General features: G+C 72.7%; 54 protein-coding genes and 2 pseudogenes (2 of these 56 running past the window's edge). 30 read left to right on the plus strand and 26 right to left on the minus strand.

The annotated features are described in order from the left end of the window. The 4 genes from ACN265_RS25545 to ACN265_RS25560 all read left to right on the plus strand — a co-directional run. Positions 1-1,926, plus strand: partial view of a LuxR C-terminal-related transcriptional regulator gene (locus ACN265_RS25545; RefSeq protein ID WP_421410062.1) — the 3' portion only. It extends 753 nt beyond the left edge of the window; 1,926 of the gene's 2,679 nt are visible here — the last part of the coding sequence; its start codon lies off the left edge, out of view; its stop codon occupies positions 1,924-1,926. 16 nt (positions 1,927-1,942) lie between these two features. Then, positions 1,943-3,229, plus strand: coding sequence for a nicotinate phosphoribosyltransferase (locus tag ACN265_RS25550; RefSeq protein ID WP_420119085.1), 1,287 nt, complete (start codon positions 1,943-1,945; stop codon positions 3,227-3,229). Positions 3,230-3,296: 67 nt separating this feature from the next. Then, positions 3,297-3,878: an isochorismatase family protein gene (locus tag ACN265_RS25555; RefSeq protein ID WP_421410064.1), complete on the plus strand. Its 582-nt coding sequence runs from the start codon at positions 3,297-3,299 to the stop codon at positions 3,876-3,878. Between the two features lie 64 nt (positions 3,879-3,942). Beyond that, on the plus strand, positions 3,943-5,169 hold the full coding sequence (locus ACN265_RS25560; protein WP_420119087.1) for an MFS transporter: 1,227 nt from the start codon (positions 3,943-3,945) through the stop codon (positions 5,167-5,169). Positions 5,170-5,565: 396 nt separating this feature from the next. Here ACN265_RS25560 and ctaD read toward each other — a convergent pair whose 3' ends face one another. Together ctaD and ACN265_RS25570 are read right to left on the minus strand one after the other, a co-directional pair. Continuing rightward, positions 5,566-7,323 carry a cytochrome c oxidase subunit I gene (gene ctaD, locus ACN265_RS25565; RefSeq protein ID WP_204927220.1) on the minus strand — a complete coding sequence of 586 codons (1,758 nt, stop codon included), beginning with the start codon at positions 7,321-7,323 and terminating at the stop codon, positions 5,566-5,568. A gap of 137 nt (positions 7,324-7,460) precedes the next feature. Beyond that, positions 7,461-8,567: an FAD-dependent monooxygenase gene (locus ACN265_RS25570; RefSeq protein ID WP_204927221.1), complete on the minus strand. Its 1,107-nt coding sequence runs from the start codon at positions 8,565-8,567 to the stop codon at positions 7,461-7,463. Positions 8,568-8,764: 197 nt separating this feature from the next. Here ACN265_RS25570 and ACN265_RS25575 point away from each other — a divergent pair, with 197 nt between their 5' ends. Beyond that, complete coding sequence (locus ACN265_RS25575) at positions 8,765-9,544, plus strand: IclR family transcriptional regulator (protein WP_421410068.1); 780 nt, start codon at positions 8,765-8,767, stop codon at positions 9,542-9,544. Positions 9,545-9,699: 155 nt separating this feature from the next. Continuing rightward, entirely contained in the window at positions 9,700-10,827 is a 1,128-nt protein-coding gene (locus ACN265_RS25580; protein ID WP_421410070.1) for a GH12 family glycosyl hydrolase domain-containing protein, read from the plus strand. Positions 10,828-10,897: 70 nt separating this feature from the next. Here ACN265_RS25580 and ACN265_RS25585 read toward each other — a convergent pair whose 3' ends face one another. Further along, positions 10,898-11,680 (minus strand): aldo/keto reductase, encoded by a 783-nt coding sequence (locus tag ACN265_RS25585; RefSeq protein WP_204927224.1) that lies wholly within the window; start codon positions 11,678-11,680, stop codon positions 10,898-10,900. A 115-nt stretch (positions 11,681-11,795) separates the two neighbouring features. On the opposite strand from ACN265_RS25585, the gene ACN265_RS25590 reads away from it, so the two are divergent. After that, on the plus strand, positions 11,796-12,983 hold the full coding sequence (locus ACN265_RS25590; protein ID WP_363652856.1) for a threonine synthase: 1,188 nt from the start codon (positions 11,796-11,798) through the stop codon (positions 12,981-12,983). 69 nt (positions 12,984-13,052) lie between these two features. On the opposite strand, the gene ACN265_RS25595 is transcribed toward ACN265_RS25590, so the two are convergent. After that, positions 13,053-13,445 carry a cupin domain-containing protein gene (locus ACN265_RS25595; RefSeq protein ID WP_204927226.1) on the minus strand — a complete coding sequence of 131 codons (393 nt, stop codon included), beginning with the start codon at positions 13,443-13,445 and terminating at the stop codon, positions 13,053-13,055. A gap of 250 nt (positions 13,446-13,695) precedes the next feature. After that, positions 13,696-14,103 (minus strand): hypothetical protein, encoded by a 408-nt coding sequence (locus tag ACN265_RS25600; RefSeq protein WP_420117749.1) that lies wholly within the window; start codon positions 14,101-14,103, stop codon positions 13,696-13,698. A gap of 293 nt (positions 14,104-14,396) precedes the next feature. Here ACN265_RS25600 and ACN265_RS25605 point away from each other — a divergent pair, with 293 nt between their 5' ends. Beyond that, entirely contained in the window at positions 14,397-15,086 is a 690-nt protein-coding gene (locus ACN265_RS25605; RefSeq protein WP_204927228.1) for a response regulator transcription factor, read from the plus strand. A gap of 97 nt (positions 15,087-15,183) precedes the next feature. Here ACN265_RS25605 and ACN265_RS25610 read toward each other — a convergent pair whose 3' ends face one another. Next, a complete protein-coding gene (locus tag ACN265_RS25610; protein WP_421410074.1) occupies positions 15,184-16,527 on the minus strand; it encodes a cellulose binding domain-containing protein in 1,344 nt (447 codons plus the stop codon). A gap of 219 nt (positions 16,528-16,746) precedes the next feature. Here ACN265_RS25610 and ACN265_RS25615 point away from each other — a divergent pair, with 219 nt between their 5' ends. Continuing rightward, entirely contained in the window at positions 16,747-17,853 is a 1,107-nt protein-coding gene (locus ACN265_RS25615; protein ID WP_421410077.1) for a beta family protein, read from the plus strand. A 5-nt stretch (positions 17,854-17,858) separates the two neighbouring features. Here the strand turns inward: ACN265_RS25615 and ACN265_RS25620 are convergent, their stop codons facing one another. Next, on the minus strand, positions 17,859-18,140 hold the full coding sequence (locus ACN265_RS25620) for an adhesin (RefSeq protein ID WP_204927231.1): 282 nt from the start codon (positions 18,138-18,140) through the stop codon (positions 17,859-17,861). A gap of 217 nt (positions 18,141-18,357) precedes the next feature. Between ACN265_RS25620 and ACN265_RS25625 the strand changes: the two genes are divergently transcribed. Both ACN265_RS25625 and dacB read left to right on the plus strand, forming a co-directional pair. Further along, positions 18,358-19,083, plus strand: a complete 726-nt coding sequence (locus ACN265_RS25625) for an MIP/aquaporin family protein (RefSeq protein ID WP_204927232.1) — start codon at positions 18,358-18,360, stop codon at positions 19,081-19,083. A 97-nt stretch (positions 19,084-19,180) separates the two neighbouring features. After that, positions 19,181-20,764 carry a D-alanyl-D-alanine carboxypeptidase/D-alanyl-D-alanine endopeptidase gene (gene dacB, locus ACN265_RS25630; protein WP_421410079.1) on the plus strand — a complete coding sequence of 528 codons (1,584 nt, stop codon included), beginning with the start codon at positions 19,181-19,183 and terminating at the stop codon, positions 20,762-20,764. Between the two features lie 16 nt (positions 20,765-20,780). Here the strand turns inward: dacB and ACN265_RS25635 are convergent, their stop codons facing one another. The 3 genes from ACN265_RS25635 to ACN265_RS25645 form a co-directional block, all read right to left on the minus strand. Further along, positions 20,781-21,218: a nitroreductase family deazaflavin-dependent oxidoreductase gene (locus ACN265_RS25635; RefSeq protein ID WP_420117753.1), complete on the minus strand. Its 438-nt coding sequence runs from the start codon at positions 21,216-21,218 to the stop codon at positions 20,781-20,783. Between the two features lie 76 nt (positions 21,219-21,294). Further along, positions 21,295-22,194, minus strand: a complete 900-nt coding sequence (locus ACN265_RS25640) for a hypothetical protein (protein ID WP_307826330.1) — start codon at positions 22,192-22,194, stop codon at positions 21,295-21,297. 223 nt (positions 22,195-22,417) lie between these two features. Continuing rightward, positions 22,418-23,011, minus strand: a complete 594-nt coding sequence (locus ACN265_RS25645) for a pentapeptide repeat-containing protein (protein WP_357931600.1) — start codon at positions 23,009-23,011, stop codon at positions 22,418-22,420. Between the two features lie 77 nt (positions 23,012-23,088). On the opposite strand from ACN265_RS25645, the gene ACN265_RS25650 reads away from it, so the two are divergent. Continuing rightward, the gene (locus ACN265_RS25650) at positions 23,089-24,321 is read left to right on the plus strand and encodes a serine hydrolase domain-containing protein (RefSeq protein ID WP_420117754.1); all 1,233 of its coding nucleotides are present in this window, start codon (positions 23,089-23,091) and stop codon (positions 24,319-24,321) included. Between the two features lie 42 nt (positions 24,322-24,363). Here ACN265_RS25650 and ACN265_RS25655 read toward each other — a convergent pair whose 3' ends face one another. After that, positions 24,364-25,422, minus strand: a complete 1,059-nt coding sequence (locus ACN265_RS25655) for a hypothetical protein (RefSeq protein WP_421410082.1) — start codon at positions 25,420-25,422, stop codon at positions 24,364-24,366. Positions 25,423-25,550: 128 nt separating this feature from the next. On the opposite strand from ACN265_RS25655, the gene ACN265_RS25660 reads away from it, so the two are divergent. Then, entirely contained in the window at positions 25,551-26,192 is a 642-nt protein-coding gene (locus ACN265_RS25660; protein WP_421410084.1) for an NAD(P)-dependent oxidoreductase, read from the plus strand. A 38-nt stretch (positions 26,193-26,230) separates the two neighbouring features. On the opposite strand, the gene ACN265_RS25665 is transcribed toward ACN265_RS25660, so the two are convergent. After that, entirely contained in the window at positions 26,231-26,695 is a 465-nt protein-coding gene (locus tag ACN265_RS25665; RefSeq protein ID WP_377681928.1) for a PPOX class F420-dependent oxidoreductase, read from the minus strand. Positions 26,696-26,723: 28 nt separating this feature from the next. Beyond that, positions 26,724-27,359, minus strand: coding sequence for a DUF6642 family protein (locus tag ACN265_RS25670; protein ID WP_421410087.1), 636 nt, complete (start codon positions 27,357-27,359; stop codon positions 26,724-26,726). Positions 27,360-27,678: 319 nt separating this feature from the next. On the opposite strand from ACN265_RS25670, the gene ACN265_RS25675 reads away from it, so the two are divergent. Then, the gene (locus ACN265_RS25675; RefSeq protein WP_421410090.1) at positions 27,679-28,458 is read left to right on the plus strand and encodes a D-Ala-D-Ala carboxypeptidase family metallohydrolase; all 780 of its coding nucleotides are present in this window, start codon (positions 27,679-27,681) and stop codon (positions 28,456-28,458) included. 79 nt (positions 28,459-28,537) lie between these two features. Here the strand turns inward: ACN265_RS25675 and ACN265_RS25680 are convergent, their stop codons facing one another. The 4 genes from ACN265_RS25680 to ACN265_RS25695 all read right to left on the minus strand — a co-directional run bounded on the left by ACN265_RS25680 (position 28,538) and on the right by ACN265_RS25695 (position 32,599). Continuing rightward, positions 28,538-29,029, minus strand: a complete 492-nt coding sequence (locus ACN265_RS25680) for a hypothetical protein (RefSeq protein WP_421410091.1) — start codon at positions 29,027-29,029, stop codon at positions 28,538-28,540. Between the two features lie 88 nt (positions 29,030-29,117). Beyond that, on the minus strand, positions 29,118-30,542 hold the full coding sequence (locus ACN265_RS25685) for an ATP-binding protein (RefSeq protein ID WP_420116956.1): 1,425 nt from the start codon (positions 30,540-30,542) through the stop codon (positions 29,118-29,120). Positions 30,543-30,612: 70 nt separating this feature from the next. Next, on the minus strand, positions 30,613-31,296 hold the full coding sequence (locus tag ACN265_RS25690) for a response regulator (protein WP_421410093.1): 684 nt from the start codon (positions 31,294-31,296) through the stop codon (positions 30,613-30,615). A gap of 61 nt (positions 31,297-31,357) precedes the next feature. Then, positions 31,358-32,599 (minus strand): sensor histidine kinase, encoded by a 1,242-nt coding sequence (locus ACN265_RS25695; protein ID WP_420116954.1) that lies wholly within the window; start codon positions 32,597-32,599, stop codon positions 31,358-31,360. Positions 32,600-32,732: 133 nt separating this feature from the next. On the opposite strand from ACN265_RS25695, the gene ACN265_RS25700 reads away from it, so the two are divergent. The 4 genes from ACN265_RS25700 to ACN265_RS25715 all read left to right on the plus strand — a co-directional run bounded on the left by ACN265_RS25700 (position 32,733) and on the right by ACN265_RS25715 (position 36,693). Continuing rightward, complete coding sequence (locus ACN265_RS25700) at positions 32,733-33,632, plus strand: ABC transporter ATP-binding protein (RefSeq protein ID WP_421410095.1); 900 nt, start codon at positions 32,733-32,735, stop codon at positions 33,630-33,632. Between the two features lie 5 nt (positions 33,633-33,637). Next, a complete protein-coding gene (locus ACN265_RS25705) occupies positions 33,638-34,411 on the plus strand; it encodes an ABC transporter permease (RefSeq protein ID WP_420116958.1) in 774 nt (257 codons plus the stop codon). A 2-nt stretch (positions 34,412-34,413) separates the two neighbouring features. Further along, positions 34,414-35,133 carry a YqeB family protein gene (locus tag ACN265_RS25710; RefSeq protein WP_421410097.1) on the plus strand — a complete coding sequence of 240 codons (720 nt, stop codon included), beginning with the start codon at positions 34,414-34,416 and terminating at the stop codon, positions 35,131-35,133. A gap of 126 nt (positions 35,134-35,259) precedes the next feature. Then, positions 35,260-36,693: an amino acid permease gene (locus ACN265_RS25715; protein ID WP_421410099.1), complete on the plus strand. Its 1,434-nt coding sequence runs from the start codon at positions 35,260-35,262 to the stop codon at positions 36,691-36,693. Here ACN265_RS25715 and ACN265_RS25720 read toward each other — a convergent pair. Continuing rightward, positions 36,627-37,784 (minus strand): hypothetical protein, encoded by a 1,158-nt coding sequence (locus ACN265_RS25720; RefSeq protein ID WP_421410101.1) that lies wholly within the window; start codon positions 37,782-37,784, stop codon positions 36,627-36,629. The genes ACN265_RS25715 and ACN265_RS25720 overlap by 67 nt on opposite strands. Positions 37,785-37,843: 59 nt before the next feature. Between ACN265_RS25720 and ACN265_RS25725 the strand changes: the two genes are divergently transcribed. The 5 genes from ACN265_RS25725 to ACN265_RS25745 all read left to right on the plus strand — a co-directional run bounded on the left by ACN265_RS25725 (position 37,844) and on the right by ACN265_RS25745 (position 41,869). Further along, the gene (locus ACN265_RS25725; RefSeq protein ID WP_357931567.1) at positions 37,844-38,776 is read left to right on the plus strand and encodes a ParA family protein; all 933 of its coding nucleotides are present in this window, start codon (positions 37,844-37,846) and stop codon (positions 38,774-38,776) included. Further along, entirely contained in the window at positions 38,773-39,186 is a 414-nt protein-coding gene (locus tag ACN265_RS25730) for a hypothetical protein (RefSeq protein WP_421410102.1), read from the plus strand. The genes ACN265_RS25725 and ACN265_RS25730 overlap by 4 nt, the downstream gene beginning before the upstream one ends. A gap of 198 nt (positions 39,187-39,384) precedes the next feature. Continuing rightward, positions 39,385-39,606 carry a TM2 domain-containing protein gene (locus ACN265_RS25735; RefSeq protein ID WP_357931561.1) on the plus strand — a complete coding sequence of 74 codons (222 nt, stop codon included), beginning with the start codon at positions 39,385-39,387 and terminating at the stop codon, positions 39,604-39,606. A gap of 148 nt (positions 39,607-39,754) precedes the next feature. Beyond that, positions 39,755-40,948, plus strand: a complete 1,194-nt coding sequence (locus tag ACN265_RS25740; protein ID WP_420116947.1) for an endonuclease — start codon at positions 39,755-39,757, stop codon at positions 40,946-40,948. A gap of 69 nt (positions 40,949-41,017) precedes the next feature. Continuing rightward, positions 41,018-41,869, plus strand: coding sequence for an aldo/keto reductase (locus ACN265_RS25745; RefSeq protein ID WP_421410105.1), 852 nt, complete (start codon positions 41,018-41,020; stop codon positions 41,867-41,869). Positions 41,870-41,880: 11 nt separating this feature from the next. Here the strand turns inward: ACN265_RS25745 and ACN265_RS25750 are convergent, their stop codons facing one another. Further along, complete coding sequence (locus tag ACN265_RS25750) at positions 41,881-42,702, minus strand: helix-turn-helix domain-containing protein (RefSeq protein WP_421410107.1); 822 nt, start codon at positions 42,700-42,702, stop codon at positions 41,881-41,883. Between the two features lie 102 nt (positions 42,703-42,804). Between ACN265_RS25750 and ACN265_RS25755 the strand changes: the two genes are divergently transcribed. Both ACN265_RS25755 and ACN265_RS25760 read left to right on the plus strand, forming a co-directional pair. Then, on the plus strand, positions 42,805-43,554 hold the full coding sequence (locus tag ACN265_RS25755; RefSeq protein ID WP_421410108.1) for an SDR family oxidoreductase: 750 nt from the start codon (positions 42,805-42,807) through the stop codon (positions 43,552-43,554). A gap of 145 nt (positions 43,555-43,699) precedes the next feature. Next, on the plus strand, positions 43,700-44,584 hold the full coding sequence (locus ACN265_RS25760; protein ID WP_421410110.1) for a cellulose binding domain-containing protein: 885 nt from the start codon (positions 43,700-43,702) through the stop codon (positions 44,582-44,584). Positions 44,585-44,590: 6 nt separating this feature from the next. Here ACN265_RS25760 and ACN265_RS25765 read toward each other — a convergent pair whose 3' ends face one another. Both ACN265_RS25765 and ACN265_RS25770 read right to left on the minus strand, forming a co-directional pair. Further along, the gene (locus ACN265_RS25765; RefSeq protein ID WP_204927255.1) at positions 44,591-44,953 is read right to left on the minus strand and encodes a globin; all 363 of its coding nucleotides are present in this window, start codon (positions 44,951-44,953) and stop codon (positions 44,591-44,593) included. A gap of 45 nt (positions 44,954-44,998) precedes the next feature. Continuing rightward, positions 44,999-46,315: an AAA family ATPase gene (locus ACN265_RS25770; RefSeq protein ID WP_421410112.1), complete on the minus strand. Its 1,317-nt coding sequence runs from the start codon at positions 46,313-46,315 to the stop codon at positions 44,999-45,001. A gap of 102 nt (positions 46,316-46,417) precedes the next feature. Between ACN265_RS25770 and ACN265_RS25775 the strand changes: the two are divergent. Then, positions 46,418-46,576: pseudogene (locus ACN265_RS25775) on the plus strand (macro domain-containing protein); the annotation flags it as partial. 28 nt (positions 46,577-46,604) lie between these two features. Beyond that, positions 46,605-46,889: pseudogene (locus ACN265_RS25780) on the plus strand (macro domain-containing protein); the annotation flags it as partial. A gap of 43 nt (positions 46,890-46,932) precedes the next feature. Here the strand turns inward: ACN265_RS25780 and ACN265_RS25785 are convergent. Together ACN265_RS25785 and ACN265_RS25790 are read right to left on the minus strand one after the other, a co-directional pair. After that, entirely contained in the window at positions 46,933-47,880 is a 948-nt protein-coding gene (locus tag ACN265_RS25785; protein ID WP_421410115.1) for an FAD-binding oxidoreductase, read from the minus strand. Then, positions 47,877-48,251: a hypothetical protein gene (locus ACN265_RS25790; protein WP_421410117.1), complete on the minus strand. Its 375-nt coding sequence runs from the start codon at positions 48,249-48,251 to the stop codon at positions 47,877-47,879. Before ACN265_RS25790 ends, ACN265_RS25785 begins: the two co-directional genes overlap by 4 nt. Before the next feature lie 242 nt (positions 48,252-48,493). Here ACN265_RS25790 and ACN265_RS25795 point away from each other — a divergent pair, with 242 nt between their 5' ends. Together ACN265_RS25795 and ACN265_RS25800 are read left to right on the plus strand one after the other, a co-directional pair. Further along, the gene (locus tag ACN265_RS25795; RefSeq protein ID WP_421410118.1) at positions 48,494-49,315 is read left to right on the plus strand and encodes a DUF5919 domain-containing protein; all 822 of its coding nucleotides are present in this window, start codon (positions 48,494-48,496) and stop codon (positions 49,313-49,315) included. After that, entirely contained in the window at positions 49,312-50,106 is a 795-nt protein-coding gene (locus ACN265_RS25800) for an inositol monophosphatase family protein (protein WP_421410120.1), read from the plus strand. The genes ACN265_RS25795 and ACN265_RS25800 overlap by 4 nt, the downstream gene beginning before the upstream one ends. A gap of 129 nt (positions 50,107-50,235) precedes the next feature. Here the strand turns inward: ACN265_RS25800 and ACN265_RS25805 are convergent, their stop codons facing one another. Next, positions 50,236-50,769, minus strand: a complete 534-nt coding sequence (locus ACN265_RS25805) for a hypothetical protein (RefSeq protein ID WP_421410123.1) — start codon at positions 50,767-50,769, stop codon at positions 50,236-50,238. Between the two features lie 246 nt (positions 50,770-51,015). On the opposite strand from ACN265_RS25805, the gene ACN265_RS25810 reads away from it, so the two are divergent. After that, positions 51,016-54,078, plus strand: coding sequence for a DUF3427 domain-containing protein (locus ACN265_RS25810; protein ID WP_421410125.1), 3,063 nt, complete (start codon positions 51,016-51,018; stop codon positions 54,076-54,078). A 128-nt stretch (positions 54,079-54,206) separates the two neighbouring features. On the opposite strand, the gene ACN265_RS25815 is transcribed toward ACN265_RS25810, so the two are convergent. Both ACN265_RS25815 and ACN265_RS25820 read right to left on the minus strand, forming a co-directional pair. After that, a complete protein-coding gene (locus ACN265_RS25815) occupies positions 54,207-55,211 on the minus strand; it encodes a trypsin-like serine peptidase (RefSeq protein WP_421410126.1) in 1,005 nt (334 codons plus the stop codon). Between the two features lie 97 nt (positions 55,212-55,308). Then, positions 55,309-55,533, minus strand: the 3' portion of a protein-coding gene (locus ACN265_RS25820; RefSeq protein ID WP_091251473.1) for a helix-turn-helix domain-containing protein. It continues 75 nt past the right edge of the window; only the last 225 of its 300 coding nucleotides appear in the window; its start codon lies beyond the right edge, outside the window; its stop codon occupies positions 55,309-55,311.

The following is a 55,533-nucleotide window of genomic DNA, read 5'->3' on the forward strand; positions in this document are numbered from 1 at the left end:
GCGGTGGTGGAGCTGGTCGCCTTCGGCGAGCCGCTCGGCCTGCGCCTGCTCGACCGGGCCGCCGACCCGGCCGCCGTGGAGGTCGCCGAGGAACGCGGGCTGATCACCGTCGTACCCGACGACCGGCGGATCGACGTCCGGCTCGCCCACCCGCTGTACGGCGAGGTGATCCGCCGTCGCTGCCCGGTCAGCCGGACCCGCCGCCTGAAGGCCCAGCTCGCCGAGCGGGTGGAGTCGGCCGGTGCCCGCCGCCGCAGCGACCTGCTCCGGGTGGCGGTGTGGCGGCTCGACTCCGGCACCGCCCAGGACCCGGCCCTGCTGCTGCACGCGGCCGTGCAGGCGTTCACCCGGTACGACGTGCCGTTGGCCACCCGGCTGGCCCGGGGCGCGCTCGTCGCCGACGGCGGCTACGACGCCGCCGAACTGCTCGCCACCATCCTGATGTTCGGCGACCGGCCGGCCGAGGCGATCGGGGTGCTCGACGCGGTGGCCGACGACATCGTCTGCGAACACCGACGCAGTCGCTGGCTCACCGTACGGGGGATGGTCAGCTACTGGGGGCTCAGCGACCGGTCCACCGTGGACACCCTCGCGGCGGCCGGGCACGCCCTGACCGACCCCGGGCACCAGGCCCGGGTGCGCGCCTTCGAGGCGATCATGCGGCTGCACGGCCTGGAGGTCGACACCGCCCTGCGGCTCGGCCGGTCGGTGCTGGACCGGCCGGCGGCCAGCGTCGCCGCCCGCGAGCTGGCCCGGTGCACCATCGCCCACGCCGACGCGGTGCGCGGCCGGTTCCGGGCCAGCGCCGCGGCGATCGACCGGGTGCAGGCGGAGGCGGCGAACTGGCGCGCCGACATGCCGTACCTGCAACTGGCCATGGAACTGGCCCGGGGCACCCGGCTGGCGCTCTCCGGGGACCTGGCCGGCATCGACGCCATCGTGGCCGACGAGTTCGCCGACCAGGCCGGTGCCGGGGACTTCCGGCTCGGCACCGGCTACCTGTCCATCCTCCAGGCGTACGCGGCGCGGCTGCGCGGTCGTGGCGACGACGCGCTCAAGGCCAGCCTCGGCGCGTGCGCGGTGCTCGCCACCAGCCGGGTCTTCGCGGGGCTGGCGCACGCCGAACGGGCGCAGGCGGCGGTGCTGCGCGGCGACCCGGCCACCGCCGTGGAGGCGATGGCGGAGGCCGACCGGACCCAGGCCCCCGGCATGGCGGTGCTCCAACCGTGGCTGGAGCAGGCGCGGGCCGCGGTGCTGGCCGCCGGGGGTGACCTGGCCGGGGCGGTGCGGCACCTCGGCACGCTGGTCGACCGGTTGCGCGCCGACGGGTTCGCCGGCCACGAGGTGCTGGTGCTGCACGACCTGGTACGGCTCGGCCGGGCCACCGCCCCGGTCGGGCCGACCTGCACCGACGGCAGCCGGCGTACGGTGGCGCAGCGGTTGACCGAACTCTCCGAGACCGTCGACGGGGCGCTGACCCCGTTGCTCGCCCGGTACGCGCGGGCCGCCGCCGCCCGGGACGGGGAGGCCCTGCTGGAGGTGGCGGACGGCCTCACGAAGCTGGACCTGACGGTCTGGGCGGTCGACGCCACGGCGACGGCGCTGCACGGATGGCGGCGGGACCGCTCGACGTCGGCCGCCGCCGCACACGAACGGCTCGCCGCCCTGCTCACCCGCTGCGACCAGATCCGTACCCCGGCGCTTACCGCGTTGCGGCCCACGCTCAGCGACCGGGAGCTGGAGGTCGCCGCGCTCGCCGCCGCCGGGGTGACCAGCCGGGCCATCGCGGGCCGGCTGTTCCTGTCGCCCCGGACGGTGGAGAACCATCTCCAGCGGGTCTACAGCAAGCTCGGCATCACCGGCCGGGCCGAGTTGGGGGCGGCACTGCGGGCGATCCCGGGCCACGGCGACGCTCCGACCGGCTGAACTCTAGGCTGGGCCGGTGAGCCACCTTCGCCCCGCGCTGCTGACCGACCACTACGAGCTGACCATGGTCAGTGCCGCCCTGCGCGACGGCACCGCCGACCGCCGGTGCACCTTCGAGGTGTTCAGCCGACGCCTGCCCACCGGACGCCGGTACGGGGTGGTCGCGGGGACCGGCCGCCTGATCGACATGGTCAGGGAGTTCCGGTTCGCCCCGGAGGAGGTCGAGTTCCTGCTCCGCACCGGGGTGGTCGACGAGCCGGCCGCCCGCTGGCTGGCCGACTACCGGTTCACCGGCGACATCGACGGGTACGCCGAGGGCGAGCTGTTCTTCCCCGGCTCCCCGATCCTCACCGTCTCCGGCGGCTTCGCCGAGTGCGTGGTGCTGGAGACGCTGGTGCTGTCGGTGCTCAACCACGACTGCGCGGTGGCCGCGGCGGCGGCCCGGATGGTGACCGCGGCCCGGGGCCGGGCCCTGATCGAGATGGGTTCCCGGCGGGCCCACGAGGAGGCGGCGGTGGCCGCCGCGCGGGCGGCGTACCTGGCCGGGTTCCGGTTCACCTCCAACCTCGCCGCCGGCCAGCGCTACGGCATCCCCACCGCCGGGACCGCCGCGCACGCGTTCACCCTGCTGCACGACGACGAGCGGACGGCGTTCGCCTCGCAGGTCGCCACGCTGGGCCGGGACACCACGCTGCTCGTCGACACGTACGACATCAGCCAGGGCATCCGGACCGCCATCGAGGTGGCCGGGCCACAGCTACGGGCCGTCCGGATCGACTCCGGTGACCTCGCGGTCATCGCCCAGCAGTCCCGGGAGCTGCTCGACTCACTCGGCGCCACCGAGACGAAGATCATCGTCTCGGGGGATCTCGACGAGTACGCCATCGCCGCGCTCGCCGCCGAACCCGTCGACATGTACGGCGCGGGCACCGCCGTGGTCACCGGCTCCGGCGCCCCCACCGCCAGCCTGGTCTACAAGCTGGTCGAGGTGGACGGGCGGCCGGTGGTCAAGCGTTCCGAGAACAAGGGCACCATCGGGGGCCGGAAGGTCGCGGTACGCCGGCACAAGCCCACCGGCACCGCCACCGAGGAGGTCGTCGTCTCGCAGGGGGTACCGGACCGGCAGGCCAACGACCGGCTGCTGCAGCACTCGTACGTGGTCGACGGCGAACCGGTCGACCTGCCGGGCATCGAGCAGTCCCGCGAGCACCTGCGCCAGTGCCTGATCTCGATCCCGTGGGAGGGGTTGAAGCTCTCCGCCGGTGATCCGGCGATCCCGGTCACGGTCGTACCGGCCGGTTGAGCCGCCGGGGCAGACTGGGTCGTGCCGCAGGTGGATCACCGGTGGCGAGCGGAGAGGAAGGGCACCGATGGCCAACGCGCTGATCATCGTGGACGTGCAGAACGACTTCTGTGAGGGCGGTTCCCTGGCCGTCACCGGGGGCGCGGGCGTCGCCGCCGGCATCTCGGGCCTGCTGGCCGGGGAACCGCGGCGGTGGGACCACGTGGTCGCCACCAAGGACTACCACATCGACCCGGGGGCGCACTTCGGCGACCCGCCGGACTACGTCGAGTCGTGGCCCCGGCACTGCGTGGTCGGCACCCCGGGCAGCGAGTTCCACCCCGACCTGGTGACCGACCGGGTCGAGGCGATCTTCCACAAGGGCGAGCACGCCGCCGCGTACTCCGGGTTCGAGGGGCACGCCGACGACGGCGAGTGCCTGGCCGACTGGCTGCGTCGGCACGACGTGGACCGGGTCGACGTGGTCGGCATCGCCACCGACCACTGCGTGCGGGCCACCGCCCTGGACGCCGCCCGGGAGGGCTTCGCCACCACCGTGCTGCTCGACCTGACGGCGGCGGTCGCGCCGGCGACGCTGGACGTGGCGCTGCGGGCGATGGACGGCGCCGGGGTGACCCTGCGCGGGGAGCCGGTGATCAGCGCCGCATGAGCCGGTAATCGCTTGCCGATGTCGTACCCCCGGTCCAGGATGACCGCCGGAGGTACGGAGCATCATGACGTTGACGCCTTACCGGCAGGCCCTGGCCCAGCCCGGCCTGCGGGCCCTGCTGCTGGTGGCGGTGCTGGCCCGCATCCCGCTCACCGCGACGGGGGTGACGCTCACCTTCTACGTGGTGCTGGAGCTGGGCCGGGGTTACGGTGCCGCCGGCCTGGTCGGTGCCGCGTCGGTCGCCGGCACCGCCATCGGTTCGCCCCTGCTGGGCCGGTTGGTCGACAGGCGTGGTCTGCGTCCGGTGGTCGCGGTGACCACCGTGGTCGAGGCGGCCTTCTGGGCGAGCGCCCCGACGTTGAGCCTGCCGCTGCTGCTGCCCGCCGCGTTCGTGGCCGGGCTGTTCGCGCTGCCGGTCTTCTCGGTGGTCCGGCAGTCGATCGCCGCGCTGGTGCCGGTCCAGCGCCGCCGCCCCGCGTACGCGCTGGACTCGATGTCGATGGAGCTGTCCTTCATGATCGGGCCGGCGCTGGCCGTGGCGCTGGCCACCGCCGTCTCGCCCCGGGTCACGCTCTGGGCGGTGGGCGCGGGCATCGTCGGCGCGGGCATCGTGCTCTGGCTGCTCGATCCGCCCATCCGTAGCGTGGACGAGCCGGTCGGTCCGCAGCCCCGGGTGCCCCGGCGGCAGTGGCTGACCAGCCGCCTGCTCGCGGTGTTCGCGGTGAGCACCGCCGCGACCCTGGTGCTCGGCGGCACCGACGTGGCGGTGGTGGCGGTGCTGCGGGCCGGCGGCGAGGTCGGCTGGACGGGCGCGGTGCTCACCGCCTGGGCGATCGCCTCGCTGGTCGGCGGCTTCGCGTACGGGGCCGTCCGCCGCTCCTTCTCCCCGCTGGCCCTGGCCGCCCTGCTCAGCCTCTGCACCATCCCGGTCGGGTTGGGCGGCGGCCACTGGTGGCTGCTCTGCCTGACCCTGCTGCCGGCCGGCGCGCTCTGCGCCCCCACCATCGCCGCCACCGCCGACGCGGTCAGCCGGCTCGCCCCGGCCGGGGTCCGCGGTGAGGCGATGGGCCTGCACGGCTCCGCCACCACGGTCGGCATCGCGCTCGGCGCTCCGCTGGCCGGCGCGGTGATCGACGCCTCGGTGCCGCTCTGGGGCTTCGTGGTCACCGGGGCGGTGGGGCTGCTGGTGACCCTGGTGGTCCTGCCGACGGAGCTGCGTCACCGCCGCCCGCCCGTCGCCCCGGCATCCACCCTGTCCACGCCGGCACCAGAACCGGCACCGGCCGCCTGAGCCCGCTGGCCGCGCTCGTGGCCGTGTGCGGGCCGGCGGCGTAACCGGGTAGCCGGCGGCGGCGCACTGCCGGTCGCGTCCGACCCTGCCGGACCCGTGGCCCGGAGCCGTCCTCAACCGCGATGCCTGCGCCGCCGGGACACGTACCTCTGCGCGTGAGCGGTATGCCTGAGCGTCATAAATATGCCTCTCAGGCATACCGCCCATCGAGAGTGGGTCACCCTGAGGCTTCGCACCTGGGGAGGCGCACCCAAGGCGTGATCGCCGCCAGCCCCTCCACCTCAGTCATCCCGAGGACGAGCCGAGGGGCACCGCGTGAAGCGAAAGGCAGCGCGCGAAGCGAAGGGCACCGCGCCCCGGTGGGGTGCGGTGCCCTTCGGTGGTTCGTGCCGGGCGTCAGCGCCGGTCGAGGTTCCCGGCGGTGTCCTCCTGGTAGCTGGCGCCGCCGTTGACCTCGCTGGTCAGTGGCTTGGCACCACCCTCCGGCGGGCCGGCGAGGCTCTGCCCGGCGGCCAGCTCGGGGAACTTCGCGTCGAACGCCGGCCGCTCGGAGCGGATCCGGGGCATCCGGTCGAAGTTCCGCAGCGGCGGCGGAGAGCTGGTCGCCCACTCCAGCGAGTTGCCGTGGCCCCACGGGTCGTCCACCTCGACGACCGGCCCGGTCTTGTACGACTTCCAGCAGTTCCAGATGAACGGCAGGGTCGAGATACCGGTGATGAACGCGCCGATCGTGGAGATCATGTTGAGCGTGGTGAAGCCGTCGCCGGGCAGGTAGTCGGCGTACCGGCGGGGCATGCCCTCGGCGCCGAGCCAGTGCTGCACCAGGAAGGTGGTGTGGAAGCCGATCATCGTGAGCCAGAAGTGAATCTTGCCCAGGCGCTCGTCGAGCATCCGGCCGAACATCTTCGGGAACCAGAAGTAGATGCCGCCGAAGACGGCGAACACGATGGTGCCGAAGAGCACGTAGTGGAAGTGCGCCACGACGAAGTAGTTGTCGTGCAGGTGGAAGTCGAGCGGCGGGCTGGCCAGCAGCACCCCGGTCAGACCACCGAAGAGGAAGGTCACCAGGAAGCCGATGGCGAACAGCATCGGCGTCTCGAAGGTGATCTGGCCCCGCCACATGGTGCCGATCCAGTTGAAGAACTTCATGCCGGTCGGCACGGCGATCAGGTAGCTGAGGAAGCTGAAGAACGGCAGCAGCACCTGGCCGGTGGCGAACATGTGGTGCGCCCAGACGCTCATCGACAGGGCGGCGATGGCGATGGTGGCGGCGACGAGGCCCTTGTAGCCGAAGATCGGCTTGCGGGAGAAGACCGGGATGATCTCGGTAATGATGCCGAAGAACGGCAGCGCGATGATGTACACCTCGGGGTGGCCGAAGAACCAGAAGAGGTGCTGCCACAGCATCGGGCCACCGGTGGCCGGGTCGTAGACGTGCGCGCCGAGCAGCCGGTCCGCGGCCAGCGCGAAGAGCGCGGCGGCCAGCAGCGGGAAGACCAGGATCGCCAGCAGGCTGGTGACCAGCATGTTCCACGTGAAGATCGGCATCCGGAACATGGTCATGCCGGGGGCGCGCAGGGTCAGGATCGTGGTGATCAGGTTGACCGCGCCGAGGATGGTGCCCAGACCGGAGATGGCCAGGCCGACGACCCACATGTTCGCGCCGACGCCGGGCGAGTGCTCGATGCTGCTCAGCGGGGTGTAGGCGGTCCAGCCGAAGTCGGCCGCGCCACCCGGGCTGAGGAAGCCGGCGGTCGCCATCGTGCCGCCGAACAGGTACAGCCAGTAGGCGAAGGCGTTCAGCCGGGGGAACGAGACGTCGGGGGCACCGATCTGCAGCGGCACGACGTAGTTCGCGAACGCGAACACGATCGGCGTCGCGAAGAACAGCAGCATGATCGTGCCGTGCATGGTGAACAGCTGGTTGTACTGCTCCGGCGACAGGAACTGCATGCCCGGCCGCGCCAGCTCGGCTCGCATGATCAGGGCCATCAGGCCACCGATCATGAAGAACACGAACGCGGTGACCATGTACATGATCCCGATCTGCTTCGCGTCCGTGGTGCGCAGCAGCCGCGCGATGGCCGACCCCTTGACCGGCTCTCGGACCGGCCATGGCCGGGTCACGACCGGCTTGGGTGCGACGGTGGTCACGAATGGCCTCCGGTTCTCGGTTGTCCCGCTCGGCACGCCTCGTCAACTGCGGGCCGTCATCCGAAAGGATGTTAGTCCCCGGCAGGTGGCAGCACCGCTCGGGGTGCTCTGGCACCATGTCCGGTCACCCGACGCGCCTACAGCGGGTCGACCAGGAGCCGGTAGTGCTCGCCGAAGATCCGCCCGCCCCGCCCGCGCAGCAACGGGTCGCGCAGCGCCGGCGGCACGTCCCGGGTGCGGTTGCGGTCGCGGGTCCGGTCCCGCACCCATCGGGTACGCGGACGACGGCGGCTCTCGTACGCGACCAGGGCCGCCTCGACGCTGCCGGCGGCGCGCAGCGACTCGGCGAGGACCACCGCGTCCTCCAGCGCCATCGCGATCCCCTGGGACAGGGTGGGCGCGGTGGCGTGCGCGGCGTCGCCGACCAGCAGCACCCGGCCCCGGTGCCAGCGGCCCAGCTCGACCTCGTCGGTGAGCCCGACCTGCACGTCGCGCCAGGCGGCCAGCACCGCCGGGACCGGCCCGCCGTAGCCGCCGAAGAGTTCGTGCAGCCGGGCGACCGGGTCGGCCGGGGCGACGGTGCCGGCCTCGTCGGCGTAGCAGTAGAGCCGCCCGGCGCCGAGCGGCACCACGAGGAAGCCGGCCCGCCGGCCGAGCAGCGCCGTCCAGTCGGGCACGTCCGGGCCGTCGCGCACCACGCCCCGGTAGACCACCTGACCGGCGGGGCGGGGCGGGCCGCCGAGCGCGGCCAGGGAGCGGACCGCCGAGCGGGGGCCGTCGGCGCCGATCACCAGGTCGTACTCGCCGCCGGTGCCGTCGGTGAAGGTGACCGCGACCCCGGCGGGCAGCAGCTCGACGGTGCTCACCTCGGCGCCGTGCCGCACGGCGCCCCCGGCACCGCTGAGCAGCACCTGGTAGAGGTCGCGGCGGGGCAGCGCCCGGCACTCCCCCACCTCGGCCCAGAGCGTGTCGAGGTCCACCTCGCAGAGCGGGTCGCCGGCGGCGTCGAGGAACCGTTGGCGGTGGATCACCTGCCCGAGCGGGCGGACCGGGCCGTCGAGGTCGAGCCGGCGCAGCGCGCGGGCGGCGTTGCCGGGCAGGTAGAGGCCGGTGTCGGCCAGTTCGTTCGGGGGGAGTTTCTCGGTGACGTCCGGCCGGAACCCGGCCAACCGCAGGGCCCGGGCGACGGCCAGACCGGCGATGCCCGCGCCGACGACGAGGATGCGCAGGGGGGAGCCACGCATGGTGGTGTACGCCTCCGGAGGGGATCGGTACGCGGTGAAGGCAAGACACTACTCCGCGCGATCGGCGCACACCAGAGCCGATGATCCCCCTGTCCGGCACGCTCCGAACCGGACAGAAAGTTGTCCAGCCCACTGAACGGGGTTCGATCGAAGAATACCCATCGGCCGGATGTCGTTCGTCTCACTACAGTGACGGCGTGACAACGGAAGAGTCATACCGCTCGGTAAAGTCGGCGGGTCGGGCACTGGACGTGCTGGAGGCGCTCGCCACCCCGGACGGCCCCCGCTCACCGGTGGAGCTGAGCCGGGCGCTGGGCATTCCCAAGAGCAGCCTGCACGCCATCCTGCGGACCCTGCTGGACCGTGAGTGGGTGGCCGCCGATCCGACCGGCACCCGGTTCTCGGTGGGGTTGCGGGCGCTGGAGGTCGGCGCGACGTTCCTGGCCGGCGCGGACATCGCCGCCCTGCACGAGGTGACCCTGGACCGGCTGGCCGAGTTCTCCGGCGAGACGGTGCAGCTCTACCGGCTCGACCGGGGCGCGGTGGTGCTGCTGGCCCGGCGGGACTCGGCGCACGTCGTCCGGCCGGTCTGCGCGGTGGGTCGGCGGCTGCCCGCGCACGCCACCGCGGCCGGCAAGGCGCTGCTCGCCGCGCGGTCCGACGAGGAGGTGGACCGGCTGTTGCAGTGGCCGCTGCCGGCGGTGACCGGGCGGACGGTCACCACGCCGGAGGCGCTGCGCGCCGAGTTGGCCGCGGTGCGGCGGCGGGGCTGGGCCGAGGAGTGGGAGGAGTGCGGTCCGGGGCTGGCGGCGGTGGCGGTGGCCGTACCGCTGCGGGAGCCGGCGGTGGACGCGATCTCGGTGGCCGCGCCGGTGGACCGGCTGGGTCCGGAGGTACGGACGCGGCTGGCGGCGGTGTTGCGGGAGGCGGCGGCGCAGGTTCGGACGGCGCGCACGCTGCTCTCGCCCAACCTGTAGAACGCGGTTCACGTACGGGGACGAGATCGGCCGCCCACTTAACCGGTTCAGTTGCATAGCAGTTTCAAGTATGTAAATGTGTTCGGGACCGTGGGAGCGCTCCCGGTCATGTCCGACACACCTCCGGCGCCCCCGCGCCGCAGCCAAGGAGCATCATGAAGCGTCCATTGCGGGCCCTCGCCGCCGCCGGCCTCCTGGCCGTCGGCACGATCGTGGCCGTCGCCGTCGGCGGCACCGCCTCCGCCGACACCCAGATCTGTGAGCAGTACGGCTCCACCGTCATCGGCGGCCGGTACGTGGTCCAGAACAACCGCTGGGGCACCACCGCCCAGCAGTGCATCAACGTCACCGGCAGCGGCTTCAGCATCACCAGCCAGCAGGGTTCCGCGCCGACCAACGGGGCCCCGGTGTCGTACCCGTCGATCTTCGTCGGCTGCCACTACACCAACTGCTCGCCGGGCACCAACCTGCCGGCCCAGGTGAAGTCGATCAGCAGCGCGCCGGGCAGCATCTCCTTCAACTACGTCGGCGGGGCGATCTACGACGCCGCCTACGACATCTGGCTCGACCCGTCGCCCAAGCGGGACGGCGTCAACGCCATGGAGATCATGATCTGGTTCAACCGGCAGGGCAGCATCCAGCCGATCGGCTCGCCGGTGGGCAACACGAACATCGCGGGCCGCAGCTGGGAGGTGTGGCGCGGCAACAACGGCGGCAACAACGTCATCTCGTACGTCGCCCCGTCGGCGATCCAGAGCATGAGCTTCAACGTGCTGGACTTCATCGCCGACACCCGCAACCGGGGAGCGATCACCAACGACTGGTACCTGACCAGCATCCAGGCTGGTTTCGAGCCCTGGCAGGGCGGTGCCGGGCTGGCCGTCACCAACTTCTCCCAGACCGTCAACACCGGCGGCAACCCGCCGCCCACCACCGCCCCGCCGACCACGCCCCCGCCCAGCGGCGGCGGCTGCGCGGTGAAGTACACCTCCAACTCGTGGAACAACGGCTTCACCGCCGACGTGACCATCACCAACCGAGGCTCCAGCGCCATCAACGGCTGGACGCTGACCTACAACCTGCCCAGCGGGCAGCAGGTCACCAGCTCGTGGAACGCCACCGTCAGCCAGAGCGGGTCGACGGTGACCGCACGCAACGCCGCGCACAACGGCAGCATCTCCCCCGGTGGCACCGCCACCTTCGGCTACCAGGGCTCGCTGAACGGGACGTACTCGGCGCCGACCAGCTTCTCGCTCAACGGCACCGCCTGCGCCCGCGCCTGAACCCCACACCACCCACCACCACGCGGGGGGCGTGACCCACAGGGTCACGCCCCCCGCACCCCGTCCGGGCTCAGCCACCCAGGGCGTCGATGTCGCGCATCTCCTCGGCGGTCAGCGAGAAGTTCCAGATGTCGACGTTGGCGCGGATGCGTTCCGGGGTCACCGACTTGGGGATCACCACGATCTCGTGGTCGACGTGCCAGCGCAGCACCACCTGCGCCGGGGAGACGTCGTGCGCGGCGGCGATCCGGGTCAGCACCGGATCGGCCAGGTCGCTGGCCTTGAACGGGCTGTAGCCCTCCAGCACGATCCCCCGGTCCCGGTGCTCGGCGTGCCGCTGCCGGTCGTACAGCGACGGGCTCCACCGGATCTGGTTGACCGCCGGGTTCTCCTCGGTCGCCTGGATCAACTCGTCGAGCTGGGCGGTGGCGTAGTTGCTCACCCCCACCGCCCGGGTGAGGTCCGCGTCCCGGGCGGCCAGCAGCTCGCGCCAGACCGGGATGCTGTCCGCGGGCGACGACGGCGGCCAGTGGATCAACCAGAGGTCGACGTGGTCGGTGCCCAGCGCCCGCAGGCTCGCCTCGATCGTCTCCCGTTCCCGGCCGACCCGGTCCGGCGGCAGCTTGGTGGTGATGAAGACGTCCTCGCGGCGCAGCCCGCTCTCCCGCACCGCCCGGCCCACCTCCTCCTCGTTGCCGTACATGGTGGCGGTGTCGATGTGCCGGTAGCCGGCGTCCAACGCGGCCAGCACGGCGTCGTAGCCGGCCCGGCCGGTCGCCTGCCAGGTGCCGAACCCGAGCAGCGGCATCCGGACGTCACCGGGGAGCAGGACGGTGGGTTGGTCGAGATCCATGTCGACGGTTCTACCCATGATCGGCGCGAGCATGCCGGGCGAGCGGCGAACCCGGGCCGATTGCCGGAGAATGCCGGTGTGCCGAGCACCGACCGGGCCGACGGCGAGGAGCATCGTGTACCTGACCCACCTGGAGTGTCCCCGCTGCGGCCGGGAGCACGACGCCCACCGGCTCACCAACCTGTGTGACTGCGGGTCACCGCTGCTGGCCCGCTACGACCTGGCGGCGGTGGCCGCCGCCGTGACGCCCGAGCGGTTCGGGCTGCGCCCGGCCGACCTGTGGCGCTACCGGGAACTGCTGCCGGTGGCCGACGAGCGGCACGTCACCACGTTGGGTGAGGGCTGGACGCCGCTGTGGCGCGCGCCGGCGTACGGCCACGAGATCGGCGTGGCCGACCTGATCGTCAAGGACGAGGGGCTCACCCCGACCGGGTCGTTCAAGGCCCGGGGTGCCGCCGTCGGCGTGAGCCGGGCCCGCGAGCTGGGCGTACGACGGTTCGCCATGCCCACCAACGGCAACGCCGGAGCGGCCTGGGCGACGTACGCGGCGCGGGCCGGGATGGCGGCGACCATCGTGATGCCGCTGGACGCCCCGACCATCTGCCGCCGCGAGTGCGTGGCCGCCGGTGCCGACCTGCTCCTGGTGGACGGGTTGATCAGCGACGCCGGACGACGGGTGGCCGAGCTGGTGGCCGACGCGGACGGGGCGGTCTTCGACGCCGGGACGCTGCGCGAGCCCTACCGGCTGGAGGGCAAGAAGACGATGGGGTACGAGATCGTCGAGCAGCTCGGCTGGCAGGTGCCCGACGTGATCATCTATCCCACCGGTGGCGGGGTGGGCCTGATCGGCATCCACAAGGCCCTGCACGAGCTGCGGGAACTCGGCTGGGTGAGCGACCGGCTGCCCCGGCTGGTGGCGGTGCAGTCGACCGGCTGTGCGCCGATCGTCCGGGCGTTCGCCGCCGGTGAGGAGCGGGCCCGCCCCTGGGCCGACGCGCACACCGTGGCGTTCGGGATCACCGTGCCGGCCCCGCTCGGCGACGAGCTGATCCTGACCGCGCTGCGGGAGAGCGGCGGGACGGCGGTCGCCGTCGACGACGCGGAGATCCTCACCGACCTGCGGGAGTTCGCCGCCCGGGAGGGGCTGCTGCTCTGCCCGGAGGGGGCGGCCTGCCTGACCGCCGCCCGACACCTGCGGGCCGGGGGCTGGATCCGCCCCGACGAGCGGGTGGTGGTGCTGAACACGGGGTCGGGGCTGAAGTACCCGGAGACGGTGGACGTCTCCGCCGTACCCGTGGACTGACCGCCGCCAGGCCGGCGTCCCGGTGCGCTGGACGCCGGCCGGCGGCGGCTGCGGGTCAGCAGCCGGGGGTCAGGACGTCGGCGGTTCGTCCTCGCCGGCGGCCTCCGCCGCGTCGGCCTCCTCCTTGGTGTGGTGCACCACCTGGTCGGCGTGCTCCGGCGGGCCGTAGACCGTGTAGAGCACCAGTGGGTTGGGCCCGGTGTTGACGAAGTTGTGCTTCGTCCCGGCCGGTACCACCACCAGGTCACCCTGGGCGACCTCCCGGGTCTCCCCGCCGACCCGGGCCTCCCCGGTGCCGCTGACGAAGGTCAGGATCTGGTCGATCCCGTCGTGGACCTCCGCACCGATCTCCCCGCCCGGCGGAATGGTCATGATCACCAACTGGGTCTTCTCGCCGGTCCACAGCACCCGGCGGAAGTCCGGGCTCTTCTCGGCGACCGTCGCGATCGTGAAATGCTCCATGTTCCGCTCATACCCGCAACGGCAACGGATCACGCCGGGTCGTGCAGATGAGGCAATTCCCGGCCCCGGGCAGGTTTGCCTGCCGTCAGATCGGGCAACGAGCACCCCAGACCGGAGCGGGGGACCGCACCGGTCGCACCAGGTCCCCGCTGGCGTACCGCCGGAATGGCTGCGGTGGTGGGAGACGGTCGGAGCGCGGCGACGGACGGCCGGTGTGCCGTACGGCGCCGTGCGCCCGTATCCGCCGACCTCAGGCCAGGACCGCCAGGTGGAACGGACGGTCCGAGACACTGCCGTCGGTGGCGAACGTCCTGACGAACACCCCGTTCGGGATTCCCGTCCGACCGACCACGCTGATCCCACCGGGCGGCGCGAGCCCGGCGCTGCCCGCCAACCCGATCGTGCCCACGTAGCCGGCGGTGCTCACGTCCTGGTCGAAGACGACCTGGTACATGCCGGGGGCGAGCCGGGTGGCCGACGCCGCGCCGAGCCCCCGGGCCAGGGTGCCGTTGGCGTGCACCACGGCGTAGAGCATCCGGGCCGAGGCGGGCAACCCCACCCGCCGGTCGCCGGCCAGTTGGGCATCGGCCAGGTCCAGGTCGGTGCGGCAGGGGACGGGCTGGCTGACCGGACGACGCCGGGAACCGGTGCTGGACATCGTGGTGCTCCTGCCTGCCGGCCACCTGCTCGGGCCGGGAGCGATGAGGGATGGTGATCCGCGCCGACCGAGCGGATCCGTACTTCGAAAATATGTCGGTTACACCTTTTGCGACCACACGCCCGACTGTCCGTTACCTGACACCCAACCACCTTGAGCTGCGGAAACGTGCCCGACACGGGTCGTCGCCCACCGACGGCGGTGGCGGCACCGGCCCGACCGGCCGCTCCCGGACCCCACCGCCCCCGCCCGGACGACGGCCGGGGCCGACGCCCCGGGGCTAGCCTGCTGGGGTGGCCCGCCTGCTGCTCGTCGAGGACGACCTGACCATCCGCGCCCCGCTGGTCCGGGCGCTGCGCGACCGGGGGCACGCGGTGGCCGCCGCGTCGACCGCGATGGAAGGGCTGCGGCACACCCTCGACGACCGCCCCGACCTCGTCGTGCTCGACCTCGGCCTGCCCGACCTCGACGGCGGCGAGCTGCTGCGGATGCTGCGCGCGGTCAGCGCCGTGCCGGTGATCGTGGCCACCGCCCGGGACGACGAACGGGAGATCGTCCGGCTGCTCGACGCCGGGGCGGACGACTACCTGGTCAAGCCGTTCACCGCCGCCCAGCTCGACGCCCGGGTCCGGGCGGTGCTGCGCCGGGGCGGGGCCGAGCGGCCCGACGGCGAGCCGGTGCTGGTGGTCGGCGGGCTACGCATCGATCCGCGCGCCCGCCAGGTCACCCTGGACGACACACCGGTGGAGCTGACCCCGCGCGAGTTCGACCTGCTGCACCACCTCGCCGCCCGCCCCGGCACGGTGGTGACCAAACGGGAACTGCTCACCGAGGTCTGGCAGATCCCCTACGGCGGCGCGGACAAGACCGTCGACGTGCACCTGTCCTGGCTGCGCCGCAAGCTCGGGGAGAGCGCCCAGCAACCCCGCTACCTGCACACCGTACGCGGGGTCGGGGTGCGGCTCACCGCGCCCGGGACGTAGCGCGCGGGTGGCCGCGCCCGGACGCAGCGCCCGGGTTGCGGTGCCCCGGGGCCGGTTGACCGGCCCGCCGCCACGGGCGGACCGGCCAACCGGTGGTTCACCGCACGGCGCAGGTGGCCACCGTCGGGGGCTGGTTGTCGCCGGTGACGACCATCCCCCAACTGGTGGTCGCGCCGGGGATCAGGCTCCCGTTGTAGGCGGCGTTGGTCGCGGTGACCTGCCGGCCGGACTGGCTGACCGTGGCGCTCCACGACGAGGCGACCTGCTGGGTTCCGGCGAAGGTCAACGCGGTGCTCCAGCCGGTGATGGCGCTGACGCCGAGGTTGCGCACGGTGACCTCCGCCTGGAAGCCGCCCGACCACGAGCCGGTCACCCGGTAGGCGGCCGAGCAACCGGTCACCGGGGCCGGGGTGCCGGTGGGGGTCGCGGTGGGGGTGACCGGCGGCGTCACGGTGGGGGTGGCCGTGGGGGTGCCGGTCGGGGTCGGGGTCGGCCCGTCGGAGGTGGTGTAGTCGACCCGGGTGTACGCCGCCGAGCACGTCCCGCCGCAGGAGGCGGGCAGGGCGAACCGGTAGACGCGACCGTTGTTGATCAACGCGCCGGCCGCGTCGCGGACCCGGATCTGGAAGTCGGTGCCCCCGGCGGCGGTCGCCCCGATCACGTACGACTGTCCCATGTCGCTGTTCATCGTGGCGGCCGTCCACACCCCACCGGCCAGGTACTCCACCCCGTGGATGCCGTTGGCCAGGTGCGAGACGGCGATCGCCGGCCAGTACCGCTGGGCGCCCTTCATGAAGCCGATCCGGATGTCGCCCGTGTAGTCCGGGGCGGGCACGAACGACCAGGAGACGTGCCGGTTGTTCCAGTGGGTGGGGTTCATGTCCCCCACCGGCGTGCCGTTGCGCACGAAGCGGTTGAGCGAGGCGGTGGAGAGGTCCAGGTGGTAGGGGTCGTCCCGGCACCAGGCGTTACCATCGCCGCAGCTGTCCGCCACCACCATGGTCAGGGTCGCCCCGCTGTACGCGTCGGCGGTCCACGAGCCGTTGCGGCAGAACGGCTGGCCGGGCGCGCCGTCGTTGACGCCGGTGCAGTAGTCGCCGACGGTAACCCGGACGAACCGGCCACAGTTGAGGCCGTTGTTCCACAGCCCGATCTTCGCCGCCTGGCTGGCCGGGATCGGCCGCACCGGGTACGACGAGTAGTCGCCGGGCAGGTCGTAGGCGTTGAGCGCGACGAAGTCCGGCGCGTCCAGCTCCGCCTGGGGCAGGCCGCAGCCGCCGTACGGTGCGCCGAGGGCGTCGAAGTGGGTGGCGTTGCCGGTGACCGGGGTGGTCGGCTCGGGTACCGCGAGCGCCCCGGCGGGCAGCGGGACGACCAGCAGCAGTACGGCGGCGGCGGTCAGCGCCGCGAGCAGGCCGGCACGGTGACGCGAGAAAGTCATGAGGGGGTACGCCTTCCGGGCAGCATGAAGCGGGGACATGGGTCTTCGGATGCCCTTCCACGCCCGGCGTACCGCCCACCCATGCCACCACCGGCACCGACCACTGTCAATGTCCAAGGTGGACGTGACCGGGGCCGTGGCCGTCGACGGGACCGGGTGGTCGGTGACGCGACCGCCGTAACCCCTGTGGCGGGGGCGTCCGGCCCGGTAGATTGAGGTATGGTGCCCGCCCCCGGGGGTCGGGTGGCGGAGCCGGTCTACCGCCCCATCCTCACCAGCAGACGCGGTGAGCTGGAGGCGCTGGGTCATCTGGACAGCGCCCACGCTCCCCTGGTCGTCCCGGTCCTCGACGTGTCCCCGGCCGACACCGGCCTGCCCCAGGTGCTGCGCCGGCTGCCCGCCGGGCTGGTGCCCGCCGTCGACGTGTGCGCGCTGCCCGACGGGCCGGGCGGCGAGCTGGCCCGGTGGGGCGTACCCGTGCAGCCGGTGATCGGGTTGACGTGTGGCGACGGGCGGCTGGCCGCACACGGCGCGGCGTGCCGGGCGTACGCCCGGGGGGCGGTGGTCCGGCTGCGGCCCGGCCGGGACCGCACCGGCCCGCACGCCACGACGGCGGCGGTGGAGCGGGTGTGGCGGCGCACCGGACTGGTCCCGGAGCAGTGCGACCTGCTGGTCGACGCCGCCGACGTCTGCTGCCCGGCGGACCTGCGCGTCGCCGAGCCCCGGGTACGCCGGGTGGTGGACTGGGCCCGACGGCACGCCTGGCGCACGGTGACCGTGGCGGCCGGCGGGATGCCGCCGTCGCTGTCCCGGCTGCCCACCGACGAACCGGTCCGGGTGGACCGCTGGGACTGGCTGTTCTGGCGTCGGCTGGCCGACCTGGGCGTCGGGTACGGCGACTACGGGGTGTCGCCCGCGCCGCCGGGCGGGGTGGAGTCGGGCGGCGTGGAGCCGGGCGACCGGCTGCCCACGGTGCGGTACACCACCGAGGACGGCTGGTGGATCTACCGCTGGTCGCGGCGGGGCGGCCGGGGCGACGAACGGTTCGCCGACCTGTGCCGCACCCTGGTCACCGCCCCGCACTGGCCGGTTGCCGGGGCGGGCCTCTCCTGGGGCGACCACGAGCTGCTACGTCGGGCCCGCCGGGTCACCGGCGCGGGCTCACCGGCGAACTGGACGGCGTGGAGCACGTCGCACCACCTGGCGCACGTGCTGGCGGCGCTGACCGGCCCGGCCGACGGGCGTCGCGGCCCGCCGACGCCCGTCGAGGACCGCACCGGGTTCACCCGCCCGCACCGGGGCGGTGAGCACCGGCGGGGCCGCTGACCGGGTCACTCCTGCTCGGTGAACCCGAACTGCACCACGCCCTCGTCGTCGACGGAGGCGTCCACCGAGCTGTCGTTGAGCAGTTCGGCGGCATCGGCGTCGAGGAAGATGCGCGCCCCCTCCGTGTCGACCACCTGGTCGCCCTGCGCCGGCACCGGCACCAGCTCGATGGTGAGCGCGCCGGCCTCGGTGTCGGCGGCGATCCGCAGCCCACCGTCCTGGGCGACGTCCTGCTGGGCCGCGAGGTCACGGATCACGAGCACGGCGTTGTCGGTCATGGTGAGCATGATGGGACTCCTCGGGAGTTGTCGGGCGGAACGTGGCGCGACGTCAGATGCGCGCCCCCTGCGGCGGGCCGGTGCCCGCCTGGCGGTTCCGGGGTGCCGCCGCGCGGCCCTCTCCCCCACCGTGCCCCCCTGACCAGGGGTTCGTCAAATAGAGCGGGGTCTGTCGGAGATCCCCGTTTCCGCTCCTCACGGCCCCGCGGCTTTCTACCCTGAGCCCATGGACGCTGCCCGACGGTACGCCGCCGAACTGATCGGTACCCTGCTGCTGGTCTTCGTCGGGGTGGGCACCGCCGTGTTCGCCCAACTCCAGGGCGGCGTGGTGGTCGTGGCGCTGGCCTTCGGGTTCGTCCTGGTGGGGCTGGTGTACGCGATCGGCCCGCTCTCCGGCGCGCACCTCAATCCGGCGGTGACGTTGGGGGTGCTGCTCTCCGGCAAGATCTCCGTGGTCGGCGCGGTGGCGTACTGGCTGGCGCAGTTCGTGGGGGCCACCGTGGCCGGCTTCGCCATCTGGGGGCTGGTCCGCTGGGGTGGCGTGGCGGACCAGACCGGGGTGTTGGGCACCAACGGTTACGGGGTGCACATCAACCAGGGCGGTACGGCGGTGCTGGAGGTCGTCCTGACGTTCCTGTTCGTGCTGGTGGTGCTGGTGGTGACGAGCCGGGTCGAGCACGCCGGCTTCGCCGGCCTGGCGATCGGCCTCGCGTTGGTGGCGGTGCTCCTGGTGGGGATCACCCTGGACGGCACCTCGATCAACCCGGCCCGGTCGTTCGGCCCGGCCGTGTTCGAGGGGGGCGCGGCGCTGCGCCAACTGTGGGTGTTCATCGTCTTCCCGCTGCTCGGCGGGGCGCTGGCCGCGCTGGCCGCACCGCTGCTGGTGAAGCCGAGCCGGCACTTCCGCGCCGAACCCGACGCGCCCGACCCGGCCGCGCCGGACCCGACCTGACCCACCGGCGGACCACTGACAAGGGGCGGCCAGCCACGGAAGAAAATCTACGGCACCGAGGCTTGCCCGACGGAAACCTTCGTGGCAGCGTCGGCGCATGCATCGTCGTCTCTTCCCCCGGACGCTCGCGCTGGTGGCGCTGGTCGCCACCGTGGCCGCCGCCGGCGCGCTGCCGGCGACCGCCGAGTCACCCACCCCGGCGGCCACCCGGCTGCACGCCACCATCGACGCCGTCCTCGCCGACCCCCGGCTCGCCGGGGCGCAGGCCGGGGTGGTCGTGGTGGACACCGCCACCGGCCGGACCCTGTACGACCGCAACGGCGACCGTCGCCTGGTGCCCGCCTCCAACACCAAGCTGTTGACCTCGACGGCGGCCCTGGCGCTGCTCGGCCCCGGGCACCGGTTCGGCACCGACGTGCTCACCGACGGCCGCCGCCGGGCCGGCCTGGTCTCCGGCAACCTCTACCTGCGCGGCGGCGGCGACCCGACGATGCTGGCCGCCGACTACGACGCGCTGGCCGCCCAGGTCGCCGGAAGCGGGGTACGGATGGTGACCGGCAACCTGGTCGCCGACGACACCCGCTACGACGCCACCCGGCTCGGCCCGGAGTGGGCCTGGGACGACGAGTCGTACTACTACGCGGCGCAGGTCTCCGCGCTGACCCTCGCCCCGGACACCGACTACGACGCGGGCACGGTGATCGTGCGGGCCGCCCCGGCGGGGAAGGCCGGGGCACCGCCGGTGGTCACCATGACCCCGCCCAACGGCTACCTGCGGATCGACAACCGGGCCGAGACGGTGGCCGACGGCGAGACGACGCTGTCGTTCGAGCGGACGCACGGCGGCAACACCATCGTGGTCACCGGCCGGATCGCGGCCGGCGCGGCGGCGGTCAGCGACTGGATGACCGTCGGGGAGCCCACCGGCTACGCCGCCGACGTCTTCCGGGACGCGCTGCGCCGCCACGGGGTACGGGTGCTCGGGCGCACGGTGCCCGGCCGGGCCACCCCGGCCGACGCCACCCCGGTGGCCCGGCACGACTCGATGACCCTGGCAGAGCTGCTGGTGCCCTTCCTCAAGCTGTCCAACAACGGGCACGCCGAGGTGCTGACCAAGGAGATCGGCCGGGTCGTCTCCGGGTCGGGAAGCTGGCCGGTCGGGCTGGCCGCGATCAGCGAGTACGTCGCCGACACCGGGGTGGACACCGGCGTCCTGCGCCAGCTCGACGGCTCGGGGCTGTCCCGGCGCAACCTGATCCCGGCCGGCGAGTTCGTCGCGCTGCTCGCCGCCGTCCGCCGGGAACCCTGGTTCGACACCTGGTACGCGGCCCTGCCGATCGCCGGCAACCCGGACCGCCTCGTCGGTGGCACCCTGCGCAGCCGGATGCGCGACACCCCGGCGGCGGACAACGTGCACGCCAAGACCGGCAGCCTGACCGGGGTGTCCGGCCTCTCCGGCTACGCCACCGACGCCGACGGCCGGCTGCTCGCCTTCTCGGTGGTGTTCAACAACCACCTGACCTCGTCGGTCAAGGGGTTGGAGGACCAGATCGCCATCGCCCTGGCCAGCTACCGCGAGAGTGACGGCGGGTCGGCTCGGGCCACCCCGCCGGTGGCCCCGGAGGCCCCCCGGGTGCCCGAGGGTCGGGAGTGTTCCTGGGTCAAGCCGATCGTCTGCTGAGCCGGTCCGGCCCGGCTCAGCGCCGCTGCAGCACCACCACCGGGATCTCCCGCTCGGTCTTGCTCTGGTACTCCTCGTAGGCGGGCCAGATCGCGGTCATCGTCGGCCACATCCGGGCCCGCTCGGCCGGCTCGGCGGTGCGCGCCCGCACCTCGAACGTCTCCGGGCCCACCTGCACCCGGGCCTCGGGGTCGTCGAGCAGGTTGAGGTACCAGGAGGGGTGCTGGGGCGCACCGCCCTGGGAGGCGACGACCAGGTAGTCGTCGCCGTCCCGGCCGTAGATCAGGGCGGTGCGGCGCAGTTTGCCGCTGCGCCGGCCCCGGGTGGTCAGCAGCAGGGTGAACACGCCCGGCTGCCACTCGTGCCCCTCCGCGCCGCCGGTGGCGACGTACCGGCGGATGTGGTCGGCGACCCAGCCCTCGGGGCTGTCCAGCACCTGTTCGTCGGTCGGCATCGGCATCTCCGGTGACTCGTGGGCAATCGACCCGGACACGCTAACCCGACCCGACGCCCGGAACCGGGTGAACGACTCAGCGCACCGCCGCCGCCTGGAGGTTCACGTTGCCGCAGCTGTTGCGGAAGGTGCCCTCGACCGTCCAGCGGATCAGCAGCTTCTCGCCCCTCGGCACCCGGAACTTGATCACGAACTGGGCGGTGTGCGTGGTGTGCGGGTCCTCCAGCCGCAGCGTGCGGGTCGACCCGCCGGTGGACAGCCGCACGTCCAGCCGCCCCTGGGCCATCCAGATGCCGGCGAACAGGTGCACCGTACGCGGTTCGCCGTCGCCGGCCACGGACAGCGCGAACCCGTTGCCCGCACCGCAGACGAACACCCCGGTGGCGGTGGCGGGGACGACCGGCACCGGTGCCCCGTCACGCCATCCGAACAGCTCGGGGTTGGTGTCGTAGCGGTCGCGGGCGCCCCGGCCGCCCTCGTCCCGGATCTCGCCGGTGCCGCCGCCCTTGCGGATCACGGTCTCCGGCCGGTTGAGCCCCCAGTGCACCCAGTCCCGGGTGCCCAGCGCGGTCAGGTCCACCTCGGCCGGCACGTCGGCCCGGGAGACGCTCAGCGTCGGTGCGGCCGGCGACGAGGACGCCACCGGGGTGGCCGGCGGTGTCGGCGGCACGCTCGGCGGCGGGGTGCGTTCCCGGGGCTGCAGGCCGGGTTCGACGACCCCGGCCTCGGCCGACACACCCACCCCCGCCGCCCCGGTCGGATAACCGGCCGGGGTCGGGGCGCCGGCCGGCAGCACCAGGTCGGGCTCCGACGGGTCCGGGTCCGGGCCCAGATAGGTCACCAGCACCGCGAGGCAGGCCAGGGTGGCCACCGAACCGATCGCCCAGCGGCGGCGTTGCCGACGACGGGCCTCCCGCCGCTGCGCGCTGCGCGTCGTCGGGCCCGGCCCGATCCGCCAGGTCTCTTGGTCGTTCACGCGTGTCCCACTCCCCAGCCCGACGCCCGCGACCGGTCGGGGAGGGGGTTCGGTCGCGGCGTGAGCGTTCTCACGTTTTCATTTCAAGGCCGTGATGCGCCATATGCCAGCGGGAGGGCGTTTCCAGTTTGTTACCAAGTGATCCCGATGGAAAGTTTCCTACTTGTTGGAAAACCGCAGCTCAGGGCCGAAATGGTGGGGAGATCGACAGAGGGCGTTCCGGTCAGCGGATCTCGAAACCCAACGCCTGCGCCAGCACCATCGCCTGCTGCGGGTCGATCACCGCGCCGACCCGCTCGACCGCCGTCGGGTCGAGCGCGGTCAGGTCACTGCCCCGCAGGTCGGCCCGGGTGAACCGTGCCCCGCGCAGCTGGGCGGCCGAGAGGTCCACCCGGGCCAGGGTCGCGCCGGTCAGGTCCGCCCCGGACAGGTCGGCCTCCCGCATCCGTACGTCGCTGAACCGCGCGCCGCGCAGGTCGGCACCGGGCAACCCGACGAACGACCAGTCCCCGCCCGAGACCCGCAGCGGACGCAGCGCGCACCCCTCGAACGTGCTGCCGACCAGCTTGCAGCCGGTGAACTCGGCCTCGAACAGGTTGCACCGGCGGAACCCGCAACGGACGAAGGCCGAGTCGGTGTGCCGGGAGGCGTTGAACGACACCCCGCCGAAGTCGCACCCGGTGAACGAGGCGCCCCGGCTGACCGCCTCGGTCAGGTCGACGTCGGTGAAGACGCAGCGCACGAAGTGCCTGTCGGTCAGCTCCTCGGCGTACCAGTCGGTGTGGCGGAACGTCTCGTCCTCGATGGTCTGCGGCACCGCCCCACCCTAGGTGCGAGCACCGACACCACCACCGCACCTTTCGTCCGACGCGTACCGGCTAGTAGTTTCGGCGGGTGAGCGTGGCACCCAGTACCGACCCGGCCCGTACCGGCTTCGACCCGGCCCGGCTGGCCCGCATCGACGAACACTTCGGCAGGTACGTCGACGACGGGCGGCTGGCCGGTTGGCAGATCGTCGTCACCCGCCGCGGCGAGGTCGCGCACTCCTCGGTCTACGGGATGCGCGACGTGGAGGCCGGCACCCCGGTCGAGCCGGACACCATCTGGCGGATCTACTCGATGACCAAGCCGATCACCTCGGTCGCGGCGATGATGCTGTGGGAGGAGGGCCGGTTCGAGCTGACCGACCCGATCAGCCGCTGGCTGCCCGAGTTCGCCGACGTCCGGGTCTTCGACAAGGGGTCGGCGCTCAAGCCGTACACGGTGCCGGCGGTCGAGCCGATCCGGGTGTGGCACCTGCTCACCCACACCGCCGGGCTGACCTACGGGTTCGCGCAGACCTCGGTGGTCGACGCGCTCTACCGGGCCGCCGGCTACGACCTCGACGTCCCGCCGGGGCTCGACCTGGCCGGGGCGAGCGCCGGGATGGCGAAGCTGCCGCTGCTGTTCCAGCCCGGCACCGGCTGGAACTACGGGGTCTCCACCGACGTGCTGGGTCGGCTGATCGAGGTGGTCTCCGGGCAGGGTCTGGCCGACTTCCTCACCGATCGGATCCTCACCCCGCTGGGCATGACCGACACCCGGTTCTGGGTCGACCCGGCCGACGCCAAGCGGCTCGCCGCCCTGTACATGCCGCACCCGGGCACCGGCCGGGCGGTCCGCGCCGACCAGCTCGGTGCCGCCGCGCTGACCCGCCCGCGGTGCTTCTCCGGCGGGGGCGGGCTGGTCTCCACCGCCGCCGACTACCACCGGTTCACCCAACTGCTGCTGCGCGGCGGCGAGCTGGACGGCGTACGCCTGCTCGGGCCCCGCACGGTGCGCTACATGACCCGCAACCACCTGCCCGGCGGTGGCGACCTGGCGTCGCTGCAGCCGCAGGGGTTCGCCGAGACGGTGCTGGACGGCATCGGTTTCGGCCTGGGCTTCGCCGTGGTGCAGGACCCGGTGCCGGCCAAGGTGCCGAGCAGCGTCGGCGAGTACTACTGGGGCGGGCTGGCCAGCACCGCGTTCTGGGTCGACCCGGCCGAGGAGATCACCGCCCTGCTGTTCACCCAGCTGATGCCGTCGAGCACCTACCCGCTGCGCTCCCAGCTCCGCCAGCTCGTCTACGCCGCCCTGGTCGGCTGAGCCGGCGGGCCGCCACCACCGGGGCGACGGCCCGGTCGCGGCTCAGAGCAGGTGCTGGACGCGGGTGGCCCGCACGGTCGCCGGGCCACCGGCCGACAGGCCGGAGACGAGGTACGCCCGCACGGTGCCGTCCGGGCGCACGGCCCACAGGTCGGGGACGCCGTCGGCGTTCAGGTCGGCGACCGAGATCGTGGTGATCGTCGTGGCGGTGTTCCAGTTGCTGGCGACGTGGTACTGGGTGTGGGTCAGCGAGCCGGTGCCGTCACCGTTGTCGACCAGGGTGACCCCGGTCCAGAGGAAGAGGTCGCCGGTGGCCGCGTTGCGCAGGTACATCGCCACCCCGGTGGCCGTCTCGGTGCTGGCGACGGTCCAGTTCTGCCAGTCCGTTCCCCCGGTCGGCGTGGCGTCGGCGAGCGCCACCCGGAAGAGATAGCCGCCGGGCATGCCGAGGTTGGGGTGGTAGACCAGCCGGTGGCCGTTGGTGGCGTCGCCGGTGACCGAGATCAGATCCGGGTACTCCGGGTTGACGCCGTCGGCCCCGTAGGCGTTGGCCACCTGGAGCGGCGTGTTGCCGTTGTCGTCGACGAGCTGATCGCTGAAGACGGACATCTGGTTGCCGCTGAGGTTCGGGTCGAGCATGGTGCCGTCACCGGCGCCCCGGATGATGCTGGCGTTCCCGGCAGCGGGGCCGCCGGGGTAGTAGGCGAGGAAGTCCTGCCGGTCGCCGCCGAAGAAGCGCCCCGTGATCACCTGCGCCCCGTCGAACTCGGCGGGCGCGTTGGTGCCGCCGACGCCGTTGCCGAGCAACCCGATGTTGTCGGCCGGCGTGCGCACCCGGCCGGTGCCGACGCCGGTGCGGCGCGAGGTCAGGCCGGTCGCGGACCAGACGCCGGAGCCGAGGCCGGTGGTGCCGCCGACGGTGACCAGGTCCGGCACGCCGTCGCCGTCGAGGTCCCGGTCGACCGGGCCGACGACCGCCGGCGTCGGGTGCCGGTCGGCCGGGGCGGCCAGGGCGGGCGCGGCCGGCACGGGCGCGGCGAGGGCGAGGGCCGCCGGAGCGCTCCAGGCGAGCAACCGGCGTGGTACGGAAAGGACGGCCATGGTGTTTCCCCCGTGGTCGATGGATCAGAATCAGACCGACCGTAGTGGATGTCCGCCACGCTCCCCCGTACCGGCCGGATCGTCCGTTACACCACCGCGACGGCGACCCGCTGCCTAGCCTGGACGGCATGGGCAACGTGGTGGTGTACGGCGCCGGGGGCACCGCAGGCTCACGGATCGTCGCCGAGGCGGCCGGCCGGGGACACCGGGTCACCGCGGCGGTCCGCCGCCCGGAGGCGGTCACCTGGCTGCCGGCCGGGGTACGCGTGGTGACCGGGGACGTGACCTCGGCGCGTAGCGTCGCCGAGTTGGCCCCGGAGGCCGACGTGGTCGTGGTGGCGGTCGGCGGCGGTGAACGGGCGCTGTGGCGTACGGCGGCGGAGAACCTGGTCACCGTCCTGCGGGACCTGCCCGATCCGCCCCGGGTGATCCACGTCGGCGGCGGGGCGACCCTGCTGACCGCGCGGGACACCCCGTTCCTCGACGAGCCGGACTTCCCCGACGAATACCGGGAGGCGGCGCTCGGGCAGGCCGACGCCCTGGCCCTGTACCGCTCCTCGGCCGACGGGGTGACCTGGACGTACGTGTCGCCGCCGCCGGTGGAGTTCCACCCCGGCGAGCGGACCGGCCGGTACCGCACCGGCACCGAACACCCGGTCACCGACGGGCAGGGCCGCTCGGTGCTCAGCTACGAGGACCTGGCGGTGGCGATCGTGGACGAGATCGAGGAGCCCCGCTTCGCGAACATGCGCTTCACGGCGGCGTACTGAACCGGGCGGCGCGGCGGCTTGTGTCGTACCGGAGCGGGTCAGTCGGCGAGGCGGGCCGGGAAGCCGCCGGTGGCGATCGGGCCCCAGCCCTCGACGGTGATCCGGATCAGCGACTTGCCCTGCGCCACCATGGCCGCCCGGTACTCGTCCCAGTCCGGGTGCTCGCCGGCGATGCTGCGGAAGTACTCCACCAGCGGGTCCAGCGCCTCGGGCAGGTCGAGCACCTCGGCCACGCCGTCGACCTGCACCCACGGGCCGTCCCAGTCGTCGGAGAGCACGCAGGCGGAGACCCGGGGGTCACGCCGGATGTTGGCGACCTTGGCCCGTTGCGGGTAGGTGGAGATCACCAGGCGTCCGGCGGCGTCCACGCCGCAGGCGACCGGGGAGGACTGCGGCCGGCCGTCGGCGCGGGTGGTCATCAGCAGGACCCGGTGCCGGGGCCGGACGAAGTCGAGCAGGGCGTCCCGGTCGACCCGGGTGTTGGTTGCGACGCTGCGTGCCATCCCCCGGTTCTACCAGGTCCGGCGGGCGTCAGCCGGACCGGCCGCCGACCCGGCCCGGCTGGGCGGGGACCCGGGGCCGGGCGACGGGCCGCCAGGCGCGGCCGTTGGCGTAGATCACCCGGAAGCCGAGGTACGCCGCGAGCGGCGCCCAGTGCGCCGAACCCATCCGCAGCTCGGCGGCATTGTGCCGCTGGCCGTTGGCGAGCACGTCGAGCAGCACCGTCTCGAAGGCGGCCGACTCGACCCAGTCGACCTCACGGGTGAAGCCGCAGATCAGGGCCGCGCCGGTGACGTCGAGGAAGTCGCGCAGGGTGGCGTCGGAGGCGCGCAGCACCGAGCAGCTGCCGAAGTAGAGCCGCCGGCCCTCGCCCCGGCCCGCCATCCGCTCGGCGACGTCGGACAGCTCGACGGAGTCCCAGTCGGTGAGGCAGAGCCGGCTGGGTTCACCGTGCATGGCGAAGAAGCCCACCCGGTGGTCGGCGTACTGCTTGAGCAACCACCGGTCGAGGAAGTAGAACAGCTCGTCGCGGGTGGCGGCGTCCTTGTGGATGTAGCGGATGCGACCGAGCCGTTCGAGCAGGTCGAGGGTGGGCAGCACGGACCCGCGCTCGTTGAGGTCGCGGTGCCACTGCCCCTCGACACAGAAGACCCCGCCCCGCGCCACCGCGTCACCTCCCCGTCCCCGCCGGGTCGACGTTACCGGGTCCGGGCCACGGACCGACGTCACCCTCGGTGCCCGGCTGATCCGTTTCAGGACACTTCGCCGGTGTCGGAATTGGCGTCCCTCCCGTCACCGGCTGGCACCTACTGCCCGAATCCCCATTCATCGCCATTCACAGGCAATACCCAGCTATCACCGACTGTGAGGACGATTCCTCTTTATTGCCGCGAATCAGCCGGGTAGCTGTCAGGGTGGAAGTTGCAGGACGTCCCGGGCGATGCCCTGTTCACCACCCCATTCACTTCCAATCGGGAGGACTTCTGTGCGCCAGAACACTGTGAAGCGGGCACTCGTCGCGTTCGCCCTGGCTCTGCCGGGAGCCGCGATCGCCACGGTGGCCGCCGCGCCAGCGGCCCACGCCGACGGCTGCTACACCTGGAAACGCGACCTCTACCAGGGGCGCTCCGGAGACGACGTCCGCCAGTTGCAGATCCGGGTCGCCGGCTGGGCGGCCCGCGGGGGGACCGTCCGGATCGACGGCGACTTCGGCCCCGAGACCGCCGCCGCGGTCAAGCGCTTCCAGACCGCGTACGGGCTGCGCAGCGACGGCATCGCCGGCAAGCAGACCTTCAGCAAGCTCTACCAGTTGCAGGACAACGACTGCACGCCGGCGCACTTCAGCTACCGGGAGCTGGACGGCGGCTGCGGCAAGGGCGGCTGGAGCGGTGGTCCGCTCTCCGCCACCGAGACCAAGGCCAACGCGGTGCGCACCATGTGGAAACTGGAGGCGCTACGGCGTGGGCTGGGTGACAAGCCGCTCAACGTCACCAGCGGGTTCCGGGACGAAAGCTGCAACAAGCAGGTCGGTGGGGCGTCGGACAGCCAGCACCTCTACGGCAACGCCGCCGACGTGACCTCGCAGACCAGGTCGCTCTGCGAGATCGCCCGCGCCTCCCGCGACCACGGGTTCAGCGGCATCTACGGCCCCGGCTACCCGGGGCACGACGACCACGTCCACGTGGACTCCCGACGGGAGAACAACCGGGACAACACCACGAACCGCACCAGCTGGGCGGCCCCGGACTGCGGCGTCAGCCGCTGACCGACGCGACGGCCGACGCCGGCCCGGCCCCACGGGATCACCAGGGCCGGGCCGGCGTCGGGGCACCGGGGCCGGGCGCTCAGCTCGCCCGGGGCCAGCGCGGCGCGGCAGCCGGGGGCGTCCCCGGCCGGCCGGGGACGCCGGAGCGCACGCCCGGCCGCATCCCCGCCGCAGCGGGCCGCGCCGCGGGCACACCGGGCCGACCGACCTGGCCACGGGCCGGGTAGCCGGCCGCCGGGGCGGTCCGCGCCGGGGCCGCGCCGGGTCGGGGTGTGGTGTAGGTGAACGGGAAGGGCACGTGCACGAACGGGTTGCCGTGCCGGATCAGCGCGTCGATCTGACGCTCGTTCAACCCGTGGTTCTCCAGCACCCGCCGCCCCCAACGGTGCAGCCGGCACGGGTACGACGCCCCGTCGTTGCGGCACAGCGGGCCGTTGGGCCACTCCTCGGCGGCGTGCACCACGACCGCTCGCACCGCGAGCCGGACGTCCTCGGGTGTCAACGAGGCGGGCACCGGCACCTCGCCCAGAACCTGATCGATGGGGTCCGTCGACTGCTCACCAACTCGCACGGCAGGCCTCCCGCAACTCGGCAGCGACTGCGGCTGAATCGCCACAACGCATCCTCGCGCAGTGGTACGGGCGGTGACCGGCGGCGGTTCAATCCCCCCACGCGGTGAGCAGATCCTCCGGCGTCAACACCCGCGCCCCGTCCACCACCGCGCCGGCCCGGGTCACCGCCAGCAGCGGCACCTGTTCGTCGGCACCGGGCAGCCGGGACCGGTGCAGGGTGAGCCGTCCCAGGTCGTGCCCGTCGAAGGGCCGGTTCTCCAGCCACTTCACCGAGCCGACGACGGTGATCCGCCGGGCGACCGGTCCACGGTCCGCCCCGACCAGGTCGATCTCCGGGTCGTTGGTCCGGGTCCAGTAGCCGCCCACCACGCCGGTGTCCTCCGGCAGGTGGCCGGCGGGCAGCCGGCGCAGCGACTCCCGTACCACCGGCTCGATCGCCCGCCCCCGCCAGGACGTCCAGGAAGTACGCAGCCGGGCCAGGGTGAGATCGCCCCGCCCACGCTCGATCTCGGGCAGGTACGGGCCGAGAAAGGTAAGCCAGAAGCGCAGGTACGGGTCGGCGACGGTGTAACGGGTCTCCCGCGAGGGGCGGGTGGACAGCGGGGTGGTCACCTCGACCATGCGCTTGTCGACAAGCAATCGCAGCGCACGGCTGAGCGAGGCCTGGGGCAGGTCACCAGCGGCCCGGGCGATCAGCGAGAACGTCCGCTCCCCGGAGCCGATGGCCCGCAGCACCAGTCCGGCCTGCGACTGGGTGGGGAACTCGGCCGCCAGCGCCCGTTCCGCACTGACCAGCAGGGCGGAGGTCGGGTCGGTCACCGCGTCGGCGAGGTAGTCGGCGAGGCTGGCCCCGCTGGGCCACTCGTCGAGGATCAGCGGCAGGCCACCGGAGACGAGATAGGCGTCGAAGGCGTCGGCCGGTGCCGCCCCGAGCATCTCCCGGACGTCGGCGGGACTCAGCGGCGGCACCACCAACTCCGTCGCCCGCTGGTGGAACGGCCGTCCGTAGGCGTTCAACGCCTCCATCATGGCCACGTCGGAGCCGATGCCGATCACCAACACCGGTAGCCGGGACAGCTCCCGGTCGAACACCTTCTGCAGGGTGCCCTCCAGCCCGGGGTCCGTGGCGATCAGATAGGGCAACTCGTCGAGCACCACCACGGCCGGCCGGTCCGTCGGCAACGCGGCGACCAGCAGGGTGAGCGCGGCGTCCCAGGTGCCCGGACGCTGAGCGGCGAACAGGTGCGCGCCGGGCAGGCTGGACCCGACCACCGCCTCGACGAACAGCGCAAGATCGGCAGCCACGGTGGGCTGGGCGGACGCGGTGAAGAACAGGTGCGGCACCCCGGCCCGGTCGACAAACTCCTCGACCAGGCGGGACTTGCCGACCCGACGCCGTCCCCGCATCAGCAGTGCCCGCCCGGGGCGACCAGCCCGCCCTCCCCGGCTGACCTTGGCCAGCATGCCGTCGAGCAGGGCGAGTTCCCGGTCCCGCCCCACGAAACCGTGCATACCCCACTCCGATACACTCAGATCTGATACCACCAAAGATGAGGGTATCAAGTCTGGGTGCTTCAGATCGTCAGACCAGGCCCGCGTCGTGGACCAGCAGCGCCACCTGGACCCGGTTGTTCAGCGCCAGCTTGGTCAGCAGCCGGGACACGTACGCCTTCACCGTCGCCACGCTCATGAACAGCTCCGCCGAGATCTCCGCATTGGTCCGGCCGTGACCGAGCGCCACCGCGACCTCGTGCTCCCGCTCGGTGAGCCCGGCCAGCAGTCGCAGCGCCCGGTCCCGACGCTGGTCCGGACCCGGCGTAGGCCCCACGGTCAGGTGGCTGATCAACTGCCTGGTCACCGTCGGCGACAGGGTGGCCTCACCGGCGGCCACCCGCAGCACCGCCCGGACGATCTCGGCGGGCGGGGTGTCCTTGAGCAGGAAACCGCCCGCCCCGGCCCGCAACGCCCGCAGCACCTGCTCGTCGGCGTCGAAGGTGGTCAGCACCAGCACCTCCGGCGGGTCCGGCAGCGCCCGTAACGCCTCGGTGGCGGCCAGCCCGTCGACCCGGGGCATCCGGATGTCCATCAGCACCACGTCGGGCGTGCACCGGGCGACGGCGGCGGGCACCTCGTCGCCGTCGGCGGCCTCGCCCACCACCCGCACCTGCGGCACACCCCCGAGGATCATCGACAGCCCGGCGCGGACCAGCGCGTCGTCGTCGACGATCAACACCCGCACCGGGGCGGCGTCGCCGTCGGTCGTCACCGGGCGCCCCCTCGCCACCGGACGGCCGGGCGGCTCACGCCGGCCACGCCGACCGGGCGGCTCACGCCGGCCACGGCAGCCGGGCCGCCAACCGGAAGTCGCCGGTCGCCCCGTCCCGGCCGTGGGTCAGCCGGCCGCCGGCCAGGGTGACCCGCTCGGCGATGCCGACCAGCCCGGTGCCGGCGCCCGGCAGGGCCGGTGCGGAGGTGCCCACCGGCCAGGGGTTGCGGATCTCCACCGCCAGCTCCCGTCCCGGGCCGCCGGCCAGCCGGACGCCGACCGTCGTGTCGGGGGCGTGCTTGCGCGCGTTGGTCAGCCCCTCCTGCACGATCCGGTACGCGCTGCGTCCCACCGCCGTCGGCACCCGCGTCGGGTCGGCGACCTCGTCGACCAGGGTGACCCGGACCCCGGCGGCCCGGGACTCGGCGATCAGCGCCGGCACGTCGGCGAGGGTGGGCTGGGGGCGTTCCGGTGCGGCGTCGCCGTCGGCGGTGTCGGCCCGCAGCACCCCGATCACCTCGCGCAGATCCTGCAGGGCGGCGTGGGCGCTGCCCCGGATCACCCCGGCCGCCCGCGCCACCTCCTGCGGCGGGGCGTCCGGGCGGAACTCCAACGCCCCGGCGTGCAGGCTGAGCAGCGAGATCCGGTGCGCCAGCACGTCGTGCATCTCCCGGGCGATCCGGGTGCGCTCCAACTGGCGGGCCTGTTCGACGCGGAGCTGCTGCTCGGACTCGGCCCGGTGGGCCCGGTCCCGCAGCGACAGCACCAACTGCCGGCGGGCCCGGACGAACAGCGCCCACGCCACCACGATCCCGACGAACATCACCGTCCAGGCCACCGTCGCCCAGTAGGGCAGCGACGGGTCGGGGCGCACGACGGTGTAGAGCGGGATGACCGCCAGGTGGAAGCCGACGAGCGCCGCGCCGATCGGCAGCGGCCGGTGGACCAGCACGGTGAAGACCACGACCAGCAACGCCACCCCGGCGGTCACCGAGAACAGCGCCAGCGGCAGGCCGGCCACGGCCAGCCCGACCGGCCAGCGGCGGCGCAGCCACAACGCCGCGCAGAAGGTCAGACCCGCCGCCAGGTCCACCCCGACCAGCCAGGACGGCCCGGCGTTGTGGGCGAACTGCGGGTCGGGCGACACCGCGTCACCGAAGCCCACCAACGCCCAGCCGACGGCGAGCAGGAAGGCCACCGTGTCGACCAGCCAGTCCCGGGGCGTGCGCCGGGGCGTCCTGGCCTCGGGCGTCAGCGCCCCCGGCAGCAGCCAGGGATGATCGGGTACGACGGCAGCACTCACCCACCCATGCTAGAAAGCCGAACGGCGCCCCGGACACCAACCAAAGTCGAGGTCTACGGGTAGACCGAGGTAGGGGCGGCTCTCGACGGTCGGCCGCAGCGCCCGGCCGGGTGGTCGGGACAGGCTCGACGGCATGATCGCAGTCGACCACCTCACCAAACGGTACGGCCCGCACCCCGCCGTCGACGACGTCTCATTCCGCTGCGAAGCGGGCACGGTGACCGGTTTCCTCGGCCCGAACGGGGCGGGCAAGTCCACCACCATGCGGATGCTGTGCGGGCTGACCCGCCCGACCTCCGGCACCGCCACCGTCGCCGGTCAGCCCTACCGCGAGCTGCCCAACCCGGGCCGCGAGGTGGGCGTGCTGCTGGACGCCTCCGCGCAGCACGTCGGGCGCAGCGGGCGCGAGACGTTGTTCCTGGCCGCCCGGACCATGGGCGTGGGGGCCGACCGGGTGCCCGCCGTGCTCGACCGGGTGGGCCTGAACGCGGTGGCGGCGAAGCGGCGGGTCGGGGCGTACTCGCTGGGGATGCGGCAGCGGCTCGGCCTGGCGCTGGCGCTGCTGGGCGAGCCCCGGGTGCTGGTCCTCGACGAGCCGGCCAACGGCCTGGACCCGGAGGGGATCTTCTGGATGCGCGGCCTGCTGCGCGACTTCGCCGACCGGGGCGGCACCGTGCTGCTCTCCTCCCACCTGTTGCGGGAGGTGGAGGCGGTCGCCGACCGGCTGGTGGTGATCGGCGGCGGCCGGGTGGTCGCCCAGGGCGGCAAGGACGAACTGCTGGCCGGGGCCGGCACCCTGGTCCGGGCCCGCGACCCGCACGCGCTGCGGCTCACCCTCGACCGGGCCGGGCTGGACGCCACCGCCGGCGCCGACGGCGGGTGCGTGGTCCGCGCCGAACCCGACGTCGTCGGGCAGGCCGCCGCCGACGCCGGGCTGGTCCTCACCGAGCTGCGGCCGGCCGGCGGCGGTGGCCTGGAACAGCTCTTCCTCACCCTGACCGCCGGCGCGAGCACCAAGGAGGCCGTGAAGTGACCACCATGACGACCACTCCCCCCACCACCGTCCGGAAAGCGGTCCCCGGGCCGTCCCTGGCCCGGCTGATCGGGGTGGAGCTGCGCAAGCTCGGCGACACCCGGGCCGGACGTTGGCTGCTGGCCTCGATCGGGCTGATCGCCGCCGCGATCGTCGCGCTGCAACTGCGCTTCGTCGACGACACCGCGCAGACCTTCACCAACTTCTTCACCGCGTCGCTCGCGCCGGTGGCGCTGCTGCTGCCGGTGCTGGGCATCCTGTCGATCACCGCCGAGTGGTCCCAACGCACCGCACTGACCACGTTCGCCCTGGTGCCGCGCCGGGAACGGGTGATCGTCGCCAAGCTCGCCGCCGTGCTGCTCGCCGCGTTGGCGTCGGTGCTGGTGAGCCTGGCCGTCGCCGCTGTGGGCACCCTGCTCTCGGGGATCACCGGCGGGGCGGGGAGCTGGGACTTCGACCCGACGGTGGCCGGGCACGCCGCCGTGTTCCAGTCGATCAACGTGCTGATCGGCGCGGGGTTCGGGTTGCTGCTGCTCAACACCCCGCTGGCGATCGTCACCTCGCTGCTGCTGCCGACCGTGTGGGGCATCCTGTCCGCGATGATCGCGGCGCTGCACGGCCCGGCCCGCTGGCTGGACACCTCGATCACCATGGAGCCGCTGCTCGGCCCGGACATGACCGCCGGGCAGTGGGGTCGGCTCGCGGTGTCCCTGCTGGTCTGGGTGGTCGCGCCGCTCGCCGTGGGAATGGTGCGCACACTGCGGCGCGAGGTGCACTGACGATGCGGGCGCGGGAGCCGGGCGTCGCGACCAGGGTCGGTGGCGACGTCGGGGAGCTGCTGGTGATGTGGGTCGGCTTCCCGCTGCTGGGCGGTGCCCTGGGCGGGCGGCTGCCCGTGGTCGCCGACTGGGTGGCGGGGCTGCCCTGGGCCCCGGTGCAGGGCTGGTTCGAGCTGGTCGCCGGGTTGCCGTACCGGCGGGCGCTGGCCGGGGGCCTGCTGCTCGGGATGCTGGCCGGGCTGCTCCTCGCCTACGTCGGCACCCGGGAACGGTTGATCGTCACGGTGGACCGGGACGGTGTCCGGCTACGCCGCGACGGCGTCGACCGCGAACTGGCCCGGCGCACCGTCGCCGCCGTCTTCGTCGACGGCAGGGAACTGGTGCTGCTCGGCCCGGCCGGTGCGGAGCTGGCCCGGGAACGCTCCGACCTGAGCCGGCAGCGGCTGAAGGACGCCTTCGACGGGCACGGGTGGCCGTGGCGGGACGCCGACCCGCACCGGGACGCGTACCGGCGGTGGGTGGAGGGGTTGCCCGACCTGCCGCCGGGGGCGGACCCGCTGCTGCGCGCCCGCCAGCGGGCCGTCGACGCCGACCGGGCGCGCGACGTCCGGGAGCTGGGTGGGGAACTGGCCCGGATCGGGGTGGTCGTCCGGGACGAGGGTGGACGGCAGTACTGGCGGGCGGCCCCGCCCCCGGGTGGGCAGGCCCCGCCGCAGCCGTAGCCAGGTGTCCCCGGTCCGGCCACCCGGCAACCTCATTCGAGCGTGACCGGGTCGTCGCCGATTGTGCATCCGCCGCCCAGGGAGTATCAACCTAGGTGGATGCATTCCCGGCGGAAGGGGACGACGATGGCCTCCACAGTCGACCGCGGCGGGATCTTCCGCCGCAAGCCGGTCGAGGAGATCGCCGACGAGACCGACCAGGGGTTGTCCCGCTCGCTGGGGTTGTGGCAACTCACCGCGATCGGCGTCGGCGGCATCATCGGCGCCGGCATCTTCGCCCTGGCCGGGGCGGTCGCCAACGAGACCGCCGGTCCCGCAGTGCTGGTGTCGTTCCTGATCGCCGGCCTGGCCAGCGCGGCGGCGGCGCTGTCGTACGCCGAGTTCGCCGGCATGATCCCCAGGGCCGGCTCGGCCTACACCTACGGCTACGCGGTGCTCGGCGAGGCGGTCGGCTGGTTCATCGGCTGGGACCTGCTGCTGGAGTACACCGCGATCGTGGCGGTGGTGGCGATCGGCATCTCCGGCTACTTCGGCTTCCTCGTCGGGCAGCTCGGCGTCGACCTGCCGGCCTGGATGCTGGGCGCCCCGGGCACCGGCGACGGGCACGTGGTGGACCTGTTCGCCGTGCTGCTCTGCCTGCTGATCGCCTTCCTGCTGACGTTGGGCATCCGGACCGCCGCCCGGTTCGAGACGGTAGTGGTCGGGGTGAAGGTGGCCGTGGTGCTGCTGGTGGTCGTGGTCGGCTTCTTCCACGTCCGCACCGCCAACTACTCGCCGTTCTTCCCGTTCGGGCTCGGCGGGGCGTTCACCGGCGCGGCGACGGTCTTCTTCGCCGTCTTCGGGTACGACGCGATGAGCACCGCCGCCGAGGAGTCCCGCGACGCCCGCCGGCACATGCCGAAGGCGATCGTCTGGTCGCTGGTCATCTCGATGGTGCTGTACGTGCTGGCCACGCTGGTGCTCACCGGGATGCAGAACTACCGGGACATCGACCCGGAGAGCGGCTTCTCCTCCGCGTTCGCCTCGGTGGGCCTTTCGGGCCTGGCCAGCGTCATCGCCGTCGGGGCGATCATCGGCATCCTGACGGTGATGTTCACCTTCATGCTCGGGGTGACCCGGGTGTGGTTCTCGATGAGCCGCGACGGCCTGCTGCCGGCCTGGTTCGCCAAGGTGCACCCGGTGCGCCGGGTGCCCACCCGGGTCACCTGGATCGTCGGGGTGGCCTCGGCGGTGATCGCCGGCTTCCTGCCGATCCGGCAGGCCGCCGAGCTGACCAACATCGGCATCCTGCTGGCTTTCGTGGTGGTCTGCGTCGCGGTGATCGTGCTGCGCTACCGCAGCCCGGACGCCCCGCGCACGTTCCGGTTGCCCGGGATGCCGGTGGTGCCGGCGCTCGGGGTGGTCTTCTCGGTCTGGCTGATCAGCTTCCTCGACCACGTCACCTGGCTGCGGTTCGCCGCTTGGTTCCTGCTCGGCGGGCTGATCTACGCGTGCTACGGGTACCGGCGCTCCGCGCTGGCCGGCCGTGCCGACCCACCGGCCGGCGGTGCCGGGCGGTGACCGGGCCGCCCCGGGACGCCTGCCGCCCGGGTCAGCACCAGCGCGGTGCCGAGGCCGGCGACCAGGCCGGTCAGCGCGGGGAGCACTTCGGGGTCGCCGCCGCCGACCGGGCTGTTGCCGGCCAGCACGGTCAACGGCGCACCGGGTGAGAGGACCGCGCTGACCAGCAACGCGACGTGCCACAGCGCGAGCGGGGCGAGCAGGACCACCGGGACGAGCACCGCGTACCGGTTGGCCGGCAGGGCGGGGCGGGTCAGCAGCGTCACCCCCAGCAGCAGGACCGCGCCGAGCAGCGCCACCGGCACGAGTCGGCCGGCTGGCCCGACGAGCCGGACCAGCGGCAGGCCGATCCCGCCGGTCACGGCCAGGCCCACCGCCGCGGCGAGCCGACGTCGACCCCGGGCGGGGGCGGCAGCCGCCGCGCCGGCCACGGTCACCGCCAGCAGGAGCAGGGCGGTGACCAGGGCCGCCGGGTCGAGCGCGGGTTCCCGGCCGGTAGGCGACCGGGTCAGCACGGCGGTCAGCGCCAGCACCGCCGCGACGGCGGCCACCCCGGCCAGGACGGCCCGGTCCCGGCCGCCCGTCCGGTGCGGGCCCACCCCCGGGACGGTACGGTCCGGCCCGGCCGCTCCCACCGCGCCGGCCCCGGCCGTCCGACGGTGCGGACCGTCCACACCGGTCGCGCCGTCCCGGCGTACGGCGAGCAGCACGGTGACGCCGACGGCCAGCCAGCCGGCGGCGACGAGTGACACGGTCGCGCCGGGGCCGGTGAGGTCGGCCCGGTCGACGGCGATGTCGGCGGCCAGCGCGCCGCCGCCGAGCAGCACGGCCGGCGTCAGCCACGGGCGCCGGCCCGCACCGGCCAGCACCAACCCGCACACGACCGCCATCAGTGCCAGGAAACGCAGGTCGCGGGCCCAGTAGGTGGACGCCTCGGGGAGCCGCTCCGACCACGGGCCGACCGGTTCGGTGAGCGGTTGCCACCGGGTCATGCCGATCGCCCAGAGCGGCACGGCCAGGGCCGCGAGCCCGATGCCGGCGGCGGCGAGCCGGCGGCCCGATCGCGGAGCGTGACCGCTCGGAATGGGCATCATGGATGGTCAGACGCCATCCGGGCGGCTACGGTTCCCCCTCTGGGGAGGTGCCGTCGGTGTACGTCGTGTCCGTGATCAACTACAAGGGCGGGGTGGGCAAGACCACCGTGACCGCGAACCTCGGGGCCGAACTGGCGAACCGGGGGATGAAGGTGCTGCTGATCGACCTCGATCCGCAGACCAGCCTGACGTTCAGCTTCTACGACCCGGACGACTGGCGGGAACGGCTGCGCGACGGCCGTACCGTGAAACGCTGGTACGACGGCCTGCGCGGGGACACCCCGGCGGTGACGCTGGGTGAACTTGTGGTCTCCCCCGGCCCGGCCAACGCCCACCTGACCGGGGCCGGCCGGCTGGACCTGATCGCCTCGCACCTCGGCCTGGCCGACATCGACCTCGCGCTGGCCCGGGGCGTGGCCGACGGGGAGGACTACGACCGGGAGCTGTTCCGGGTCCGGGGCGCGCTGGCCGAGGGGCTGCACGACGCGGCCCTCGACGGCTACGACCTGGTGCTGATCGACTGCCCGCCGAACTTCAACGTGGTCACCCAGTCCGCCGTCATCGCCAGCGACCACCTGCTCATCCCGGCGAAGGCCGACTACCTGTCCACCCTCGGCATCGACCACCTCTGCGGCAGCGTCCGGGAACTGGTGGACCGGTACAACGCCGACGCCCGCCGGTTCGCCACCAGCCGCCGGCACCACAAGGTCGCCCCGGACGTCGCCGGGGTGGTCTTCACCATGATCCAGTTGACCGCGCAGCGGCCGATCGCCGCCCACCAGGGCTACCTGGACCAGGTACGGGCGCTCGGCCTGCCGGTCTTCCCCACCGCATTGCGGGAGAACGTCACCCTGTTCGCCGGGAACACCCCGCGCGGCGTCCCGGTGGTGCTGCGGAACCGGGTCACCTCGCCGGTGGTGCAGGAGGAGCTGCGGCAGATCACCACCGAGTTCATCGCCCACCTGCAACCCCGCGAGGTGACGGTGTGAGCGGTCCGGAGTCGACGGGGGACGTCGCGGTCGGCGTCCTGGCCCGGGTGGACGAGCTGCTGGCCGGGCTGTCGGCCGCCGACGCCGCCGCGCTGGCGCAGGGGCGGGCCCGGCTGGTCGTCGCCCCGGTGACGCCGCCCCGAAATGGTGCGGACCGGCCGGCTGCACCGACGCCGTCCGCCCCGTCGGGCGTCGACCTGGCCGCCGCGTCGGCCACCCTGGACGCGTTCGCGCACCGCCGGGACGGCACGGAATACCTGACACCCTGGGCGGTGCGGGACCTGCGGGCGTTGGCCGCCCGGCTCGGCCTGCGCGGGGTGACCGGCCTACGCAAGGCGGAACTGGTGGAGCGGCTGGTCGACCGGACGATCGGGTTCCGGGTCGCCTCCGCCGCCGTGCGTGCCCGCTGAGCCGTCCCGGCCCGACCGCACCGGGCGGGAGCAACGGGCACCGGCGCGCCCTGCGGCGTCGGCCCGCAGTCGGGGGAAGCCGGCCTGACCGGCCCGGACCTGCTCGTCCGTCCGGGCGGAGCCGGCTGTCTCGATCTTGTGTGGGGCCGGGGCGGTGGATACGCTCCCGCGGCTGTCTCCACCCGAGAAAGGACCGCAGTGACCGCTCCTGTCACCACTCAGAAGTCCTGGGTCGTCGCCCTGCTGCTCTGCTTCTTCGTCGGCGTGCTCGGCGCGCACCGGTTCTACACCGGCAAGGTCGGTACCGGCGTGCTCCAGTTGATCACCATCGGCGGGTTCGGCATCTGGACGTTCATCGATCTGATCATGATCCTGGTCGGCGCGTTCCGCGACAAGCAGGGCCAGCCGCTGGTCAAGTGAGGCACCGGGCCGGGGCCCGCGCGGCCCCGGCGTCGCCCGGCCCGCCGGGCACCGGCCGGTGTCCGGCGCAGCGTCGGCGAGACGGTCGACGGGAATTCACCCCGGCGACCTCCCGCCGGGCGGGTTCCGGCCGATAACATCGCCGGGCATGGATATGAAGAGCAGCATCCGCCCGCGAACCGGGCGGCTGGTCACCGTACTCACCGCCGCCGTCACCCTGGCGATCCCGGTGACGGTGGTCGCGACGTCGGCGTCCGCGGCGGCCACGTCGACCGTGGCGCAGGCCCTCGCCAGCCAGGACGGCCGGACCGCCACGGTCACCGGGTACGTCATCGGCCAGCCGACCGCCACCAGCACGGTGCTCACCTCCGGCTACACCGCCGACACCGCCATCGCCCTGGCCGACACGGCCACCGAGACCGGCACCAGCCGGATGCTCTACGTCCAGATCACCGCCGACTACCGCAGCACGTTCGGGCTGTTGACCAACCCGTCGCTGCGCGGCCGGCAGGTCACCGCGACCGGGACGCTGACCGCGTACTTCAGTCACGGCGGGTTGAAGAGCCCGACCGCGATGAGCCTCGGCGGCGGCACCCCGACGCCCACCGCCACCGCCTCCCCCACCCCCGGGCCGACCGGCTCCACCGGGCCGTACGACTCGACGTACTACGCGAACGCGATGGGCAAGACCGGCAGCGCGCTGCGCACGTCCCTGCACACCATCATCAAGACCCAGACGAAGCTCAACTACGACCAGGTGTGGGAGGCGTTGAAGGACACCGACCAGGACCCGGCGAACGCCAACAACGTGGTCCTGCTCTACAGCGGGCGGTCGCAGAGCAAGAGCAGCAACGGCGGTGGAGCCAACGACTGGAACCGGGAGCACGTCTGGGCCAAGTCGCACGGTGACTTCGGCACCGCCACCGGGCCGGGCACCGACGTGCACCACCTGCGCCCCGAGGACGTGACGGTCAACTCCACCCGCGGCAACAAGGACTTCGACACCGGCGGCAGCGCGGTAGCCGAGGCCCCGGGCAGCTACAGCGACGCCGACTCGTTCGAGCCCCGCAACGCCGTCAAGGGCGACGTCGCCCGCATGATCATGTATATGGCGATCCGGTACGAGGGCGACGACGGCTGGCCGAACCTGGAGATGAACAACTCGGTCACCAACGGCTCCGCGCCCTACCTGGGCCGGCTGCCGGTGCTGCTGCAGTGGCACCGGCAGGACCCGCCCGACGCCTTCGAGCAGCGCCGCAACCAGCGTATCTACGAGCGCTGGCAGGGCAACCGCAACCCGTTCGTCGACCACCCGGAGTGGGCCACCGCGATCTGGGGCTGAACGGGCCGGTTGTCTCAGATCACCCCGGTCGGGCGGTGAGGAAACCGCCCGACCGGGTAATCCACCGGCATGGCCAACACCGTTCCCGACATCAGCCTCAACGACGGCAACACCATCCCGCAGCTCGGCTTCGGGGTCTACCAGATCGAGCCGAAGGACACCGCCGAGGCCGTCGGCCGGGCGCTGGAGATCGGCTACCGGCACATCGACACCGCCGAGATGTACGGCAACGAGGCGGAGGTCGGCGAGGCGGTCCGCGCCTCCGGGCTGGACCGGGGCGAGGTCTTCGTGACCAGCAAGCTGAACAACGGCTTCCACCGCCCGCAGGACGCCCGCAGGGCGTTCGAGTCGACACTGTCCGCGCTGAAGATGGACTACGTCGACCTGTTCCTCATCCACTGGCCGCTGCCCACCCGCTACGACGGCGACTTCGTCTCCACCTGGAAGGCCCTGGAGGAGTTCCAGCGCGACGGCCGGGCCCGCTCGATCGGGGTGTCGAACTTCCAGGTGCCGCACCTGGAGCGACTGGCCGCCGAGGCCGACGTGGTGCCGGCGGTCAACCAGATCGAGGTGCACCCGTACCTCACCAACGAGCAGGTGCGCGCGTACGGCGGCGAGCACAACATCCTCACCGAGGCGTGGTCCCCGATCGCCCAGGGCCGGGTGCTCGACGACCCGACGATCGTCGACGTCGCCGAGCAGCTGGGCCGCACCCCCGCCCAGGTGGTGCTGCGCTGGCACGTGCAGCGCGGCGACATCGTCTTCCCGAAGTCGACCACCCCGAAGCGGATCGAGGAGAACTTCCGGATCTTCGACTTCACCCTCGACGACACGGCGATGGAGCGAATCAGCGGGCTGGACAGGGGGGAGGCCGGCCGGACCGGCCCGAACCCGGACGAGTTCGACTACATCCCCGCCTGAGCGGGCGCGGTTCAGCCGGCGATCCGCTCGCCGAGACGGCGGAAGACCTCGCGGGTCGGTGAGCCGGGCGCGGCGGTATAGACGATCAACCGCTGGTCGCTCTCCGGCACCAGCAGCACCCGGCACTCGAACTCCAGGGGTCCAAGCTCGGGGTGGGCCACCCGTTTGACCACCGGCCGGCGGGTGGCCACGTCGTGTTCGGCCCACAGGGCGGCGAATCTCGGCGAGACGCCGAGCAGCTCGGTGACCAGCTCGGCCAGCTCCCGGTCGCCGGGGTAACGCCCGTAGGCGGCGCGCAGGTCGGCCACCGAGTCGCGGGCGAAGCGCAGCGTCTCCGCGTCGGTCCAGGGCACGGACGCCTCCTGCCGGAACCACCACCGGATCATGTTGCGGTCGTCGGTCGGCAGGTCCCCCACGAAGTGCCCGGCCAGCCGGTTCCAGGCCAGTACGTCGTACCTGGCGTCCGCCAGGTAGGCCGGGGTCTCCGTCATCGCGTCGATCAGGTGCCGCATTCCCCGCGCCACCACCGCGCTGGGGCCGGCCACCGGCGGCGGCCCCTGACCGGCCAGCCGGAACAGGTACTCCCGTTCGTCCCGGCCGAGCAGCAGCGCGCGGGCCAACGCACCCAGCACCTGCCCCGACGGGTGCGCTCCCCGGCCCTGCTCCAACCGGACGTAGTAGTCGACGGAGATGCCGGCGAGCTGGGCGACCTCCTGCCGGCGCAGGCCGGGCGTGCGGCGGCGTACCCCCTCGGGGAGGCCGACCTCGACGGGACGTAACCGCACGCGGCGGCTGCGCAGGAAGGTGGCCAGTTCGGCGCGGCGCAACGTCATGCGTACAGCCTGCCGCAGCGTGCGGCGCGCAGGGTGGTACCGCCGGTACCAGGCTGCGCCGACCTCTCCCGCGCCCGCCGTGGAGCCGGCACGCTCGACACCATGACGACGACGCCACTCGCCCTGGTCACCGGGGGCAACCGGGGAATCGGGTACGCCACCGCGCGGCAACTCGCCGCGCGGGGGATGACGGTGCTGGTCGGGGCACGGGACGCCGACCGGGGCGCGGCGGCGGTGGCCGCGCTGCGCGACGGCGGGGCGGACGCCCATCCGCTGCCGCTGGAGGTGACCGACCCGGTGTCGGTGGCCGCCGCGGCGGAGCAGGTGGAGCGGGAGTACGGCCGGCTCGACGTGCTCGTCAACAACGCCGGCATCGTCCGGGCCGACGGGATGGCGCGGCCCAGCGAGACCACCCTGGCCACCCTGCGCGAGGTGTTCGAGACGAACGTCTTCGCGGTGGTCACGGTGACCAACGCGTTCCTGCCGCTGCTGCTGCGCGCCCCGGCCGGACGGATCGTCAACGTCTCCAGCGAGGTCGGCTCGATCACCGCGATGACCGACCCGGAGAGTTTCCTGTGGCCGTTGACCTCGGTGCCGTACCCGTCGTCGAAGGCCGCGCTGAACATGCTCACCGCGATGTACGCCAAGGAGCTGCGGGACACCCCGGTCAGGGTGAACGCGGCGAACCCGGGCTACTGCGCGACCGACTTCAACGGCCACTCCGGGTACCGCACCGCCGAGCAGGGTGCCGAGGTGAGCGTGCGGCTGGCGACGCTTGCGGCGGGCGGGCCGACCGGGCAGCTCTGGGGGCACCGCGCCGCCGACGACTCGTACGGGGTGCTGCCCTGGTGACGGGCGTCCGCCCTGCGGGGCCGTTCCGGGTCCTCGGTGGTCGGCGGTGCCGTGAGGTGATGCGGATGCTGTCGAGCTGATGACGCAAACGAATCACCAGTCCTGTCATTGATGAGTGTGCATGGAACTCCGTACCATCCGGGGTATGCGTGCCCGTCGTGTCACCGCCACCGCCGCTGCCGCCGTGCTCGTCAGCCTGGTCGCGGTCAGCGCCGCCCGTGCCGACGACACCCCGGCGCTGACCACCCCCGGCGCACCCGTGGTGGTCGCCAACGACCCGCACCGGCTGAGTCTGACCTGGACCCCGTCGACGTGGAAGGGCGAGCCGGGCGGCCCGATCACCTACGACGTGCGCTCGCCGATCGGGCCGAACGCCTACCGGGGCCTGGGCAGCACGCAGACCAACGCCGTCACCCTGACCGACCTGGCCCCGGGCACCGACTACCGGATCGCGTTGCAGGCGTACGCCATCGGCGGCTACTCCGACACCTCGGCGGTCACCACCGTGCGCACCGCGTACGGGCGGGCGAAGGTCGACTACCTCAACCTCGACTGGGCACCCACCGACAACCAGGCCCAGTTCCGCCTCAACATCACCAACACGGGCGGCCGGCCGCTGGACCTGACCACCGTGCGGGTCCGCTACCACCTGCGCTTCGAGAACGGCAACGCCGCCCTGACCACCGAGTGCGACTGGGCGACGCTCGGCTGCGACCACATCCGGCGTACCCTCCAGTATTTTCCGCCGCCCGCGCCGCCGCCCGGCCCCGGCCCCACGCAGACCCCGACCGTCTACCCGGTGCCCGGGACGCCCTTCCCCGGCTGGGTGGAGCTGACCTTCGACACCGGCGTGCTGGCCCCCGGCGCCTCCTCCGGGCCCATCCAGCTGCGGCTGCACCGGCCCAACTGGACCACGATCGACGAACGCGACGACCCGAGCTGGCAGGCGGCCACCGGCGCGTGGACCCCCAACAGTCGGATCACCCTCGACGTCGACGGGGTCCGCGAGTACGGCGACAACTGGGGCTGACCGCCGTCAGGCGCGGGCTTCCCCGGCGACGGCGCGCTGGGCCGCGACGATCGTGTCGACCGGCAGGCCCAGGCCGCAGAGCACGGCGGCCAGGTAGTCCAGCACCCGCCAGTGCTGCTCGTCGGTCAGCCCGAGCCGCCGCCACGCCCCACCCACGGCCCGCCCGCCACCCGGGCCGCCCAGGGCCGAGGCCAGCTGGGCGGTCAGGCGACCGGCCAACCGGGGCCGGTCCAACCCGATCAGGTACGGGGCCAACTCGGCGTCCGCCGCGACCAGGCGCAGCCAGCGGATCACCACCGCGCGCACGCCGGCCGGGCCGAGCCAGTCGAACACGCTCCGGGGGCAGGTGACCAGTTCCGTCGTCCGCACACCACTCAGTACGGATCGTCGCGTACCCACAGTTCACCGTCCCGGCTACGGCCGGTGCCCCGCCAGGAACGTCATGGTGGTCTGGTTGGCGGCCCAGCCGTCGGGGAACTTCACCGGCACGTCCAGGTGCACCGACTCCGTCGACGGGTGGGCGTCCAGCAGCTCACCGATGCCGGCGCGGGCCACCACGATGCAGGAGTGCCGGTGCCGGGAGGTCAGCACGCACAGCCGCCCCGACTCCAGGTGGAAGTTCGTCGCGTCCCGCCGGCCGGACAGCGGGTGCAGCACGATCGTCACGTCGTACTCGCGGCCCTGGAGCCGGTTGGCGGTGTCCACCGTGACGTCCGCCCCGGCCGGGCCGAGGTGGGCGCGGATCGCGGCGACCTGGTCGCGGTGCGCCGCGCCGACGGCGATCCGGTCGGCGGTCACCGGCGCGCCGGCCGGCGCGTGCTCGGAGACCGCGACCGCGCCCCGGTGCAGCACCCGCAGGGCGAGCGCGGCGCACGCCGCGGCGGCCTCCGCATCGGTACGCAGGGTGTGCCGGGCCGGCAGCTCGTGCAACGCCCAGCCGGTGCCGGCGGCCAGCTCCACCGCCGCGTCGAGCACGTCGCCCGGCCCCGGCCGGGTCAGCGTCAACGCCCGGTCGGCCGGGCCGGTGCCGGCGCGGAAGCCGGTGAACGGGTAGAACGCCGCCGCGACCACCGGGGCCGCCGACGCGGGCAGCCGCCAGGACACCGGCAACCGGTGCACCGGCAGCTCCGGGTTGTGCCGCAGCAGCACCGCCACCGCCGCCTGCATCGGGTCCCAGCTCAGGCCCGTCCAACGCAGCGTCTCGACGGTGGAGAACGGGTCGAGCTGCCCGGGATCGCCCACGAACAGCGCCCGCTCGAACCGCCCGGCCACCCGCAGCAGGGCATCCGAGCGCATCTGGTACGCCTCGTCGACGATCGCCCACGGCCACCGCCCCGTGGTGACCGTGGCCCACTTCGCCGCCGTACCGATGGTGACGGCCGGGTCGCCCAGGTCGGCGACCTTCGACGCGACCCGGACCGTGTCGTGCCCCCGGACCCGCTCCGACGGCCGGTAGTCGGTCGCCGACAACCGGCCGATGCGCAGCTCGGGGGCCTTGGTAGCCAGCCGGTCGATGAGGTCGTCGACCTGCTCGTTGGTCTGCGCCACGATCGTCAGCGGCTCACCGGCGGCGGCCAGCTCGACGGCGGCCCGCACCACGAGGGTCGACTTGCCGGCCCCGGGCGGGGAGTCCACCACCACGCCCCGGTGGTCGCCTGCGCGCAGATCGGCCAGGACGGCCGCGACGACCCGTTCCGCCTCGACGGCGGGCGGCACCTCAAGCCCGATCATCGGCCTCTCCTCCCCAGCGTTCCCGCACCCTACCGGCCTGCGCCGACAGGGCGTCCACGTCACACCCGGCTGGTACGACAGCAGCATCAGGAAGGGGCACGAATGATCGTCTGGAGCGACGGTGACCTGCTCACCGCCGACGCCGAAGCGCTCGTCAACGCCGTCAACACCGTGGGGGTGATGGGCAAGGGGATCGCCCGCCAGTTCAAGCACGCCCACCCCGCCAACTACGCCGCCTACCGGGCCGCCTGCGCGGCGGGCGACGTGCGGCTGGGCCGGATGTTCGTGGTCGACTCCGGCCGGGCCGGTCGCCACCCGCTATGTCATCAACTTCCCGACCAAGGGACACTGGCGGGCCAGCGCGAAGCTGCCCGACATCGAGTCGGGCCTGTCCGATCTCGCCCGGGTCGTCCGGGAGCGAGAGATCCGCTCGCTGGCGGTGCCCGCCCTCGGCTGCGGCGCGGGCGGGCTCGACTGGGATGTGGTCCAGCCGATGATCACGCGGGCGTTCGTCGACCTGCCCTACGTGCGGGTGCTGCTGTTCCCCCCGGCCGGCGCTGTTGTCCGGTCCTGAGCCCTGCGACCGGCAGACCTGCTCTCCTGCTTCACCACGGGGCCTACGGGGCTGCCGGATCGGGCAGGTGGAGGTGGTCGACGGGCACCCCGGCCAGGGGCAGCCAACGGCGGGCGTCGTCGAGCATCGCGGGCGGGCCGCAGACGTACACCTGCTGGTGGGGTCGGTGGTGGCGCAGCGCGGTGGTGAGCGCGTCGCCCTGCTCGGCCGGGTGTGCCTCGGGGTCGTCGGAGAAGACGGGCACGATGGTCAGCCAGTCGTGGGCACACTGGAGCTTGTCGAGGGCGACCGGGTCGTAGAGGTCGACGAAGGTGCGGGCACCGACGACCAGGGTGACCCGGCGGCCGTCGGGGGCGGCGGCGACCTGTTCGATCAGGGCGCGCAACGGCGCCAGACCGGTGCCGCCGGCCACCAGCAGCAGGTCACCGCCGCGCAGGTGCTGGCCGGTGTCGCGGGGCGGCCCGAGCCAGACCACGTCGCCGGGGTTCATCTCGTGGGCGAGGCTGACCGAGACGCTGCCGGCGGGGATGGCACGAACGTGCAGTTCGACGGTGCCCTCGGGGCGGGGCGCGTTGGCGGGGGAATACCAGCGCCACCGACCGGGACTGCGCGTCGTGCTGACGGCGACGGCCTGGCCCGGCCGGTAGCGCAGCCGCCGCCACGGCCGTACCGTCAGGACTGCGATGTGGTCGCCGGGGTTGTCGCGGGCGAGCACCTGGGCGGGCCGCCACGGCGGATCGTCGTCGGCCCGCGCCGCCGCCTGCCGCAGCAACTCCACCGGCACGTCGGCACCGGCCAGCGCACTGATCAGCTCCGCGTGCGGCAGCAACGCAAACCGGCGGAAGGCATGGCCCAGCACGGCCAGCGTCACCGCCTGCGCCGCCGGCTCCGGGTCGGTGGCGAGCCGGCGGAGCGTGGCGATCAGCAGCTCGGCATCGTGGGCGGCGAGCCGATCCGGCAGCGCCGACCGCAACTCGTCGGCCTCCCTCACCGGGCCACCGCCCGCCGCACCCGGGCGATCCGTTCGTCGGGCAGGTCGGCCGCCCAGCACACCCCGACCAGGTAGTCACCGATGCGCCGGTGCTGCTCCTCGGACAGGCCGAGCCCACCCCAGGCGTCCGCCGGCTCCCCGGCGAGCGCGGCGGCCACGCTCGCCGTCAGGTGCGCGGCCAGCCGAACCCGATCCACCCCGATGAGGTACGGGGACAACTCCGCGTCCGCCGTCACCAACCGCAACCAGCGGTGGACGATCTCCTCCGGCGTGACCTGCACACGATCGGACAGCCGACCCGGGGCCGGGATGTGCGCTCCTTCCTCCTGGTTGGTGGCCGGGACGGGGAGGTCTGCTGCGGCGGTGTTCATGGTGTCTGCGGCCCCTGTACGTCGGCGGGAGGGTGACGGGCACCGGGGCGGGCGGGGGCGAGGTCGCGTCGTTCGGGTCGACACGCCCCGGAGCCCAGCACCCGCCCCGGGCCATGCATCAACCCTGTTCAGACGGCCCCGCTGACGACATGACCACGGACTGCACCTACGCGGTCACCGTGCTGCACCAACTGTCGATACAGTGCACGTTGACCTAACTCGACATGAGCTGAGGCGGCACCATGACGACCGTGCAGCGATGGAGCGGTCAGGAGAGCAGGACCCTCCGCCATGCCCTCCGCATGAGCATCCGCGACTTCGCGGCACATCTCGGTGTGGCCGAGCGGACGGTGTCCAAGTGGGAAGCCGGTGGCGCTGGCGTCACTCCGCGCCCTGAGATGCAATCGGCCCTCGACACCACGTTCGGCAAGGCTCCGGTGGAGGCACGGGACCGCTTCACGGCCGCGCTGCGAGCCGCAGCGCCATGCCCCACCGCTACGCCTGATGCGCCGGTCAGCGACGCGACGCAACTCGGTGACCTCGTCGCCGTCTTTTCGAGCCGATCAGAGTTCTCCACCCAGATCTCGCCCGACCATCTTCTGGGCGGCGCGAAGACGGTTCGTGCTGTCGGGCTCTCGCTCAACCTGCTTGCTCAGGGCTTCGCGGACAGCCAGTGGCGTGACCTCCTCGACGCAGGTGGCCGGGCCCGCTGCCTGTTCCTTGATCCCGCAGGCTCGGCCGTACAGGCACGCGAGGCGGAGGAAGGGTTCTCTTCAGGTCAGCTCTCCGGCCTGACCAAGCTGAACATCGAGACGTTGATGCGGGTCCGGGAGCGGCTGCCGGAAGAGCTGCGTGATCGCCTGGAACTGGCCGTCTACGACGACACGCTACGTTTCAACGTGGTCTTGGTGGATGACCTCTGTGTCGCGCAGCCGTACCTGCCGGTGAGCCGAGGTGTCGATTCCCCGACGTTCGTGGTCAGACGGCAGGAAGACCGGTCCTGCCTGTATCCGGTCTTCGAGCAGTTCTTCGAGGCACAGTGGCAGCGAGGGCGGCAGTTGTGAGCGACTACCGACACCTGCTTCCGGTGGCCGAGGAGGCAGTGGCACGGGCAGCCGAGATGATGCGGCGCCGCTCCCCCGGCCCGCTCACCGCCAAGGGTGAGCGGGACTTCGCGTCGCAACTCGACTACGAGATCGAGCGGGAGGTTCGCGCCTTCCTCCGGGCCGCCACTCCCGAGATCGGCTTTCTTGGCGAGGAAGACGGCGTCCAGGGCACCGGCGAGATGCAGTGGGTGCTCGACCCGATCGACGGGACTGCCAACTTCGTACGCGGCATTCCGCTGTGTGCGGTGTCGCTGGGGCTACTGCACGGGGATGACGCAGTCGTCGGCGTCATCGAGGCACCCTTTCTGAGCAACCGGTACGCCGCTGCCCGTGGCAACGGTGCGACGGTCGACGGCAAGCCCATCCGGGTGAGCCATACCAGCAGGCTGAGCGACGCTGTGGTGGCGATCGGTGACTATGCCGTCGGCTCGGACGCCGCCTCCAAGAACCGGTCCAGACTCTCCTTGACGGCACGGCTGGCCGAGACGGTGCAGCGAGTGCGCATGACTGGGACCGCCGCACTGGACCTGGCCTGGCTGGCTGAAGGCCGGATCGACGCGGCACTTACCCTGTCCAACCACCCGTGGGACATGACGGGAGGAACGGCGATCGCTCGGGAGGCGGGTGCCGTCGTCGTCGACCGCGACGGAAGCAACCACCGCCCCCGCTCGTCCATGACCCTCGGCGCAACTCCCCGCCTGGTTGAAGAGGTGCTGACGCTGGTCGGCGCAGCCTCGCCGAACGATTAATCGGCAGCGGGGATCTGCGCACGGAATCCACACAACACGGCGGCGCTCGGTCGACGATAGATCCATTCATCCAGAGCACTGCTGGCGATGGTCAGCGTCCATTATTCGGTAACTTTCTGCCGGATCAGCTCACTCAAGGCGCATTCTTCCGGAACGCATATGAATCGTAACGTCACGGTTCATCTCGTCGGCACCGCTCTTTTCGGAGAGCACCGCAAATCCTTCGAAGTACCCCAGATAGTAGCCAACTTCTCGCAATTCGCGTTCAGCAATGATGCAGGGCTCTAGCTTTCTCCACAATGCTGCGCAGCCGAATCCAAAGAAGGAGATCATTGGCCTGGCGGGTACCAGCCGATGCCCCACAAGGAGGCCGACATGATCGAAATAATGGGCGACTCGTTCGCAAGGAACCCTAAGGTCGTCAGGTAGATTGCTCAGTGCAGGTGCAGTGCCAGCCGGAAATTGCCCCATCCGAAAAACCGCTCGCCGCGCCAACCTCAGCTCGTCGGCCCGATATTCTTCAAAGAGCTTCAAAACTGCCGCTACAGCGTTCGCATTCCTCGCGGACCGCCATTGTCTCTGCCCGGAGACTACAGCCACTATCAAGGCAGCGGACGAAATTATCACGGGAAGTACGCTTAAAGCAACATCGACCACGGCCACGAAGTGTGCCTTACGACAAGGACGAAAATGCGAGCCTGTCGGATTCCTGACAGCGGCCTACGCCAGCGCTATCGCATGACGGGTGCGGCGTGGACTGCAGAGAGCTTCCCAGCACTCCCAGGATTCGCCTCGAACGCCATCGGATAAGAACAAATCAGTTGCACTTCCGAAAAGTCTCTCAACAACGCACTCAACCTGGCATGACCGCGCATTGAGTATGGGCGCGCTACTGTAACCTCCACCATCATGGATGGGCTTGAGATGGGCAGCTACGAGCATCTGATCACCCATCAACTCGCCGCTCAACTCCGCCACCTCGACCCGGCTCACGTCCAGCACCACCCCCTGGACCCCGCCGACTCCCACCAGCCCCTCACCCGTCACCTCGCCGCCCTGATCGGCCGTGCCCTGCAAGCTGTCCCCAACGGCGAGGACAAGCTCCGCCACCAGGTCGAGTTGACCAACCGGATCGCCGAGGCCATCGCCACCCTCAGCCCCGCCGCGACCGACCAGCACGACCAGATCGCCGACGCCAGAAACCTCCTGCACGCCATCGCCGCCCCACCCACGCCCCCGGCGCAGCCGACCTTCCCGCAGCGCCCCACCACCCCGCTCTCCACCGGTGCGCTGCTGGTCAACGGCAAGCACCAGCCCCGCATCGGCCACGAGGTCAGCCACGAGATGGCTTCGGCGCAGCGCGTCGACCTGCTCTGCGCGTTCATCAAGTGGCACGGCCTGCGCATCGTCGAACCCGCCCTCCGTGAGCTGATCGGGCGCGGCGGCAAGCTACGCGTCATCACCACCACCTACCTGGGCGCGACCGACCAACGCGCCCTCGACCGGCTCGCCGAACTCGGGGCCGACATCAAGGTCTCCTACGAGACCAGGACCACCCGACTGCACGCCAAGGCGTGGCTGTTCCGCCGCCACCACGGGCTGACCACCGCGTACGTCGGGTCGAGCAACCTGTCGAAGGCCGCGTTGGTCGACGGGGTGGAGTGGAACGTCCGGATCTCGAACGTCGAGCAGCCGCACGTCATCGACACGTTCACCGCCACCTTCGAGGACTACTGGAACGACCCGGCGTTCGAAAGCTACGACGCTGCGCGGGACGCCGAGCGACTGCGCAGCGCGCTGCGCGGGGAACGGCGCGAGGACTCGCCGACGCAGATCGCCAACCTGGACGTGCGGCCGTACCCGTACCAGGCGGAGATCCTGGCGGACCTGGACGCCGAGCGGCAGGTGCACGGCCGGCACCGCAACCTGGTGGTGATGGCGACCGGCACCGGCAAGACGGTCGTCGCCGCGCTGGACTACCGGCGGCTACACAGAAACAAGACCGTCGACTCGCTGCTCTTCGTCGCCCACCAGGAGCAGATCCTGCGGCAGAGCCTGTCGACGTTCCGGCAGGTCATGGGGGACGGCAGCTTCGGCGAAACGCTGGTGGGCGGCCAGGTGCCAACGCACTGGACGCATGTCTTCGCCTCCATCCAGTCGCTGCACCGGCGGGAGATCGACCCGCAGGCGTACGACATGGTGATCGTCGACGAGTTCCATCACGCGGAAGCACCGACGTACGCCCGGTTGTTGGAGCGGCTGGCACCGCGCGTACTGCTGGGGCTCACCGCGACGCCCGACCGGGCCGACGGCGGCGACGTGCGGCGGTGGTTCGACGGCCGCGCCGCCGTCGAGCTGCACCTGTGGGAGGCGCTGGAGCGGCAACTGCTCGCGCCATTCCAGTATTTCGGGGTACACGACGACACGGATCTGTCGCACCTGCGCTGGCGGCGCGGCCAGGGGTACGACCTGGCGGATCTCGACGGCGTCTACACCGGTGACGACGCGCGGGCGCGGATCATCCTCCGGGCCGTGCGGGACACCGTGGACACCGGCCGGATGCGGGCGCTCGGGTTCTGCGTGGGTATCGGGCACGCCGAGTTCATGGCCGACTGGTTCACCCGGCACGGCGTACCGTCGGCGGCGGTCACGTCGCGGGCGGACCGGGCGGAGCGCGACCGGCTGCTGCGGGAGTTCAAGGCCGGGAAGCTGCGGGTGCTGTTCACGGTCGACCTGTTCAACGAGGGTGTCGACCTGCCGATGGTCGACACGATCCTGATGCTGCGGCCCACCGAGAGCGCCACCATCTTCCTCCAGCAGTTGGGCCGTGGGCTGCGCCTCGACGACGACAAGCCGTGCCTGACCGTGCTCGACTTCATCGGTGGGCAGCACGCCAACTTCCGTTTCGACCTGCGGTGGCGGGCGCTGACCGGGGTCAGCCGCCGGGCCATCAGCGCCGCCGTCGAGCAGGACTTTCCGTCGCTACCCAGCGGCTGCCACGTGCAGCTCGACCGGGTCGCCAAGGAGATCGTGCTCGCCAATCTGCGCACCGCGCTGCCCACGTCCAAGAAGGGTCTGGTTGCCGAGCTGCGGCAGCTCGGTGACGTCAGCCTCGCCGAATTCCTGCGGGAGACGGGCCTGGAGGTGGAGGACGTCTACCGGTCGGCCTCTGTGGGCGGGTGGACCGGGCTGCGGCGGCTCGCCGGCCTGGACACCTCGGCCCCCGGCCCGGCAGACCGGGAGTTGGGCCGGGCGATCGGGCGGATGCTGCATCTCGACGACGTCGACCGGCTCGACCTGCTGGCCCGGGTCGCCGCCGGTGACCCGCCGCCGGTCGGGCGGCTGTGGGACATGCTGCACTTCGACCTGTGGGGACCCAACGTGCCGCTGACCTCCCGGGACGAGCGGCTGAACCGGCTCTGGGCAACGCCGGCCCGCTGCACGGAGTTGCGCCAGGTCGCCGAGGTGCTGCGGGACCGCATCCACCGGGTCACCGCCCCGGTCGGCACGCTGCGGGTGCACGCCCGCTACAGCCGCAACGAGGCGTGCGCGGCGTTCGGGATGCCGAATCCCGGGTCGCTGCGGGAAGGCGTGAAGTGGCTGGAAGCCGAGCAGGCCGACCTGTTCTTCGTCACCCTGGTCAAGTCGGAGCAGCACTACTCGCCCACCACCATGTACGCCGACCGGGCGATCACCGAGCGGCTGTTCCAGTGGGAGTCGCAGAGCACCACCTCGGAGTCGTCCCCTACCGGGCAGCGGTACATCCACCACGCGGCGCTGGGCTCGACGGTGCACCTGTTCGTGCGGGAGACCCGGGTACCGGACCGGGACCTCGGCGCACCGGCCTACCTGTACGCCGGCCCGATGACCTACCGGCAGCACAGCGGGGAACGGCCGATGCGGATCGTCTGGGAGCTGGCGACCCCGCTGCCTGGTGACCTGTACGCGGCGGCCCGCACCATCGCCGCCTGAGGGGCGATGACAGATTGTCCGCTTGTGTCGAGGAACCATGGATCGTCTGCCTCGCGGCGGAGGGGACCCGCCGGCGGCACCGGACGCCCACGCCCGTGACGAGGTGGGCTGCCCGGTGCCAGCCCGGATCAGCTGTGTTTTGCCCGCTCGAAGAGTGGGCGGGTGATCGCCGTGCTGAACTGCGGCCCCACCAGGTAACGCTTCCCCGGGATGTAGCCGTGGGAGTTGTCGCCGACGACGGTGCCGAGCCCCGTGTACCGGTCGAAGTGCGCGAAGCGTGGGCCGCCGCTGGAGCCGCCGCCCATCACGCACTCGGTTCCCCACTGGCCGGGCGGCTCCGGCCAGTCCTCGGTGGACTGTTGCTCGACCGCCCGGCCGGCGCAGTAGGCGAGGCGTTCACCGGTGTACTCGGGCAGCCCTTCGCGGGCCTCGTCGGAGCTGGCCCGGGGGTAGCCGAACTGGTGCACCACCCGCGCGCCCGGCACGTCGTAGCCGATCCGCTGGGCAGCGCCGACGGCGTCCTGCACCCGGCGGCCGTCGCTGTTCGGGTGGAGCACCACGAACGCCTGGTCGTACGAGTCGTAGAGGCTCTCGATCTGGTCGTTGAGCAGCCACGTCGGGGAGACCACCGACAGCCGGGCGACGAACCTGCCGTACGGTGCCCGGCCATCCCGGTAGCCGGGGATGAACAGCACGTTGGCCGACCACTGGTTGTCCTCACCGATGAGATCGGTGTTGTTCACGCAGTGCGCGGCGGTCACCACGGTGCTGCGGTTGGCGCTGTCCAGCACGGTCGCCGTGCAACTGCTGTCCTCCCCGTGGTCGGTGAAGAAGAGCCGGCCGACGGTACGCGACACGGCGTCCGTCCGGGTCCAGGGTGCGCCGTCGGGCTTCGCCACGGGCGGCACCTGCGCCGACGGGGTCTTCAGAGCCGCGATCCGCTGCGGCGTCCAGTACGCCAGCACCGCCTGCCGCTCGGCGTCGGTGACGGCCACGGCGTGGGTGGCGACCGTTCCGGGCGTGGCGGTGGCGGGCTGCTGAGCGAGCCCGGTCAGAGTCGTCGTCACGAGCGCGGTGACCGCTCCCGCGACACCGACGCGACGACGCAGACCGGGGGTTGGCTTCGATGTCATGACGGGAAACGTACGGCCGGATTGTCAGGAAATCGTTGGCGCGCCTTCCCCGGATCGGTCGCGACTCAACGTGCTCCGATGCGAGGAGGGTCGGCTCTCAGGCCGCGTCGGCGTTCGGCGTGAACCTGACATCGAGCCGCATGTCGAGGGCGCCGGCCAGCCGCTCCAGGACGGGCAGAGTGGGTATCGTCCCGCCAGCCTCGAACCGCGCTACGGCGGACTGCGTCATCCCGGCAGCTCGCGCCAACTGACTCTGGCTCCAGCCACTTCGCTCACGCAGATGCCGAACCTCCTGGCCCAGCTCGTAGGCGATTCGGGTCGC

Origin of the sequence: Micromonospora sp. WMMD730 (assembly GCF_049178955.1) — a bacterium.
GTDB classification, from domain to species: Bacteria; Actinomycetota; Actinomycetes; order Mycobacteriales; family Micromonosporaceae; genus Micromonospora; species Micromonospora wenchangensis.

Excerpts from the sequence above, each read along its gene's own strand:
- ACN265_RS25555 (WP_421410064.1), top strand. The coding sequence starts at position 3,297 with ATGGCCAACGCGCTGATCATCGTGGACGTGCAGAACGACTTCTGTGAG.
- ACN265_RS25560 (WP_420119087.1), top strand. The coding sequence starts at position 3,943 with ATGACGTTGACGCCTTACCGGCAGGCCCTGGCCCAGCCCGGCCTGCGG.
- ACN265_RS25570 (WP_204927221.1), bottom strand. The coding sequence starts at position 8,567 with ATGCGTGGCTCCCCCCTGCGCATCCTCGTCGTCGGCGCGGGCATCGCC.
- ACN265_RS25580 (WP_421410070.1), top strand. The coding sequence starts at position 9,700 with ATGAAGCGTCCATTGCGGGCCCTCGCCGCCGCCGGCCTCCTGGCCGTC.
- ACN265_RS25585 (WP_204927224.1), bottom strand. The coding sequence starts at position 11,680 with ATGGATCTCGACCAACCCACCGTCCTGCTCCCCGGTGACGTCCGGATG.
- ACN265_RS25595 (WP_204927226.1), bottom strand. The coding sequence starts at position 13,445 with ATGGAGCATTTCACGATCGCGACGGTCGCCGAGAAGAGCCCGGACTTC.
- ACN265_RS25600 (WP_420117749.1), bottom strand. The coding sequence starts at position 14,103 with ATGTCCAGCACCGGTTCCCGGCGTCGTCCGGTCAGCCAGCCCGTCCCC.
- ACN265_RS25610 (WP_421410074.1), bottom strand. The coding sequence starts at position 16,527 with ATGACTTTCTCGCGTCACCGTGCCGGCCTGCTCGCGGCGCTGACCGCC.
- ACN265_RS25615 (WP_421410077.1), top strand. The coding sequence starts at position 16,747 with ATGGTGCCCGCCCCCGGGGGTCGGGTGGCGGAGCCGGTCTACCGCCCC.
- ACN265_RS25620 (WP_204927231.1), bottom strand. The coding sequence starts at position 18,140 with ATGCTCACCATGACCGACAACGCCGTGCTCGTGATCCGTGACCTCGCG.
- ACN265_RS25625 (WP_204927232.1), top strand. The coding sequence starts at position 18,358 with ATGGACGCTGCCCGACGGTACGCCGCCGAACTGATCGGTACCCTGCTG.
- dacB (WP_421410079.1), top strand. The coding sequence starts at position 19,181 with ATGCATCGTCGTCTCTTCCCCCGGACGCTCGCGCTGGTGGCGCTGGTC.
- ACN265_RS25635 (WP_420117753.1), bottom strand. The coding sequence starts at position 21,218 with ATGCCGACCGACGAACAGGTGCTGGACAGCCCCGAGGGCTGGGTCGCC.
- ACN265_RS25655 (WP_421410082.1), bottom strand. The coding sequence starts at position 25,422 with ATGGCCGTCCTTTCCGTACCACGCCGGTTGCTCGCCTGGAGCGCTCCG.
- ACN265_RS25660 (WP_421410084.1), top strand. The coding sequence starts at position 25,551 with ATGGGCAACGTGGTGGTGTACGGCGCCGGGGGCACCGCAGGCTCACGG.
- ACN265_RS25665 (WP_377681928.1), bottom strand. The coding sequence starts at position 26,695 with ATGGCACGCAGCGTCGCAACCAACACCCGGGTCGACCGGGACGCCCTG.
- ACN265_RS25685 (WP_420116956.1), bottom strand. The coding sequence starts at position 30,542 with ATGCACGGTTTCGTGGGGCGGGACCGGGAACTCGCCCTGCTCGACGGC.
- ACN265_RS25700 (WP_421410095.1), top strand. The coding sequence starts at position 32,733 with ATGATCGCAGTCGACCACCTCACCAAACGGTACGGCCCGCACCCCGCC.
- ACN265_RS25705 (WP_420116958.1), top strand. The coding sequence starts at position 33,638 with ATGACGACCACTCCCCCCACCACCGTCCGGAAAGCGGTCCCCGGGCCG.
- ACN265_RS25710 (WP_421410097.1), top strand. The coding sequence starts at position 34,414 with ATGCGGGCGCGGGAGCCGGGCGTCGCGACCAGGGTCGGTGGCGACGTC.
- ACN265_RS25715 (WP_421410099.1), top strand. The coding sequence starts at position 35,260 with ATGGCCTCCACAGTCGACCGCGGCGGGATCTTCCGCCGCAAGCCGGTC.
- ACN265_RS25720 (WP_421410101.1), bottom strand. The coding sequence starts at position 37,784 with ATGCCCATTCCGAGCGGTCACGCTCCGCGATCGGGCCGCCGGCTCGCC.
- ACN265_RS25740 (WP_420116947.1), top strand. The coding sequence starts at position 39,755 with ATGGATATGAAGAGCAGCATCCGCCCGCGAACCGGGCGGCTGGTCACC.
- ACN265_RS25745 (WP_421410105.1), top strand. The coding sequence starts at position 41,018 with ATGGCCAACACCGTTCCCGACATCAGCCTCAACGACGGCAACACCATC.
- ACN265_RS25750 (WP_421410107.1), bottom strand. The coding sequence starts at position 42,702 with ATGACGTTGCGCCGCGCCGAACTGGCCACCTTCCTGCGCAGCCGCCGC.
- ACN265_RS25755 (WP_421410108.1), top strand. The coding sequence starts at position 42,805 with ATGACGACGACGCCACTCGCCCTGGTCACCGGGGGCAACCGGGGAATC.
- ACN265_RS25760 (WP_421410110.1), top strand. The coding sequence starts at position 43,700 with ATGCGTGCCCGTCGTGTCACCGCCACCGCCGCTGCCGCCGTGCTCGTC.
- ACN265_RS25770 (WP_421410112.1), bottom strand. The coding sequence starts at position 46,315 with ATGATCGGGCTTGAGGTGCCGCCCGCCGTCGAGGCGGAACGGGTCGTC.
- ACN265_RS25790 (WP_421410117.1), bottom strand. The coding sequence starts at position 48,251 with ATGAACACCGCCGCAGCAGACCTCCCCGTCCCGGCCACCAACCAGGAG.
- ACN265_RS25795 (WP_421410118.1), top strand. The coding sequence starts at position 48,494 with ATGACGACCGTGCAGCGATGGAGCGGTCAGGAGAGCAGGACCCTCCGC.
- ACN265_RS25810 (WP_421410125.1), top strand. The coding sequence starts at position 51,016 with ATGGATGGGCTTGAGATGGGCAGCTACGAGCATCTGATCACCCATCAA.
- ACN265_RS25815 (WP_421410126.1), bottom strand. The coding sequence starts at position 55,211 with ATGACATCGAAGCCAACCCCCGGTCTGCGTCGTCGCGTCGGTGTCGCG.